Genomic DNA, 57,671 nt, shown 5'->3' with positions numbered 1-57,671 from the left:
GTTGCAGGAAACGGATTCTACTATCTGCTCGGAGACATCGCTCGTCTTCATTCAGCAGTACTCAGCTATGCCCGCGACTTCATGATCGGCAGAGGATTTACATATTGTATCCCTCCATATATGATCCGTTCAAAGGTTGTGGATGGAGTTATGTCATTCTCTGAAATGGATGCCATGATGTACAAGATTGAGGGCGAAGATCTGTTCCTCATCGGTACTTCTGAGCACTCCATGATCGGCCGCTTCATCGATCAGATCCTTCCGGCAGATACATTACCTTTATCACTCACATCTTATTCACCCTGTTTCCGTAAGGAAAAGGGCTCTCACGGTCTTGAAGAGCGTGGTGTTTACCGTATCCACCAGTTTGAGAAGCAGGAGATGATCGTAGTCTGCGAACCTGAAGACTCTATGGACTGGTATGCTAAGTTATGGAAAAATACAGTAGATTTCTTCCGTTCCATGGATATCCCTGTAAGAACCCTTGAGTGCTGTTCAGGAGATCTTGCAGATCTTAAGGTAAAGTCATGTGATGTGGAAGCTTGGTCACCTCGTCAGAAGAAGTATTTCGAAGTTGGTTCATGTTCCAATCTCGGAGATGCCCAGGCAAGAAGACTTAAGATTCGTATCAAGGGTAAAGATGGAAAGATCCACCTTGCACATACCCTTAACAATACCTGTGTAGCTCCACCACGTATGCTTATTGCATTCCTCGAGAATCACCTTCAGGCTGACGGTTCAGTTACTATCCCTGAGGTTCTCCAGCCTTACATGGGCGGAACCAAAGTTCTTATACCTAACTGGAACTCCATTGAGGGTAAGAAATAATTTTTCTGAGTAAACGTTGTGTAAGTTCACCGTTTCTCCAAAATAAAACCTAAAGTCTGTTAGCGGATATCATAAAACGATCCGTTAACAGACTTTTTAATTCCCGATAGTCGGCAATATGCGGGTTTATTTACGGAGAGCCCTGTATTTTTTCGTCATTTTCTTAAAGTATTCGTAGATTGTATTAATCAATAACATACACTATAATTGTTTTACATATTTCGTCATCATCAGGGAAACATTGAATCAGTGTTTCCCTGTTTTATGATGTTATACTATGGGAGGATTCTATTGGAACCACTTATAAAGGTCAGGGATTTATATAAAATCTTCAATATAGGAACCAACAAAGTCTATGCCCTGAACGGCGTATCCTTTGATATATATAAGGGTGAGTTCATTGCAATAGTCGGAACCTCAGGTTCCGGAAAATCCACCTGTTTAAATATGCTGGCAGGGCTGGAAGCCCCAAGCAGCGGGATCATCCAGATCTCCGGCAAACGCATTGACCGGATGAATGAATCACAGCTGGTGGCTTTCCGAAGGCAAAATGTAGGTTTTATCTTCCAAAGCTACAATCTGATCCCCTCCATGAATGCCCTTGAAAATGTATCCATGCCACTTATGTTTCGTGGCGTATCCTTAGAGAAACGTACAAAAACCGCAAAGCACTATATGGAACTCATTGGTATAGGTGATCAGGGGATGCACATGCCGAATCAGATGTCCGGTGGTCAGCAGCAGCGTGTAGGTATCGCAAGGGCTTTGGTTATAGATCCAAAGATTATTTTTGCAGACGAACCAACCGGTAACCTGGACTCACATACGACAAATGATGTTCTTAATCTGCTGAAAAAAATAGTGGAAGAAGAGCACCGCACCCTGGTCATGGTAACCCATGATCCGCATATTGCTTCATGGGCAGATCGCCAGTTAAGGGTAGTAGACGGTCATATAGTAGAAACTGTCATCAATAAAGAGAGTTCCATAGAACAGGACATCCTTAGAGAAACCGGTTCAGAACCTTTTTGTGTCGTTACACCGGAAACCTGATATACGATTAAAAATCGTGAGTAAATATAAAGGTACTGTTCCGACAGTACCGGAGGAAGTATGAGAAAAGCTGTATTATTGAAAAATCTTTTGATCAAAAAATTTTTAAGCATATTCATATGTTTTTTTATGGTTCTGAGTGTCATAGCTGTCACTTCACCAATAAGTGCAAGAGCCTCCTATGTGGATACTAATCTCAATACGTTCATCCATGACGCCGATCCCACCCCTGAAGGTGTAGTAGGTCAGGATATGCAGTTGACTGTACGTATCGGCTATAACGGTAAAAACGGTCTCTACAATCCGAAAACCGAACAGATAAACAATGTAAGGGTTCGTCTTTCACAGGACCAGAATCTCATCAACACAAACGGTATAGTACCTAGTGCAAACAGAACCAATCCCTACGATCCCGACGATGAGTCAGCGGAATCAGAAGCATACAACGAAGGCTACCAGGCAGGTGCCGCCCGGGCTTACAATGCTTCCCTCGGTCTCACATACCCTGTAGACGGAGGTGTTTATCCTCTGGAGATCAACTCCTCCACCATGACTCAGGAAAAGAAACTGGGCACCCTCAAAAAGGGAGAATACGTTGAGGTCACATTTAATGTACACTTAAGAAGTGACATCAAAGCCGGTTACTACGGGGTTCCCGTATCTATATTTTATGATGTTCCAGAAAATCCTTCAGGCTCATACGGAAGCCTCAACCGGGCCGAGTTCATAAACATTTCAGTAATCGATCAGGGGGAGATAACGGATCCTGCTTCAACCGAGAAGGAATCCGCTTTTGTGGTAGGCGAAAACCAGGCTACCCCGGCTGCAAGTTATCCGTCACAGATGGCTTATACCGTGAATTTCCGAAACCAGACAAATCGCACTCTTTACGATGTAAAGGTTCATATGGAAAATGCTCTGGACCCAACTAAAGAATTCCAGAATACTGCCTATTCAAAGGCCAGTGCCTCAAAGCAATTCCCTTTTGAAATAAGCCAGTCAAACTATGACCAGACCTTCGAGGCGGTAACTCCCGAAGAAATCATCACCCCGGCTTATGTCCTGAATATAAAAAAGAATGCTGCCAGCGGTTATTATCCCATCGATTATACCGTGACTTACAAGCGCACACCTGATGCAACCTTACAATCAAAGGAAACTCATACCTTTTATGTAAATATCAATAACCCTTCCATGAACGACACTGAGCCTGACTCCACAAGAGAGTTCAATGCTAACGACCGTACAAAAGCACGTCTCGTTGTAGGTTCATACCATACCGAACCGGAAGCAGTTTTTGCAGGTCAGCCTTTTAAGCTGTTTGTGGAAATAGAAAATGCCAGCACGAATATCAACGCCAGTAACATTCTTCTTACCGTAGAATCCGAAAAGGTTGATAATTCCAATGTTTTCTCAACAGAAAACGGCTCCAACTCTACAGTTATAAACTCTCTTAACGCAGGTGAATCAAAGGAGGTCTCCTGGACTATGATTGCAGGCGCAGGTGTAAATCCGAGAGCCTATGCAATTACCGTAAACGAGAAGTATGACTCACCTGAGTTTAAGAATGCAGAAGAAAAAGTGACACTGGATGTAGAAGTAAAACAGATTCCCCGTCTGTCCTGCACAGGTTTCGACATCATGCCTCCAAGCGTGACAGTCGGAAGCGAATCCAATGTCATGTTCAATATAAACAATACCGGTAAGGTTATCCTTTACAATGTAACCGTAGCCTTTGAGGCCGATTCCATACAAAACACAAGTGCCTATGTCGGAAACATTAAACCGGGCGAAACGGGAAATGTTGATGCCATGATCACTGGATTTTCCCCGACAACGGATGACGGAACCATACATGTCACCATCACCTATGAAGACATTAACGGAGAGACCTCATCACAGGAAGAAACCATAAATCTTTATGTGATAGAGGATATACCTGAAGATTTAGAAAGGGTTACCCCTGAGGAGGCGGACCCCGCCAAAGCTTCTTCTATAAACTCCTTTATAATTCCCGGAGCGGTAATTGCCGGCATTCTGGGAGCATTGGGAATAATCTTCTTCATCAGAAAAAAGAAGAAGGAAAAGGAACAGAAACAGGGTACAGATGAGACTATCTGATTTATTTAAACTAGCAATAAGTAATCTCAGAAGGCGAAAAACCAGGACTTTGCTTACCATCCTTGGCGTTGTCATCGGTACGGCGTCCATAGTTGTCATGGTAAGCCTTGGTCTCGGTATGAGTGATATGATGCTCAAATCCTATCAGGATGAGGGCTCGCTCACTCTGATCCGGGTCCGTGAAAGCTACGAAAACAGAGACAGCAGCTCAAAAAACAAGAAGCAGATGGAGCTCACGGATGAAAATGCTGAAATCTTCGCATCACTTGACCATGTGGTGAGCGTAAGCCCCAGTTTGGAGATAAATGCCACGGCTAAATGCAATGGCTATGAATCTAATTTTACGATCTGTGGTGTCTCACAATATTATCTGGAGCAATTAAAGCTACGGGAAGGCGGCACCATTCCCGAACCCAATCAGGGTCAGCTCAGCCTTATCCTGGGAAACCAGATACTATATAACTCCTTCTATAAGCCCACTACATATGAAAGCATTGAGATCAACCCGGATAAAGATACCATCTTTTTGACATTTCCGGAAAGCAGCTACAGCGAGAAGAAAAATAACAGTTCCGAGGAAACCACAACAAAATCAAAGGCAGCAAAAAAATACATTTTTCCCATAAGCGGCATCATACGCGGCGGAAAAGAAGACTGGTCCTATGACTCTTACAATGTATATGCCGACATCGATACATTGAAACGTTTCCTGCAGAAAATATATAAGAAAGCCCTGGTCCCCAACCCCCGAACAACCAAAAACGGAAAGGCCTATACCTATTACGTATACGATACAATATATGTTTTTGTTGATGATATGGCCAATGTCAAGGACGTACAGACTCAGATTTCGGATCTTGGTTTTAGTGTAAGTTCCAATATGGAATGGCTGGAATCTGCCCAGGAGTCCCTCAATATGGTTCAGATGGTTCTGGGAGGTATCGGAGGAGTTTCCCTTCTGGTTGCCGCCATAGGCATCATGAACACTATGATGATGTCCATATATGAACGTACGAAAGAAATCGGTGTAATGAAGGTGCTTGGATGTGATATGTCAGATATCAAAAACATGTTCCTCTTTGAATCCGGCATCATAGGTCTCATGGGCGGTATCGCGGGACTTATAGTAAGCTACATTATTTCCTGCATTATCAATTTCTTCAGTTCCTCCGGGAACAATGACATGATTTCCATGTTTATAGGCTACGGCAGCAATGATGGATCTCTGTCATATATACCTCTTTGGCTGGCAGGCTTCTCCATCGTTTTTGCCATTGCTGTGGGTTCCATAGCAGGTTACATTCCGGCAGTCCGTGCCATGAAGCTTAGTCCTCTTGCGGCCATCAGGAATGAGTGATGCGAGCGGTCGGGCATCCATTTGAACGCGAGTCGCTTCGTCGGAAAAATCTAAGACAGACCCCCTAAGAACCACTAGGCCCTCGCCAAAGAAAGAATCCTGACGGATTCTTTTGAACCGCTCAAAGCCGCGCGGCTCCCAAGATTAAAAAACAAATCTTGGGCAGCAATGTCAGATATTTTCTTTATAAAAAATCTGACTTGGCGAGGGGGCTAAGGAAAATGGGACCAAGTGGTTCTAAGGGGGTCTGTCTTGATTTTTCTCGACTCAGCTCAACGCATTCAAATGGATGCCCGACCGCTCTGGTCTACATATACCTCGATTTGGTAATACCTGATATATTAGATTGAAATATTGTTTATCCTTTGTTCGGATGCTATAATTCTGTTCATGTATATCATTTACAAAATAGGGGAGTAATCATGATTAAGGTAGCAAAGTTTGGCGGCAGTTCCTGTGCCTCTGCAGAACAGTTTAAAAAAGTAAAGGAGATCATTGTTTCAGATAAAAGCAGACATTACATAGTTGTTTCTGCTCCCGGTAAGCGTGATTCCAATGATACAAAGGTTACAGATATGCTGTACCAGTTGTACAATGCTGCATCCTCTGAACAGAATTTCAATCCAATCCTGTCAAAGATTAAGGAACGCTATCAGGAGATTATTGACGGACTTGGTCTCAACCTCAACATGGATGAGGATTTTGAAAAGATAGCTCATGACCTACTTGATGGTGCCGGCAGAGACTATGCAGCATCCAGAGGTGAATACCTCAATGCAAAACTTATGGCTGCATACCTTGGTTTTACATTTATCGACTCTGCATCCTGCTTTGTATTCAACAAGGACCGATCCTGCGATTTCGCAAAAACCGAAACAGCAATCAATGATGCACTGACTGATGTTGATTATGCTGTTTTTCCGGGATTCTACGGCGCAAATGATAATGGTGATATCGTAACTTTCTCCAGAGGAGGTTCTGATGTTACCGGTTCCCTCATTGCGGCTGCCGAACATGTAGATCTTTATGAAAACTGGACTGATGTATCAGGATTTCTTGTAGCAGATCCACGTATCGTTAAGAATCCTGAAGTGATCGATTATATTACTTACAGGGAACTTCGAGAATTAAGCTACATGGGTGCCGGAGTACTTCATGAGGACGCCATCTTCCCTGTACGTAAAGAGGGTATCCCTATCCAGATCAAAAACACAAACAAACCTGATGATCACGGAACTATGATAGTACAGGACACTCTGAAAAAGCCTCGTTTCGTCATCACCGGTGTAAGCGGTAAGAAAAATTTCTGCGCCCTCAACATTGAAAAGGCCATGATGAACGCCGAGATAGGTTTCGGTCGCAAGATCCTGACAGTTCTTGAAGACAACCATATTTCTTTTGAGCATATTCCTTCCGGCATTGATACCATGACTCTGGTTATACATCAGGAAGAGCTGGAGACCTGTGAGCAGAAGGTTCTTAACGGAATACAGCGTGCCGTTAACCCTGATATGATAGAGCTTGAATCCGATATAGCACTTGTTGCTGTAGTAGGTCGAGGCATGAAGTCCTCACGCGGTGTTGCCGGAAGAATTTTCTCAGCACTTGCCCATGAATACATCAACATCAAAATGATCGATCAGGGATCAAGTGAGTACAATATCATCATCGGAGTCAGAAACGAAGACTTTGAAAAAGCAATTAAAGCAATATATAATATGTTTGTTTTAAGTGCTAAAAACTAAAGGAATCTGATCATTCTTTTACCCGGGACTTAAAAGACCCGGGTAATTTTTATCATAAAAACAATTCAGGAGATTAAGTGAAGATTTACGTTATAGGCGGTGGTGCAGCCGGCATGATGGCTGCCATAGCAGCCAAAGAAACAAATCCCGATGCCGAGGTTCATCTGGCAGAAAAAAATGACAAACTGGGAAAGAAGATTTTTATAACAGGAAAAGGCCGGGGTAACGCCACGAATGCCTGTGACATTGAAGAATTCTTCAAAAACTATGTCACAAACCCCAGATTTTTGTATTCCGCCCTTTACTCATTCACAAATGATGATGTTATTGATCTTTTAGAGAAAAACGGATGCCGCACAAAAACAGAACGGGGTGACCGTGTATTCCCTGTATCGGACCATGCTTACAGCATCACGGATGCATTGAAGCATTATATCAAAAAGCTTGGCGTTGAGATCCATTACAAAACCGAAGTACGGGCTGTTACCATAAAAAAAGATCAGGTAGCCGGAATAGAAACATCACATGGTAAATATCCCGCCGACAAAGTGATAGTCGCCACCGGCGGTCTTGCTTATCCTTCAACAGGCTCTACCGGAGACGGCTACAGATTTGCAAAAGAAGCAGGTATTACGGTTACGGAAACCTATCCCTCACTTGTCTGCCTCACGGTTCATGAACCTGATATATTCCGTTTAAAGGGTCTTACTTTAAAAAATATAGAGGTACGTATCACTGAAGACAACGGTAAAATCTACTATAAAGATTTTGGTGATCTGGACTTTATGGAGGAGGGCTTAAGAGGACCTGTAATCATTTCTGCATCTGCAGTTCTTACAAAGTATCTCAATGCTTATGATCCTTCAAAAAGAAAGATCCTGACAGTCCATATAGACCTGAAGCCTGCCCTCAATGACTCGCAGCTTGACGAAAGGCTTCTCAGGGATTTTCAGGAATTCAAAAACAAGGAACTCAGAAATGCTTTTACCAACCTGTTTCCTTCACAGCTTATTCCTGTTTTTAACGCCCGACTTGAACAGAAGGGAGTCGACATAAACAAAAAGGTTAGTGAAGTCAGCCGTGAGACAAGAAAAATCATCGTTGACCTTATAAGAAACTTTGATTATACCGTAAGCGGTACCGGAAGCTTCAAAGAGGCCATCGTCACTCAGGGCGGAGTTTCGGTTAAGGAGATATCCCCGAACACAATGGAGTCCAAAAAGGTCAAAGGCCTGTATTTTGCCGGAGAGGTTCTGGATGTGGACGGTTACACGGGAGGTTTCAATATGCAGATGGCCTTTTCAACGGGACACCTTGCAGGGCAGCAGGCAGCATTAACATGAAGCTTTCTTACAGCAAAAGTACCACACCTTCATAAGGTGCCATAAAACACCAATATGTTAATCAAAAGGTATCAGGAAAAGAAATCTTTGATACATAATTCAGGAGGAAAATATGCCATACAGTATAGCAATCGACGGACCTGCCGGAGCAGGAAAATCAACAATAGCAAAAGCAGTAGCCAGAGAACTCGGTTATGTTTATATCGACACGGGTGCCATGTACAGAGCAGTGGGACTTTACTGCCTTAACAACGGAATAAACACAAATGATGAATCTTCAGTTGTTGCCAGCATTAAGGATATAGACATTAGCATAAGCTATGACGAAGAAGGCGCACAGCAGGTTTTCCTCAATGGAGAAAATGTAAGCTCTAAAATAAGAACACAGGAAGTAGGCGCAGCTGCTTCAACAGTATCACAGTATCAGCCTGTAAGAGACCTGCTGGTAGCTCTCCAACAAAAGCTTGCCTCGAAAACCTCTGTAGTCATGGATGGTCGTGATATCGGTTCGAAGGTTCTTCCAAATGCAGATACAAAAATCTATCTTACAGCTTCGGTAGAAGAAAGGGCAAGACGCCGTGCAAAAGAACTGATGGAAAAGGGCGAGACCTGTGACATCAGGGAAGTTGAAAAAGAAATCGAAGAACGTGACTACAGAGATATGCACAGGGAGAATTCTCCACTCATTAAAGTCCCTGACGCGGTGCTTATTGACAGCTCCGATCTTACAATTGACGAAACCATAGACAGTATTCTGGATATAGTGATAAAGAGATGAATGTAACATTAGCCAAAACAGCAGGTTTCTGTTTCGGTGTTCAAAAGGCGGTTGATACTGTCTATGAGATAATCGAAAGAGAAAAAAACAAACCGGAAGGTGCCCGAAAGCAGATATATACTTACGGACCCATAGTCCATAACGAAACAGTTGTAAATAAAGTCGCTTCCTACGGAGTTAAAATTCTTGAGACAGAAGACGATCTCAGAGCACTAACTGACGGAATAGTAATTATCAGGGCTCATGGAGTACCAAAGTCCGTTTACAATATTCTGGAGGAAAGAGGGATCGAAACCATCGATGCCTCCTGTCCGTTCGTCAGAAAGATCCAGATGCTGGCGAAAAAATATACTTACGAAAAAGAAAAAGTTTTTGTCATAGGCAATCCGGATCATCCGGAGATAATCGGCATCATAGGCTGGGGAGAAGGTGATATTTCTACCATTCCTGATATAGAATCTGCCGAAAAGCTTCCGGAAGGAAACGGGCAGAGAGTTGTAGTAGTGGCACAGACAACATTCAACACGGACAAATTTCAACAAATTATTGATATTTTGAAAAAAAAGTTTTATGATGTTAATGCTATTAATACGATTTGTAACGCGACTTTCGAGAGACAGTCTGAAGCAAAGGAACTTGCAAAAAAGTCCGATGCCATGATAGTTATTGGAGGAAGCAGTTCATCTAACACAAAAAAGTTATTCGAGATTTGCAAAAACCAGTGTCCGGAAACCCAGTTGATACAGACGGTTCACGATCTTGACTTTAATTACGATGACGCGATTCAAAACGTAGGTATTACAGCTGGGGCAAGCACCCCGAAAGAAATTATTGAGGAGGTTCAAAATTATGTCAGAAATGAGTTTTGAACAGATGCTTGACGCATCATTAAAATCTATTCATGCAGGGGAGATTGTTACTGGCAAAGTTATCAGTGTTAAGCCTGATGAGATTGCACTCAACATTGGGTACAAGTCAGACGGAATCATGACAAGAAGCGATTACAGCGCAGACAATACATTAGACCTTACCACAGTAGTCAATGTAGGTGACGAGATTGAATGCAAAGTAAAGAAGGTAAATGACGGTGAAGGTCAGGTAGCTCTTTCTCACAGAGAGGCTATTGCTTCCAAGGCATCAGAGGAGCTTAAGGAAGCTTACGAGAATCAGACAGTTCTTACAGGAAAAGTTGTTCAGGTTGTTAAGGGCGGTCTCAATGTTGAAGTTAACGGTGCAAGAGTATTTATTCCTGCATCTCTTGTTTCAGATACATTCGAGAGAGATCTCAACAAGTATCAGGGTGAGGATGTTCAGTTCGTAATCACTGAGTTCAACCCTATGAAGCGCAGAATCATCGGTGACAGAAAGCAGCTTATGACTGCAACAAAGAGAGAGCAGCATGACAAGCTCTTCTCAGAGTTAAAGGTTGGCGATGTTCGCACAGGTGTAGTTAAGAATCTTACTGATTTCGGTGCATTCATCGATCTCGGCGGAGCTGACGGTCTTCTTCATATCTCAGAGATGTCTTGGGGAAGAATCGAGAATCCTAAGAAGATCTTCAAGCCGGGTCAGGAAGTTACAGCTCTCGTTAAGGAGATCAACGGTGAGAGAATTGCTCTTACACGTAAGTTCCCTGATGAGAATCCTTGGAAGGATGCAGAGGTTAAGTTCGCTGTTGGTACAACAGTAAGCGGCAAGGTAGCCCGTATGACTGATTTCGGTGCATTCATCGAGCTTGAGAAGGGTATCGATGCACTTCTTCATGTATCTCAGATTTCAAAGGATCACGTAAACAAGCCTGCTGATGTTCTTACAGTTGGACAGGATATCGAGGCTAAGATTGTAGACCTTGATGTTGACAATCGTAAGATCTCTCTTAGCATGAAGGCACTTCTTCCGGATGCTGAGAATACTGACGTTGCCGATGTAGATATCGATGCAGTCGGAAAAGCAGAAGCAGAGAAAATTGAAGAGACAGACGCTGAGTAATTTATATTGATCAGAGTTTTCAGAGCCGGACTATATGCCCGGCTCTTTTATATATCTAAAAAATGCTGTGCATAATATATCGAAAGATTACAGCTGCAGTTATCTCAACAGGCTCTGATCCTATAATTCATCTGACTATAGGAGATTACTATGGGAATGGAAATAGAACGTAAATTTTTGATTAAAAAAATGCCCGGGAACCTGGAACAGTATCCGGTACGTCTTCTGGAACAGGCTTACCTTAACTTTAGTCCCACCATAAGGATACGACATGACGAAAGTAAAGAAACCGACAAATACGAACTGACATATAAAGGTATCGGGGATTTTTTCCACGAAGAATATAACCTGCCGTTGGACAAGGCCTCCTATGAAAATCTACTGAAGAAGCATGAAGGATCAGTCATAAGAAAAAAAAGGTATATGATACCGGTCGGAAAACACACTGCCGAGCTCGATATATTTGAAGGGGAGCTTTCAGGTTTTAGTCTTGTGGAAGTTGAATTCGAAACTATCGAAGAGGAAAACTCTTTTATAGCTCCGGAATGGTTCGGCCCCGACGTCACTGCCGGTGGCGAATATACAAATTCCAGGCTGGCAAGAGGCATCCTGCCTTCGCAAAAATCCTTGATATAAGCTAAAGTACGTGTTATACTCTTGACTCGGACGTGCTTACGCGCGGGAGAAGTATGCGCATTTCCCCTGTGGGTTGCATATAAAATATTTAGAAACGATAAGTTTTGGAGGTACTCTTAATGAGCGTTAAAGTTGAAAATCTTGAAAACAATATGGCCAAGCTGACCGTAGAGGTAGACAATGCCGAGTTTTTAAAGGCCATTGATGTTGCATATAACAAGAACAAGGGACGTTTCAACATCCCCGGTTTCAGAAAAGGCCGTGTTCCTAAGGATATGATCGAGAAGACCTACGGACCACAGGTATTTTTCGAGGATGCACTTAACGAGATTCTTGATAAGACATATCCTGATGCCGCTAAGGAGTCAGGTCTTGAGATCGTATCAAGACCTGAAATCGGTGTTGATCAGATCGGCATGGACAAGAATCTTATCTATACAGCTACAGTAGCAGTTAAGCCTGAAGTAACTCTTGGCGAGTACAAAGGTGTAACTGTTGAGAAGGCTGATACAACCGTATCTGCTAAGGAAGTTAACGATAAGCTTAAGCAGGAGCTTGAGAAGAACGCACGTGTTATCGACGTAGAGCGTGCAATCAAGAAGGATGATATCGCAACCATCGATTTCGTTGGAACTGTTGACGGCAAGGAGTTCGAAGGCGGCAAGGGAGAGGATTATCCTCTTACAATCGGATCAGGAACATTTATTCCGGGATTTGAGGATCAGCTCATCGGACACACAGCAGGTGAGACTGTTGATGTAAATGTTACTTTCCCTGAAGAGTATGGCGCAAAGGATCTTGCAGGAAAGGCAGCCCTTTTCAAGACAACCATCAAGGCTGTTAAGGAGAAGCAGATTCCTGAGGCAGATGATGAATTTGCATCAGAGGTTTCCGAGTTCGATACTCTTGAAGAGTACAAGAAGGACCTCAAGAAGAGCCTTAAGGATTTGAAGGAAAAGTCAGCTACAACAGCTAATGAGAACAGCGTTATCGCAAAGGTTGTAGAGAATGCTTCTGTAGATATTCCTAAGGCAATGATCGATTCCCAGCTTGATAACATGGTTTATGATTACCAGATGAGACTTCAGCAGCAGGGCATCCCTATGGATCAGTACTTAAAGATCACAGGTCAGACTGTTCAGCAGCTCAGAGAGCAGATGCTTCCAAGCGCAGAAAGAAACATCAAGACATCTCTTGTTATTGAAGCAGTTATGAAGGCTGAAAACATTACTGTATCTGATGAGCGCATTGATGAAGAGTTCAAGAAGCTTGCTGAGTCATACAAGATGAAGTATGAAGATCTCATGAAGAATGTTACAGACTCCCAGAAGGAGAGCATGAGAAAGGATCTTTCATTCCAGGAGACAGTTGACTTCCTCGTTTCTGAGGCAAATCTTGTTAAGGCTGAGAAGAAGTCAAAGAAGTCTGACAATGATGAGTCAGCAGAGTAATTAAATTAACCGGATCCGGAATTATCAGACTATCATATATTTTAAACCGGCAAAAAGGCGATGCATATTTGTCTGCATCGCCTTTTTGTTAATAATAAGGATTGTGACCAATAGTGAAGTGACACTTCATTGTTTTCGATTTTAGACAATAGTAGAATAATCTTAAAATGGAGGGCAAAATATGAATTTCAGTGATATTACAACAATTCCTTATGTCATACAGTCAACCTCAAGAGGCGAACGTTCTTATGACATTTTTTCACGACTTCTTAATGAACGAATTGTTTTTTTAGGAGACGAAGTAAATCATGACACCGCATCTCTGGTAGTTGCGCAGCTTTTATTCCTTGAGTCCGAGGACCCGGACAAAGATATCAGCCTTTATATCAACAGCCCCGGTGGTGTTATAACAGACGGTATGGCTATTTATGATACCATGCAGTATATCAAGTGTGATGTTTCCACAATTTGCGTGGGTATGGCAGCTTCCATGGGAGCATTTCTCCTTGCAGGCGGAACAAAGGGAAAACGAATGATCCTTCCCAATGCTGAGGTTATGATCCATCAGCCATCCGGAGGAGCTCAGGGACAGGCTACAGAAATCCAGATTACAGCAGAATGGATACTCCGTACAAAGAAGCATATGGCTGAGATCCTGGCAGCAAACTGCGGACAACCTTTTGAAAAAGTCATGGCTGATACAGAACGAGATCACTGGATGACAGCAGAGCAGGCTCTCGAGTACGGCATCGTTGATCATATTTTCAAATCACGTGATCAGGGTCTTGCAAGCAAGAAATAATAATAACAGTATTTATACCGGTTCTCCACAAGAGAAGCCCGGGAACCGGCAGTTTTTATAATGAGGTATATATATGGCAATGAAACCCGAAGACAAGATCCGCTGTTCATTTTGCGGAAAGTCTGCCAAGCAGGTGCATAAACTTATTGCAGGTCTCAATAATACATATATCTGTGATGAGTGTGTGGATTTATGCCAGGAAATTCTGGATGAAGAAACCGGATCCGATGATTCTTCCGCAGATACATCTGACATCAGGCTTTTAAAGCCCAAGGAGATCAAGGATTTCCTGGATGAATTTGTAATAGGCCAGGATGATGCAAAAAAGGTTCTTTCCGTCGCAGTTTATAATCACTATAAGAGAATCACATCGAAGATTAAGGATATAGATGTACAAAAGTCAAATATTCTTATGATCGGACCAACCGGTACAGGAAAAACCTATCTTGCACAAACCCTTGCCAAAATCCTTGGCGTACCTTTTGCCATTGCCGATGCAACAGCATTGACAGAAGCCGGCTATGTAGGAGAGGACGTTGAGAATATTCTGCTTAAGCTCATACAGGCAGCAGACTATGATATAAAGCGTGCAGAAATAGGTATCATCTACATCGATGAGATCGATAAGATCACAAAGAAATCGGAGAATGTTTCCATTACCCGTGATGTTTCCGGTGAAGGTGTCCAGCAGGCTCTCTTGAAGATTCTTGAAGGCACTGTGGCTTCTGTACCCCCTCAGGGAGGCAGAAAGCATCCTCAGCAGGAGCTTATACAGATAGACACCACCAATATTCTTTTCATCTGCGGAGGTGCATTTGACGGTCTTGAGCATATTATTGAAAAGCGTATCGCATCAGGTTCCATAGGATTTGGTGCTGAGATAGTTGAAAAGAATAAGGAAAACTACGATGACGTTCTCAAAGAAGTTCAGCCTGAGGATCTTGTCAAGTTTGGTCTCATACCCGAGTTCATAGGAAGAGTACCTGTAGATGTCACATTACAGTCTCACGATGTCGACACCCTTAAGCAGATACTTACTACTCCTAAGAATGCTCTTATAAAGCAGTATAAGAAATTATTTGAGATCGACGGTGTTAACCTTGAGTTCACAGAAGATGCAGTATCCGCCATCGCGCAGAAAGCTGTTGCAAGAAAAACCGGTGCCAGAGGTCTGCGCTCCATCATGGAAGATATGATGACAGACATCATGTATGAGATACCTTCCGAGCCGGATATTTCAACAGTGGAGATAACTGAGGATGTTGTCACCAATAACGGTGATCCTGTAATAACTCATAAGGATGAGGAGCAGTCAAAGACATCACGTAAAGACTCTTCATTCTTCAATAAAGGTGAGAATCAGTCAGCATAACTCTGACTGTCGAACCATAAAGGAGAAATCATTGAAAATCTTATCAGTCAATCTCGATCAGGTATTAGGTGTCAAATCAGAGCTTCCCTCAACAGGGAAGCCTGAATTTGTTATGGCAGGAAGGTCAAATGTAGGAAAGTCTTCCTTCATTAATGCTTTTATCAACCGAAAAAATTACGCCAGAACAAGTTCGACCCCGGGTAAAACTCGAACCATAAACTTTTACAATATAAACGATCAATTTTACCTTGTTGACCTCCCTGGCTACGGTTATGCTGCAACAGGAGCCGTAGAGCAGGAAAAATGGGGACGTATGATAAACAAATATCTGGAGACCTCGGAAGATATCGAAGAAGTCATTCAGTTTGTAGACATTCGTCACGATCCGTCAAAACAGGACATACAGATGTTTGACTTTGTAAAACAGTCCACAGGATTCGAACCTATTGTTATACTGACTAAAGTTGATAAAATAAAAAGATCTCAGGTCAAGAAGCAGGTTGCAGATATAAGAAAATGCCTTAATGCAACAGAAAACTGCGTCATGATCCCTTTCTCTGCTGAAACAAAACAGGGACTTCAGGAAATCTATAAAATAATCGATGACATAATCGATTCCCCGGACAAACCGGAATAACATATCAATCAGTTTTTTTCAAAAATCGCTTGACAGTTATTATAAGAAATGTTAAGCTTCACTAGTCTATCAAGACACAGGAAAGTAGGTATCCACCTCACCTCGGCAGTACGATACTGACCCGGGTTCATATTTGATTATTACTTCGTGTATTTTCATTATGGTGGATTTGGCTTACAATCCACCATATTTTTTTGTTTTTACAGCTTGTATCACGGAGAGGAGTTTATGGCTATTAAGAAAAACGCAGACATTGAAATTAACGAACAGATTAGAGACAAGGAAGTAAGAGTCATTGGTGCAAACGGAGACCAGTTAGGTGTCATGTCATCCAAGGAAGCTTACATGATGGCGAAAGACGCTGATCTTGATCTTATCAAGATAGCAGCCAATGCGACGCCGCCTGTTGTCAAGATTGCCGATTTCGGTAAGTATCGCTATGAGATGATGCGTAAGGAAAAAGAGGCCAAGAAAAACCAGCATGTAACCGAGATCAAAGAGATTCGTATGACACCAAACATCGATACCAACGATCTCAATACAAAGTTGTCGGCTGCCAGAAAATTCCTTGAAAAGGGTAACAAAGTCAAGGTTGCTCTCAGATTCAGAGGACGTGAGATGTCCCGTATGAATCAGTCCAAGTACATCCTCGACGAGTTTGCAGAAAAATTAAAGGATATTGCAATCCTTGATAAACCTGCAAAAATCGAAGGCAGAAATATGGCGATTGTTATAAGTCCTAAAAAGTAAATTCACAGGAGGCTAATATGGCACAGTTAAAGCTTAAGACAAAGAAAGCAGCTGCTAAGCGCTTTAAGGTTACCGGAACTGGTAAGCTCGTAAGAAACAAGGCTTATAAGAGACACATCCTTACAAAGAAGACAACTAAGCGTAAGAGATGTCTTCGCAAGGATATCGTTGTTGATGCAACAAACGTAAAGACAATGAAGAAGATTCTTCCATATCTTTAATTTTTGTAGTCTTTAGAGGAGGAAATTAAAATGAGAATTAAGGGCGGATTAAACGCTAAGAAGAAGCATAATAGAGTACTCAAGCTTGCTAAGGGCTACAGAGGATCTCGTTCAAAGCACTATAGAGTAGCTAAGCAGAGCGTAATGAGAGCTCTCACAGAGTCATACAGAGGACGTAAGGAGAGAAAGAGACAGTTCAGACAGCTTTGGATCGCACGTATCAATGCTGCAGCAAGACTTAATGGTCTTTCATACAGCAAGTTCATGTTCGGTCTTAAGTCAGCTGGTGTTGACATGAACCGTAAGATGCTTTCAGAGGTAGCTATCGCTGATCCTGAGGGATTTGCAAAGCTTGCTGAGACAGCTAAGGCTCAGATCAACAAGTAATCTGATTACTTAAATCGATGACTATACCCGGTGTATACACACCGGGTATTTTTTTGAGAAGGTAATAAGATTCCGTACGATTATCACTCATTTATATCTGCAGCTTTACTTTAGATCTGCATTTCACCCAGTCTTCAGCCCTTAACCCATGGCTTATTTTGGTGTTGACGGGGCAATTCTAATATGCTAATATCTAATGGTTCGCGGAGGTGGCGGAATGGCAGACGCGCACGGTTCAGGTCCGTGTGAGGTAACACTCATGAGGGTTCAAGTCCCTTTCTCCGCAGTTAGAAAAAGATGCAGGAGCTTAAAGCTCATGCATCTTTTTTGTATCTTTCTATCTTATGATATTTCCCAGAATACCGTATGAAATAATTGACATGATGACTGAAGCCATAACCACTCCGGTAAGTATTGCAGGAATAGCCTTCCTTCTCTTCATATGAAGGAGTCCGGCTACAAGTGATCCTGTCCATGCTCCGGTTCCCGGCAGCGGTATACCGACAAATAAAACCAAACCCCAAAAGTCATACTTCTCTATGGATTCGCGGTTTTTTTCAACCTTATTTCTCAACATCATTGCAATTTTTTTTGTTGGTCCAAATTTCTCAAGTGCTACAACTATCTTTTCAATAAAGAATAGCACAAACGGAATGGGCAGAAGATTACCAACTACACATATGATCAATGCTTTAATGTATGGAACATTAAGAATTGAAGCCGCCAAAAGACCCCCTCTAAGTTCCAGAACCGGCATCATAGAGATGATAAAAACTATCATTTCCTTAGATACAACTCCCTGCAGATTCTGTGTTATAGAATTAACTAAACCTTCCATATATCCTCCTGTCGAAAACATTTATTACCAAAACATCCGGGCTTTGGAATACCATTTTAAAAGCTTTCAATCATTTACAATTTCATTACACAAGTGTCATAAAGCGCCGGTTTATCTTCCTTGAATGCCCTAGTAAGATGTGCTAAACTTGTTTGATAAGCTATTATTATATGCCATGTTTTTAGACACTTTGCAAATTTTAATCTAAACCCATATACGTGTCAAGAACAGCATGATCATACAACTGTAAGCTGAAATCAATCTTAAAACAGAAAGATGCATATATGATTAATTACGAAGATGAAATACAGCGTTTCAAGCCGAGCCTTGATGTGGATCAGATAGAAGACGCCATTGTAAAAATTGACCTCACTGATATGAATGACATAATGACCAGGCTGATTGAGGATGCAATCAAAATAAAGAAGGATTCAGAGAAATGAAATATGATTTAACCCTGGAACGCATCTCCAACTGCTACTATAACCTCGCACTGGAGCGTGCAAAATTGCGTGATCTTAGCGGGGCCGCCGAATTACTAAAGAAATCTCTTCAATTTGACAAATATCAGAAGGATGCCAGAAATCTTTTGGGGCTTATTTTTTTTGAATGCGGTGAAACAGCAGATGCCCTTGTTCAATGGATCATCAGCATGAACCTTCTTCCCGAAAACAACAGAGCGGATTATTACCTTGGAGAGATTCAGCGTAAGCCTGCCATTGTTCGTATTTGTTCAGATAATGTTAAACGTTACAACCAGGCTTTATCCTATGCCCAGAATAACAATGAAGATTTAGCCATAATGCAGCTTAACCAGGTCATCCAGGATAGCCCAAACTATATAAAAGCCCACATTCTTCTGGCTCTTCTTTATATGAAACGTGAAGACTGGGTCAAAGCCGGCAGAAGCTTATATAAAGTTTTAAAGATTGACCGGAATAATCCAAAAGCACTTGTTCTTATGGATGAGGTAAAACAAAAAACCGGGCGAAAAGAAGTCGAACAAAGCAGACTTAAGAATGCTTTTTCCCATCGTAAAATGACAGACGATGACGTTCTTATACCTCAGGAGGTAAAGCAAATATCTCCATGGATGGTCATTGTAAACATACTTGTAGGTTTAGTACTGGCTTTATTAGCCTTCAACTTACTTGTGCTGCCCGCTAAGGAAAAAGCTATTAACTCAAGCAACAACCAGGAGCTTATTTCCTATACCGAAAAACTGGACAGTGCAAACAGAGAGTACAGTGATCTGAAAAATCAGTATGATTCTCTTCAGAAACAGTACGAAGCAGCGGCTCTGCAGGTAGAACAGTTTCAAAATGCCAACGAGTCTTTTATGGGACAGTACCAGGCCCTTAACCAGATTACTGTTGCTTACGATAAAGGAGATTCTGTCCTGGCTGCACAGCTGTTCACAGGTCTTGATGCAGATCAGATAGTTGATGAGAATCTTGCTGCCCAGTATCAGGACATCAAACACATCATGGAAAGCTCAGTATACCAGGAGCTTGCCGAAAAGGCCACAAATGAGTGGAATGCAGGTTCGCAGGATACTGCTGCCGAACTATACATGCTTAGTGTGACCATCCGTGAAGAGCCGGAAAATCTCTTCCTGCTTGCAAGATTATATCAGTCCATGGGACGCACTGAGGAAGCCAATGCATTATTCGATAAAATAGTCGGTAGTTATCCGGATTCACCATATGCCGAACGATCAAGAGCAGTACGCGGCTACTAATATTGAGGATAAATCAAATGCTGAATGTTGAAAAGATCCGCCTTATGGTTCAGTTATCCATATACGAAAAAAAAGAGGGTAAAGGGATCATAGAGACAAGTAAATATTTTAAAGGTGATTATATTTCACGCGGGATTCTTACTGCATCCATCTATTACACACTTTGTTTTATCGTTATAAGTATCATAATCGCCGTAGTGAATATAGAGGAAGTGTTGCTGCATCTTAACATTTCCTTTATCATAGCTTCACTTCAATCGATTCTGTATATTTACCTTGCCGGCATGGTGATCATCATCCTTGGAGCTTATATACGATGTTCCATAAGCTATGATAATGCTCATCGCAAAAGTCTTTTCTATACAGCTAAACTTGACAAGCTGCTCCGTATGCAGGAAAACGAATTTGATTACATAGATGTAACGAAAGACGAAGCCGAATATTATAAGGAAACCGGCGGCAGTATACGAGTATACGATGACATTTCCAATACCTGGGAGTCGATACATCCACGATTTCGTACTTACGTAAAAGACGGTGGAGAGCTTTCTGATCCCGAGGGAGGCTGGCTTGATGATCCTATTGCTAATCCCACAAAGGAACACACACCTTATAGCAAGAAGGGTGAGTCCCAAAGCGGATGGCTTGATGAAGATATGGATGACGATAGGATAGATGTACTAAACATTCGGAAAAGAGATAAATGAAAGGCTTTAGATACAAATGATAAGAGTGAGAGAGTCTTTACAAAAATTTTATACAGAAAATGATTTTTGGATCTTACCTGTGATCAAGGCTGTTACTGCCTTTCTTTGCTTTTTCACAGTGAACAGCAATATAGGCTACAGCGACATGCTTTCAAATCCGCTTATTTGTATCGCAGCTTCTATTCTCTGTTCGTTTTTACCATGGACTTGTATTCCTGTCTTTTTCGGTATGCTGATCCTTGGTAACGCTTACGCAGGATCTCTGGAAATATTTCTGGTTGCAGGCATAGTCTTACTGTTGGCTGCCCTTATTCAATCAACTTTCAGAGCCGATAATGCCATCCTTATAGCCCTTGTTCCGCTATTTTTTTACATTCATATCCCATATGTAATTCCGATAATTGCAGGATTGTCATTAGGTCTTATGTCAACCGTGCCTGTATCCATCGGAGTTATGTTATACTATTTAATAGAATATATTTCTGTTAATTCATCACTGTCAAAAGCTGCCACAGGCAGTGACATAACCGCTATGGCAACGGCATATGCCGGATTATTCGGCAATCTGTTTAAAGATAAAGAGATCATCATCACTATGGCTGCTTTTGCATTTTGCATTGTAATAGTGTTTATCATAAGTCAAATATCTTTCGAGTCCAATTGGATAGTTGCCGTCATCGCCGGAGTCATATCAATCATCATAGTTTCTGTATGCGGTTATATGCATTTTGAACTGGAATTTTCATTTTTGGGAATTTTGCCGGGACTTTTTATTTCCTGCCTGATTTCTCTATTATACGTTTTTGCATTTCATGCAGTTGATTATCAGCGAACAGAACGTCTTCGCTTTGAAGATGACGATTATATTTACTATGTAAAAGCAATCCCTAAATTAAAATCATTAGATGAGGATGAGAATTGATGCCAGATATTTTTCCAAAACTGAGAAGCTGGTTTAGCCTGCTTCCGCCATTTTATCTGCCTAATATCGTTGAGATCGTGATCCTGGCCGTCATAGTCTATGAATTTTTGCTTTGGATCAAGAATACCCGTGCCTTTGCACTGTTAAAAGGACTCGCTGTCATCGGTGCCTTCATCGTTATAGCGTGGGCGATGCAGCTTTCGACAATAATGTGGTTGATTGAAAGGATCTCCACTGTATTTATCATCGCCGCTGTTGTAATTTTTCAACCCGAGCTCAGAAAAGCCCTTGAACAGCTGGGAACCCGCAACTTTTTCACAAGCTTATTCCCCGGAAGTAACATTGAAGATTCCGGCATAAATACAATAAACGAAATCATTGTTGCAACTTTTGAAATGGCAAAGAAGAAAACCGGTGCACTTATTGTTATACAGCAAAAGCAACCACTGAATGAAATAGCCGCCACCGGAATACGCATCAACGGTCTCGTTACGGCTGCACTGCTTATCAATATTTTCGAGAAGAACACGCCGCTTCACGATGGTGCTGTAGTTGTTGTGGGAGACAGGGTAATATCCGCGACCTGTTACCTGCCATTATCTGAAACAGAAATTTCAAAGGATTATGGCACCAGACACAGGGCAGCCCTCGGCATTTCCGAATCTTCAGATGCCATAACTGTTGTGGTTTCAGAAGAAACCGGTCGTGTTTCGGTAGCCGTTAACGGTGTTTTAAAGCGTGCAAATGATGCAGAGGCATTAAGAGCAATGCTGCCTGTACAAAAAGACGAATCCGATAACGATACGGCTTCAAATCGTTTTCCTTTCTTCCGCAATACAAGAAAGGAGCACAAAGTATGATCAAACGTTTTTTCACCGAAAACTTTTCTCTTAAAGCATTAAGTCTCTTTCTTGCATTTGTTATATGGGTGTTGGTTGTAAATGTTTCAAAGCCGGAAATCAACGACTCCAGAACCGTTACTTTAGAAGTATTAAACCAGGATGCCTTTGATTCTGATTTCAAAACCTGGGTTGCTGACAGGACAAGTGTAACCGTTTCTTATAATGTAAGAACAGATATGAGATCATCCATCTCGAGCTCCGATTTCCGCGCCTATATAAGCCTGTCGGATTACAGCATCACCGGTTCTGTACCCGTTTACTACGAAGTACTTAATGGTAAAGAATCAATAATAGACAACGTTCAGATACGTCCTTCTGTTGTTAAGATAACTCTGGAAAACATACAGAAAAAGAAATTCGATATCAAATACACCACTACCGGTGATCCAAAATCCGGATATCGTGTAGTTAATATCGCTTCCAGTCCGGAGTCCGTATATATAACCGGCAAAGAATCAGAGATAGGACGTATATCTGCAGTCGGCATAGAACTGGATGTGACGGGCATATCCGCAAACCAGGACGGTATAGCCCAGCTTGTATACTATGATGCCAATGGAAACAAACTGACCAATCTTCAGGGTGTGACCAGCAACGAAGAGAATATCGATTACTCCGTCACAGTACATAAAGAAAAAAATATAAACCTTCTTTCATCTGTTACAGGAACTCCTGCCGCAGGATATCAGTATGAATCAACAACCGTATCTCCCGATAGTGTGGCTTTGTCTTCATTACCCGGAGTGATAGACTCCATGACTGTTTTCCAACTGCCGGAGATAAACATTAACGAAGCACGGGATAGTGTGTCCGTATCCTTTGACCTGTCACAGATCCTTCCTGCAGGTGTTGAGTTGGCGAAAGATCAGGATCCTCAGATCAATGTTCTTGTACGTATAGAGAAACTTCCTGATGTTAATGATAATCACGGAAATCCGGCGCCTGCACCTGCACCGAACCCGTCAAACCCGGATAATCCGGCGCCTCCGGTACCCGAATCCGAAGAACCGACACACCAGACAGAGGAATCTTCCGCGCATAACGAATCCGAATCAGTTGACACGTCTGATTCGTCTTCCGAACTTGAAGAAAGCCATAGCGAAAACGAAAGAGTGGTTCATAACGGGGAAACAAAGCCGGAAGAGAGCAGTCCATCCGACGAAACAGAACTATCTCCTGAAGAGACCGCAAGAGAAGGTTCTCATAATTAATTATGGATGAAATTAAAGTACTTATCATTTATACAGCAGCCTATATACTGAGCTTCATTACAGGTAGAGCGGGTTTATCCGCTCTATCTGCAGCTTTTCTTATAGGTATTGCTGTATTTATTTATCTAAGGGAAAAGCTTTTCTCAAATGAACTTCTAAACCTCAGAGGTCTTATGGCTCTGGGACTTTTGGGAGGCGAGGGTATTGCCCGTCTGCAATTAAGTAATCTGTCTACAGACTGGACGCTTTCTACCTGGGGATCCTTTTTTATTTTTTATCCAATTTTTTATTTCATATCAAAATATACGGAGCATTTGCTTTATCAAAAGCATTTTTTCAAAACAGGATCCTCAATCGAATTAAGGGTAAGCAAACTCTTCATATTTAAAACTATAATTCTGTCTGTAACACTTTTATCCTGGGCTTGCTTCTTTTTCGAAGCATGGAAACTGCAGTTTATTCCTCTGTTCACAGTAGACACTCCCCATGCCTACAGTTATTTCCATCTTAAAGGGATTCATTATTTCACAACCCTGGCTATTTTGATTCCGGGTGTAACGATGCTTTACATTGACCAAAGACACAAGCTGTCATTACTTCCGGATATCACCTCCGTAATAGGTCTTTTGGCACCATTGATCCTTTGTATTCTTCTGGTCTCAAGATTCCAGTTTATGTTTGCAGCGATCCTTGCCATTTTTGTCACAACGGTTTCCGGAAAGAAATACAAGCTTTGGCAAATTCTTATACTTGGCATATTACTTATACTCGTATATGTGATCATCACCATAGAAAGGGCACATTCCGTGGAGTATCTTAACGGGATATTCGAAATGAAGGATCCCCACACTCCGATATTTATAACCCAGCCCTACATGTATATAGCCAATAACTATGACAATTTTAATGTAATGACTCAGGAGCTTACCGTTCATTCAAGGGGTATTAAAATGCTGTACCCGGTGATCACCCTGACCGGACTGAAATTTCTTTTTCCGTCACTGGACATGGCATTTCCTTTATTCACCAATAAGGAAGAACTCACAACCGTAACTCTGCTTTATGACGCCTGGTACGATTTCGGAATCATAGGCATTATTATTTTTGCAATCATCATAGGTCTCATCACCGGATTTATCCTTTATGCGCATGCCAAAGATGATAATCCGTTTTCAAGACTTATATATGCTGAGCTTGCTTTTTATTTCTCTTTCTCTTTCTTTACAACCTGGTTTTCAAATCCGGCCACCTGGTTTTACCTAGGGTTCAGTGTTTTGTTTTATTTGGCTTACCACATTTCAGACCGCTTTTGTTGACAAAGCGAAATCACAGAAATATAATGCTAAGGAAACACGGAATTATACGATTTTTTCTAAGAATATTGTATTATTCGAATTTTTAAAAACGGGGAGATAAAGGTATGGAGAAGAATTCAAAGACGACAGCCGCAAAGGATGAAGCACTCAAGGAATCCTTCGCTGAAATCAAAAAGGCTGCTGCAACAGTAAAGGAAACATCAAAAAAACCTGCAGCAAAAACCGAAACTGCTAAAACTACAGAAAAGAAAGAAGCTGCAAAGAAGCCTGAAGCTAAAAAAGCAGAACCAAAGGCTGAGACAAAGGCTCCTGCAAAGACAGCTGCAAAGAAGCCTGTCGAAAAGAAGCCTGCTGCAGCAAATGCTGAGGTCTCAACATATATTACATTACAGATCAATGACAGAGATTATGAGCCTTCCAAGCTCCAGGCTGATGCCATTGCCGCTGCAAAGGCCATCAAGGCTGACGTACAGTCTGTAGATGTGTATGTTAATGTTGCAGAATCTGCTGCATACTACACAATTGACGGTGTTGGAAGTTCTGATTACAGAATCGATCTTTAATCATTTTTTATTTAGTCAGCAGGAAACGGTGCACTGAGGGTGTACCGTTTTTTCTATATTTCACGGGGTGCCTATGATAACATTGCCACAGGAATTTTTAAACAGAATGAATCAGCTGCTTCAGGAGACTGACCAGTATGAGGCTTTCATCCAAAGCTACGATGCTCCTCCGATACGGGGACTGCGTCTAAACCTTAAAAAACTCATAGCCAATGAGAGCTCCTGTTCACCCACCAGGATCACTTATGATCGTCTTGTGGAAGAATGGAACCTGGAACCCCTGAAAGACGCCAGTTACATCATCCACAAAGAGAAAAAATATTACCGCGAATTCTATATGGACGAGGAATACCTTCTTAAAAAAGGTATCCGTCCCGGAAAGCATCCTTATCATGAAGCCGGTTTATATTACATTCAGGGTACAGAAGCCATGCAGGCGGTTGCACATCTCGATATCCGCCCCTTCGACAGAGTCGCCGATCTTTGCGCAAGTCCCGGTGGAAAATCAACTCAGGCAGCTGATATGCTTTCACCGGAGCTCAGAGGATTTCTTTTATCAAACGAATATGTGGCATTAAGGGCAAAGACTCTGAGTTCAAATATTGAACGAATGGGTATAACAAATGCAGCTGTTACAAATGAGGATACAGGAAGACTGGCCGATCATTTTCCGGAATATTTTACGAGAATCATTGTTGATGCACCTTGTTCCGGCGAGGGAATGTTCAGAAAAGATGAAACCGCGATAAAAGAATGGTCCCTTGAAAATGTCCGACTTTGTGCCGAACGCCAGAAGGAGATCGTTTCCAATGCTTACAGAATGCTCTCTGCCGGAGGCAAGCTCTGTTACTCAACCTGTACCTTCGAAAAAGAAGAGGATGAGGATATCAGAGATTTCATCCTTACAGAGCATGAAGATATGGAACTGATTTTCGAAAAACGTGTATGGCCGCATCTGGAAAAAGGCGAAGGTCATTACATTGCCGTTTTCAGAAAAGCCGGAAAGGATCCTTTTGAAAACGATGCTTCATCGAATGATGCATCAGCACATATTCCGGGAAACAGCATTTCTGCTATGAATTATAAGGAAGTAAAGCAAAAGGACCAGATCTATCTGATTCCATCCTTTATGCCTGACCTGAAAGGACTTCGAACCTTCAGATCAGGAATTCTCAAAGCCTCAGACCTCGGAAAGCGCATTGAGCCGGAACATGCCCTGACTCACGCCATAAACATTTACGATCCCGAAGAATTGAATAATTATGAATTATCTGTCTGCAACTATAGTTCAGATGCATCCGAAACAGAACAGTACCTGAAAGGACTTCAGATTCCGGCTCCGGATGGAGTTTCGGGAAAGGGATGGGTCATAGTAACCTGTGACGGAATAGCTCTCGGCCTCGGAAAGCTCGTAAATAATCAGATAAAAAACCACTATCCGAAAGGACTGAGGTTTACTTAAACGGATCGGTCAGGGTCCGTTTTTTTATTTTCAACGGAGCAACACGTTACTCCGGAATATGGGTTTTTACAAACCTGCCGTGATGCCGCAGACACCAATGTCCAAAAAATCATCATTATACATGATTGGAAATCAGAATAGTGAATATAGCTCTTTCCTATGCACTTCGAAAAAGCCCAGTAATTTCAACAAAAATCGGCTGTCCTTCTTTTTGGGTTACGTATAATATAACTTAAAATCATGTTGAATATTGCATATCTATAGATTACAATATATGAGACATAAACCGGGGTGTACTATGCCCTTTGTTTATATATGAAATGGAGGATAAAACATGGATAATCAGTCAACATCATCAGCTCTGACAAGAATTCAGTCACTGCTCGATGAGTTCAGCTTCGTTGAAGTCGGCCGTCTTGTTGAGGCAAGATCAACAGATTTCAACCTTGCTGAAAAGAAAGCACCTTCCGATGGTGTTGTAACCGGCTACGGAACAATTGACGGTAACCTTGTGTATGTTTATGCACAGGACTCCGCAGTTCTCGGCGGTTCAATCGGAGAGATGCATGCCAGAAAGATCGCCAACATTTACTCAATGGCGATGAAAAATCAGGCTCCTGTAATCGCTCTTGTAGATTGCTCAGGTGTCAGACTTGAGGAGGCTAACGACTCTTTGTTTGGTCTCGGACGCATCTATAAGAAGCAGACACTCGCAAGTGGTCAGATTCCTCAGATCACAGCTATTTTCGGAAACTGCGGCGGCGGACTTACAGTTCTCGCAGGACTTTCCGATTATGTTCTTATGGAGAACACAAAGGCAAAGGCATATGTCAATGCACCTGACGCCGTTATCGGAAACAAGGATGACGAGATCGCAAAGGCTGCAAAGCGCGAGGAATTCGGACTTGTTGATTTCGACGGCACAGAAGATGAGGTATTCGCTCAGATTCGTAAGTTAGTGGCTGTATTACCAGGTAATAATACAGATGGCGGAGTTCTTGATGAGAGCACAGACGATCTTAACCGTGCTGTTCTTTCATTTGACACACTTGACGCTGATGAAGCTGTTAAGCAGCTTGCAGATAACGGTATCTTCCTTGAGACAAAGAAGGGATACTCAAAGGATGTTGTAACAGGTTTCGCTCAGATCGGCGGGGAGACTGTTGCAATCGTTGCAAACAAGAGCCAGAAGCTTACCTGGAAGGGTGCAGATAAGGCAGCAAGACTTGTATCTTTTGCCAATGCCTTCGACCTTCCTGTAATTTCAGTAGTTGATGTAACAGGCTACTGCAACTGTGAATGCACAGAGAAGCATATGCCTACAGCAGCTGCAAAGCTTGCTTATGCTTACAGCAATGCTGATGTTCCTGTTATCACAGTTGTTAAGAATGCTCTTGGCACAGCAGGTCTTACATTCGGTTCCAAGGCTCTCGGTGCAGATATTGTATATGCATTCAATAACTCAAAGATTGGTGTCATGGATGCAGATCAGGCTGCAAAGGTTGTAGCTGACGGTGATGCAGAACTTGCAAAGAAGTTTGCAGAAGAGAACACCGCACTTGCCGCAGCCAAGAGAGGATATGTAGACGAGATCATCGATCCCCAGGAGACAAGACAGAGAATCGCAGCTTCTCTTCAGATGCTCGGATGGAAGAGCGTTTACAGACCAAACAAGAAAAACGGAACAGTTTGATGAGAGGAGACAGAATGAAACAGTGGTTTAGAAAAGCTGCTCTCTGTTTAGCTCTTGTACTTTCCGTTATCACACTTGCCGCTTGCGGAAGTTCAGACAACAAGACAGTTGAGTCCATTGACCCGACTATCAAGTCAGCACTTGAGCAGCAGGCAATGCAGTATGCAGAACAGAGTATCTATAAGCTTCCCGCGGAAGATATTCAGAGACAGATCGATACTGCATTTAAGACAAAGGACTCCATTAAATACAACGGTCTTACAAACTATATAAACAGCATGGATCGTCTTGGTTCCTTTGTAAGTGTGGACAGTGCCGAAGCTTCAAAAACAGAAGATGGCTACCGAATCGAAATAGATTCAACATTTGAAAAGAGACCCCTTAAGCTCACCCTTGGTATCAACGAGATGACAGGTGCAATATCAGAGATGACCTTTGAGCCGCACTATGAAATGCCTGAACTCATGGCTGATGCCGCAGGCAACCTCATTGTTGGTATGGGAACCGTATTTGCAGTTCTCATTTTCATTGCATGGATCATCTCACTTTTCAAGTACATCGGTGTATTTGAGAAGAAGATGAAGGAGAGCAAAGAGGCAAAGAATAAAGCAGTAGCTCCTGCAGCTCAGGAAGCTCCTGCAGTAAAGGCAGCTCCGGCTCCTCAGGCAGCTCCGGCGGCCGCAGCCAGTGATGATACAATTCAGGCAGTTATTGCAGCAGCAATCGCAGCATATGAGGCTGACACAGAGGGCTCAGTTTCAGACAATAACGGTTTCGTACCCGGTCCTGCACTTAATAACAACTTACGTGTACGTCCATTAAGAAACCGTTGCATGGTTTCAGCTTCAACAGTAGCAGCTCCGGCTCCTGCACCTGTAGTCACATCAGTTGCTCCCGCAGCGCCTGCAGCAGCTCCCGCTCCTAAGGCAGCTCCCGCAGCATCAGGTGCCCAGGGTTCCATAAAGGTTGAGGCTCCTATGCCAGGCAAGATTCTTGCTGTTAAGAAGAATGCCGGCGAGGCTGTCAAGTCCGGTGAGGCTATCCTTATTCTCGAGGCCATGAAGATGGAAAACGAAATCGTTGCTCCTCAGGATGGTACAATTGCTTCCATCAATGTTTCTGTTGGTGATGCAGTGGAATCCGGTGCAACTCTTGCAACTTTAGATTAACACGGGCGATTGCCCTTATTTATTGAGAGGTATTTAAAATGAAGAAATATACTATTACAGTAAACGGCGTCGCTTATGACGTAACAGTAGAAGAGGGCGGCAACGGTGCTGCTGCTCCTAAGGCTGCCGCTGCTCCCGCTCCCGCAGCAGCTCCTGCACCTGCAGCTGCTCCTGCAGCATCAGGCGCTCAGGGTTCAGTAAAGGTTGAGGCTCCTATGCCCGGAAAGATCCTTGCTGTTAAGAAGAATGCCGGCGAGGCTGTTAAGTCCGGTGAGGCTATCCTTGTTCTCGAGGCTATGAAGATGGAGAACGAGATCGTTGCTCCTCAGGACGGTACAATTGCTTCCATCAACGTTTCTGTTGGTGATGCAGTAGAGTCAGGTGCAACTCTTGCAACTCTTAACTAATTAACGGTTGATTTGCTTTTGTTGATTTGATTCGCTGTACTGGAGGATAAATAAAATATGAACGCATTACAAACATTTTCAAACCTGCTCCAGCAGACAGCTTTCGTAAGCATGACATGGGGAAACATCCTGATGATCTTCGTCGCATTTGTTTTCCTGTATCTTGCCATTGCCAAAGGATTTGAGCCGCTTCTTCTGGTTCCTATCGCTTTCGGTATGCTGCTTGTTAATATTTATCCGGACATCATGATGTCTCCGGAGAAATCCATTAACGGAACAGGTGGACTTCTTTGGTACTTCTTCCATCTTGATGAGTGGGCGATCCTTCCTTCACTTATCTTCATGGGTGTAGGTGCCCAGACAGACTTCTCACCGCTGATAGCAAACCCGATAACATTCCTTCTCGGTGCTGCTGCTCAGTTTGGTATTTACTCAGCTTATTTCATGGCTATTTTTATGGGATTCAACGGTGCTGCTGCCGCAGCCATCTCCATCATCGGTGGAGCCGACGGTCCTACATCTATTTTCCTTTGCAATAAGCTTGGACAGACATCACTTTTAGGACCTATCGCAGTAGCAGCTTACTCCTACATGTCACTGGTTCCTATCATCCAGCCTCCTATCATGAAGGCTCTTACAACAGAAGAGGAGAGAAAGGTAAAGATGCCTACACTCCGTCCTGTATCAAAACTCGAGAGAATCCTTTTCCCGATCGTTGTTACAGTAGTAGTTTGTCTCCTTCTTCCTACAACAGCACCACTTGTTGGTATGCTTATGCTTGGTAACCTTTTCAAGGAGTGCGGTGTTGTTAAACAGCTTACAGAGACTGCATCAAACGCCATGATGTACATCGTTGTTATCATGCTTGGAACATCTGTAGGTGGTGCAACGTCAGCAGAGGCTTTCCTTAATGTTGATACCTTAAAGATCGTAGCTCTCGGTCTTATAGCATTTGCATTTGGTACAGCTGCCGGTGTTCTCATCGGAAAACTCATGTACGTTCTTTCCGGAAAGAAGATCAACCCGCTCATCGGTTCCGCCGGTGTTTCAGCCGTTCCTATGGCTGCCAGAGTTTCACAGAAGGTTGCTTCAGAAACTGATCCTACAAACTTCCTGCTCATGCAGGCTATGGGTCCTAACGTAGCCGGAGTTATCGGTACTGCCGTTGCAGCCGGTACATTTATGGCCGTTTACGGTGTTAAGTAAATAGAGGAGATAAAATGGCTAAAGTAAAAATCACAGAGACTGTGCTGCGTGATGCGCATCAGTCATTAATCGCAACTCGTATGCCGAGTTCAGAAATGGAGCCGATCCTTGATAAGATGGATCAGGTTGGTTATAACGCTGTAGAGTGCTGGGGCGGAGCTACATTTGACTCATGCCTCCGTTTCCTCAAGGAAGATCCCTGGGAGAGACTCAGAATGATCAAAAAGCATATGAAGAACACAAAGCTTCAGATGCTTTTCAGAGGTCAGAACATTCTCGGATACAATCATTATGCCGATGACGTTGTTGACAACTTTGTAGAGAGATCCATCGCAAACGGTATCGATGTTATCCGTATATTCGACTGTCTTAACGATATCCGTAACCTTGAGACAGCTGTTAAGGCTACCAAGAGAGAGGGTGGTCATGCTCAGATTGCTCTTTGCTATACTCTCGGTGATGCATATACTCTTGATTACTGGGAGAAGCTTGCAAACGACGTTGAGAGTCTTGGTGCAGATTCCCTTTGTATCAAGGATATGGCAGGACTCCTTCTTCCACAGGCAGGTTATGACCTTGTAAAGGCTCTTAAGAGAGGAACAAAGCTTCCTATCGAGATCCACACACACTACACATCAGGTATGGCATCAATGACTTACCTTAAGTGCGTTGAGGCAGGTGCTGACATCATCGATACAGCATCTACACCTTTTGCTCTCGGTACATCACAGCCTTCAACAGACGTTATGGTTAAGGCATTTGAAGGAACAGAGTATGATACAGGTCTTGATGTTAACAAGCTCATCGATGTTTCTAACTACTTCGAGCCATATCGTGAGGAGTGCCTGAAGTCAGGTCTTCTTTCAACAAAGGTTCTCGGTGTTAATGTTAACACCCTTAGATATCAGGTACCGGGCGGTATGCTCAGTAACCTTATTTCACAGCTTCACCAGGCAGGCAAGGACGATCAGCTTACAGAGGTTCTTGAGGAAGTTCCAAGAGTTCGTAAGGACTTCGGTGAGCCGCCTCTCGTTACACCTTCTTCACAGATTGTTGGAACCCAGGCTGTTATGAACGTTCTTATGGGCGAGAGATATAAGATGGTTCCTAAGGAGTCACATAAGCTCGTAGCCGGAGAGTTCGGACGTACAGTTAAGCCTATGGATCCTGAGGTTGTTAAGAAGATCCTTAAGGGCGAAGCTCAGATGACAGACCGTCCTGCAGATCATATCGAGCCTCAGATGGAGAAGTATACCGAGGAAACAAAGCAGTATGTTGAGAATCCTACCAAGGAAGATGTTCTTTCATACGCACTGTTCCCGGCTGTTGCCAAGGATTTCTTCGAGTATAGAAATGCTCAGCGTACAGGTGTTGCTGCAACAGCAGCTGACAAAGCCAATAAGGCGTATCCAGTTTAATAGAGACTGATTTATCCTTTTTAAAGGCGGTGCCGGTTTACCGGCACCGCCTTTAAGTTTTTTCACATTCCAAATCCCAGGAAATATTCGATTCCAAATCTCCGGAAATATTCGATTCTAAATCTCATTCATTAATTCAGTTTTACATCTGTTTTAACATCCCACCCCCATTCATTACAAAACCTTGTCGGTTATCTGAATTATTTGGATTTCCGTTGCGATTCCATGAGCTAACTTTTATGATTTAAATGAGTCAATTTTTGCAAATTGGGGAGTCAGATTTAATGAAGAAAATCAAGCTAAAGACAAAACTCAAAAAAGCCACTGCGCTTTTTACCATATTGGGACTGTTTGTATCCGTGCCTGAAACATTGGCACCAAACAGCGCCCTGATCTCTCATGCAGAACAACTGGCCGTAATAAGAGGAACCAATGTTAATGTTCGTTCCTCCGCCGGAACAGATGGAGCGGTAGTCACATCCCTCGGGAACAACACTCAGGTTTCCATAATCGGTCAGACTACAGGAAGTGACGGAAATACCTGGGCTCAGATTTCTTTTTCGGGAGGCACCGGATATGTACGTTCCGATTTTGTCCAGGCACAGGTATCCTATACCAATGATGGCAATTTCGAAGCCGCTCTGGCACAACAGGGTTTTCCCGAATCCTACAAACCGGGGCTTCGACAGCTTCACGCCCAATATCCAAACTGGGTCTTCAAGGCCATGAATACGGGACTAGACTGGTCCACAGCCGTACAGGCAGAACTTCAGGGAACCTCAAGCCTTATCGATAAAGGTTCAAAATCGTCATGGAAATCAACCGAAGCAGGAAAATTTGACTGGACAACTTCCAGCTGGCCCGGATTCGACGGAGCCACCTGGGTAGCAGCCTCAAAGGAAATTGTTGAGTATTACATGGATCCGAGAAATTTCCTTGATGACAGCTACATATTCCAGTTCACAGCCCATGAATTTGATCCTTCTGTACAGACACTTGACAGATTAAAGTCCATGGTTAAGGGAACCTTCCTGGAAGGTAGTGTTACCATAGATTCATCCAGTCCGCTTTATCAGACTGCTCTTCAGTCTATGGGTTATACAGACATGACCGGAACAGCCGATCCCGTTACAGGTTCTTCCTATGAATCAGGTCCGGTAACAGTAGAGGCTGGTTCCATTCTTGATCTTGTAAATTCCGGACTCAATGCGGACGAAGTATTGATCGGGTACGATGCCCCGGGAAGCACAACTGAAACTCAGGCAGCCTCAGAATCAACGGCTTCAGAATCGGCAGCAGCATTAAATTCCTCAGAGTCCTCTGACGAAACTGTAATAAACATTACAGATGGAGGTACTGTTACATCAACATCGGATAATGCTTCCAACAGCACCACCGCCGTCACAGATGCCGGTTCGTCATACACAGCCCCCGGCGAAGCCATTACTGCCGGCGGAGCCGTCACTGTTGACGTAGCAGCCAATCCTGCCGGAGCCGGAAACATTACCGGCACATACACAGGTGCAGTTACAGTAACATACTCAGATATCATTATGGAAGCTGCAGAGCAGGCTCAGATAAGTCCATATGTTCTTGCATCCATGATCATTCAGGAACAGGGCAGCAAGGGAACCAGCGGATCCATTTCAGGAGCTACAGGCTACTATAACTATTTTAACGTTGGTGCCTATGCAACCGGCGGTATGACTGCCGTTGAGAGGGGTCTTTGGTATGCTTCCCAATCCGGAAGCTACAATCGTCCCTGGAACACTCCGGAAAGAGCCATTGTCGGCGGTGCCATGTTCTATGCAAGCAACTATCTGAATGCCGGGCAGAACACACTGTACCTTAAGAGATTTAATGTTCAGGGCTCCAACATTTACAAGCACCAGTACATGACAAATACACAGGGAGCAGCAGAAGAGGGTAAAAACCTCAGTAAGGCTTATAATGATGCCATGCGTCAGGATGCAATCACATTTTACATTCCGGTGTATTCCAATATGCCTGAAACTGCATGCCCTATGCCAACAAAGGACGGAAATCCAAACAACAAACTTGCCTCACTTTCAGTGGATGGTTTCACTCTGACTCCGGGCTTCAATATGGATACTGCTTCATATACACTTATTGTTGATCCTTCAGTCACAGCGGTTAATGTTTCCGCCGCAGCAATCCATTCAGGCGCAACGATCTCAGGCGCCGGACAGGTAGCACTGGATCAGGCTTCCACCATAGTTAATGTTCTGGTAACAGCAGAAAACGGAGACCAGCTTAATTACCAGATTACCATTAACAAGTCTGCAGGCGGTCAGACGAATGCATATCAGACATTTATGCCACAGGATCCTTATTCAAACGTTCAGGTAGCGGGATATGCCTATCCGACACTTGGCAGCACAAACGGTCCGGTAACAGTTGATGTTTCATCTGCTTATAACAATGCTTCAGTTCAGGCAGTAGTTACAGAAACAGCTTCCAACAGCTCATCCACTAATATGGTTGAAGTTGGAGTCGGTCCGATGTAAAATAATAAAGTTAAGTATGAAAACAACAAAGAGGTATTCATGAGTCATTTTAAATATTTTCTGACAACAGCTGCTATATCGGTAATTTTGTCAATGCAGGCACTGGCTGCTACAGCATCCATATCCTTTTCAGACCCAACTGTCACAGTAGGTTCTGAAGTTAATGTCACAATGAAGGTTTCAAGTCCCGATGGAACCTTGTCACGTTCTGACATCACCCTTGGCTACGATTCAAGTCTTCTTGAATTTATCAGCGGAACAGATGCCGAGGGCGGAGCCGGAACCATTCGTGTCAATGGCGCAACCAATGGTGCTGAAACCGGAACCCTTGAGTACAACCTTAAATTCAATACTCTTGCATCCGGCAGTGCAAATGTAAGCCTTTCCAATTTTGAAGTTTATGACACAGATGAGTCCATAGCTGAAATAACCCACCAGGGTTCCTCAACTGTCACCATTTCATCTGCAGCCTCAGCTTCCAACAATGCTATACTTAGTTCTCTTGTGGTATCTCCGGGAACATTGACCCCTGAGTTCGTAAATAACGTAACTGATTATTCTGTTATCGTCGGAACAAGTGTAGATACCCTTGCCATCAATGCTGTCACTGCAGATACAGGTGCTACAGTAGCTGTCACCGGAAACGAACAGCTTAATATGGGTGAGAACAATGTTGCCATCACAGTCACAGCTGCGGATGGATCAACTCAGGCAACCTACAACATCAAGGTAACCAAACAGGAAGGCGGTCCTAATGCAGACGATGCAGCACAGAACGGTGTTCCGACTGAAACTGTAAATGAAGGCGTGAAACTCAGCTCCAAGGAAAAGACCATTACCATCATGAACCCGGGTTCAGATGTTGTGATACCTGAAGGCTTTGCCGAAAGTACCATTGACATAGACGGTCATCAGGTTAAGGGCTGGGTATGGAAGCATGATTCAGACCACCAGTATTGCATCGTTTACGGTATGAATGATGCAGGAGAACTGAACTTCTACAGATATGATCTTCAGGAGAAAACTCTCCAGAGATATTTTGAGGATCCTGTCGCAGAAGACATTAAGACCAACGCTGAAAAATATCCTGAAGTAGTTGAAAGATATGACAAGCTTGTAGGTCAGTATAACAGTATGTTCATACTTGCATGCGCACTCGGCGGAATAGTCATTATCCTTTTGATCTTTATGATCGTTGTGCTCACACAGAGAAGGCATATGCCTCAGCATGGCTCACTTCGCAGCATGAAGGATCAGAACGATGCCAAAACCGGATCATCCGATGACTCGGTACCTTTAGATGAGACAATTGCATTCAACAGAATTGGCAATGGTAATGATTCTGTTTCCTCTGATGATTCATCCGATCCGGAACTGGAGATGACCAGGATCATAACAAAGAATGAGAAAGCAGACTATAATATGACCAAAAACCTGTCTCAGGTTGCTGCAAGCTCAGGACTTGATTTAGAAGACCTTGATGAAGAAGACGAGGCACTGTCCGTAAGTGAAAGCTCAGATTCAAAGGAAGACATGGGAGCCACAAAAGCTTTTGACTTCAATAAGGAATGGAAGAAATCAAACCTGAAGGATACGAAGATTTCTTCAGCTGATGATTCTGAAGCAAATAAAACATCTTCTGATGGCGGACTTGATATCGAAGATCTTTAATATGTGATATGAAAGCAGACGTCACCTTTGGCGTCTGCTTTTTTGTACGTAACAGTTCGGCCTGTGGATCATGGTTCACAGGCCGAACTGTTACTTTGGGACAAAAAGTTCAGCAATCAAATCTACTGCAAGTTGATTAACTCCTACAAATGTTCTAGAATATTCTTGATGAAAGGTGGTAAAACATGAATCAATTTACTATTCAGGCTCAACGTTCCTTACAGCTTGCCATAGAATCGGCAGAGGAACTCAGGCACAATTACATAGGCACAGAACATATACTCCTGGGACTGAGACGTGAAGGCACTTCCGTGGCATCAAAGGTTCTCCAGTCCAACGGCATCAATGAAGACAGGATTCGTGAGATGATTTCCAAATTCATATCACCGGATAGCAACATCGCTGTCACTGACCGTGCAGGTTATACACCTTCAGCCAAGAAGATCATGGAGAACTCCATGCAGGAGGCGATGCGTGCAGGATCCAGGCTTGTTGGCACAGAGCATATACTTGTTGCCCTTCTTAAGGATACAGGCTGTGTTGCCTCCAGGATCATAGCTACACTGGGAGGTAATGCTCAGCGTATTTATCAGCAGCTTATGGCTGTCATCAATCAGGACCCGGCCACTGATGAGCGGCCGCAGCGTCAGTCACAGCAGCCAAAACGTTCCGATACACCAACATTGGACCAGTATTCCAGAGACCTCACAGATATGGCAGCTGACGGGAAGCTTGATCCTGTCATCGGCAGAAGCTCTGAGATCATGAGAGTTATCCAGATACTGTCAAGGAGAACCAAGAACAATCCTTGTCTTATCGGAGAACCCGGAGTCGGTAAAACTGCAGTTGTAGAAGGTCTGGCTCAGAGAATCTATTCGGGAGATGTTCCCGAAACCATACAGAACAAACGACTCGTCACCCTTGATATTTCAGGCATGGTGGCAGGATCCAAATACAGAGGAGAATTCGAGGAACGTATAAAGCGCGTCATTGCCGAAGCAAGAAATGACGGTAATGTTCTTTTGTTTATCGATGAGATACATACCATCATCGGTGCCGGCGGTGCGGAGGGAGCATTAGACGCTGCCAATATCCTTAAACCTGCTCTGGCCCGCGGAGAGCTCCAGATCATCGGTGCAACAACTCTCGACGAATATAGAAAGCATATCGAAAAGGATGCGGCTCTTGAACGACGTTTCCAGCCTGTGACTGTGGATGAACCTTCAGAGGAGGAGACCTATTATATCCTTAAGGGCATCGCTCCAAAGTATGAAGAGCACCATCACGTGGTTATAGATGATGAGGCATTAAAGGCCGCAGTATCTTTGTCTGAACGTTATATCAATGACAGATACCTTCCTGACAAGGCCATCGACCTTGTTGACGAAGCCGCCTCAAAGATACGAATCACCGCTTCCGGAGAACCCCAGGCTATCAAAAAGCTCCGTATGCAGATAGACGAGCTGGAGAATGACAAGGAACAGTGCATCCGGGAAGAGGATTTCGAAGGCGCTTCCGAGATAAAGAAAAAGCAGGAGCAGAAAAAGCTTAAGCTTGATAAAGAAATAGAAAAATGGCAGAAGTCCAAGGAGGATAATGTTCTTCACGTTACAGAAACCGACATTGCCAATGTTGTCTCCGAGTGGACAAAAATCCCTGTTCAGAAACTTACAGAGGGCGAAACAGAGAAGCTTATGCGTCTTGAGGACACTCTTCACAAGAGGGTTGTGGGACAGACAGAGGCTGTTTCTGCTGTTGCAAAGGCAATTAAAAGAGGCCGCGTAGGTCTTAAGGATCCAAAGCGTCCTATCGGTTCTTTCATGTTCCTGGGACCTACAGGTGTAGGTAAGACAGAGCTTTCGAAAGCATTGGCAGAAGCCATGTTTGGTTCCGAGAATAACCTGATCCGGGTTGACATGTCCGAGTACATGGAAAAGTACAGCGTGTCAAAGATGATCGGATCACCTCCGGGATATGTGGGCTATGACGAAGGCGGACAGCTCAGCGAGAAGGTGAGACGAAATCCATATTCTGTCATACTTTTCGATGAGATTGAGAAGGCACATCCGGACGTTCTCAATATCCTTCTCCAGGTGCTGGATGACGGACACATTACCGATGCTCAGGGACGCAAGGTTTCCTTTAAGAATACTATCATTATCATGACTTCCAATGCAGGAGCCGAGCAGATAGTAAGCCCTAAGCGTCTCGGATTTGATACCGGTGACGGATCTCAGGAAAAGGATTACCAGTTTATGCAGAGCCGCGTAATGGACGAGGTTCACCGTCTCTTTAAGCCGGAGTTCCTTAACAGAATTGACGAGGTCATCGTTTTCCACCAGATCACAAGAGAAAACATGAAGGATATCCTGTCCATCATGATGAGAGATGTCATTAACCGTGCAGGCTCACAGATGAACATCAAGATCAGCCTTGATTCAAAGTCCAAGGAATGGCTCATCGAAAAAGGCTTCAACCCTAAATTCGGCGCAAGACCTTTGAGAAGGACTATACAGACAGAACTTGAGGACAAGCTGGCAGAGGAGATCCTGGATGGAAATATTCCTGAAAACTCCACTGTAAAGATCACCGTGGATAAGGACGGAAATGCGCTTAAATTCGGAGGGCAGAACAAAGCTGCTGAACCGGCTAAAAAGACAGCAGTGAAGAAGCCTGCGGCCAAGGCCAAAACAACAGCCAAAAAGCCAAAGACAAAAGCCACTGGAACAACAGCTAAAACTTCAGTCAAGGCAGTAAAGGATACAAACTAGTTCATCACAACTTAATCCTTACAAATCCTACAAGTGACACGGGGACAGTATTCTAAGTCATCATTGATGATTTCGAAAACCATCCCCGTGTCATATATATTTTTTTATCACGCAAAGGAAAAACATGGCAAAAGCAACATCTAAATTTTTTTGCAAAGAATGTGGATATGAATCAGCCAAGTGGCTGGGACAGTGTCCCGGCTGTCGTGCCTGGAATTCATTTGTCGAGGAACCCATTACTCCTGCTGCCGGCAGTAAGCCTTTTTCAAAGAACTCATCTTCACGCCCCACAAGACAGAAACCTGTTCTTATTAATGAAATCGAGCTGCAAAAAGAAGACCGCATCCCCACAGGTTTTAAAGAACTTGACCGTGTTCTGGGAGGTGGAATAGTAGTTGGCTCTCTGGTTTTACTCGGGGGAGATCCCGGAATAGGTAAGTCCACATTACTGTTGGAAATATCCAGGAATCTCGCCGCAGAAAGCAAAAAATCCGTGCTCTATGTATCAGGAGAGGAAAGTCTCAAACAGATCAAGATGAGAGCTGAGCGGATCGCCAACATTACCGGAGATCTCAAGTTCATGACCGAGACCAACATTGAAAACATCGTTGAGACTGTCCGGGAGGAATGTCCTCATTTCGTGGTCATCGATTCCATCCAGACCATGTACACCGATTCCGTAACCGCAGCTCCCGGTTCCGTAAGCCAGGTCCGGGAATCCTCAGCACAGTTGCTGCGTCTTGCAAAGGAAAACGGCATTGCCATCTTCATAGTGGGTCATGTGACCAAGGATGGTAATGTTGCCGGTCCCAAGATCCTCGAGCATATGGTAGACGTGGTTCTCTATTTCGAAGGTGAAAGCAGCGGAAGTCTCCGCATCATGCATGGGCAGAAAAACCGTTTTGGCTCCACCAATGAAATCGCTGTTTTCGAGATGGACGGTGATGGACTCCACGAGGTAACAAATCCATCCGAGCTCCTTCTTTCAGGGCGCCCGGTAGGCGCTTCAGGATCTGTTGTTTCCTGCGGCATGGAAGGTACGAGACCTCTGCTTATCGAGATACAGGGGCTTGTGGTTCAAAGTGCCTTTAATCTGCCAAGGCGTACTGCAAACGGTTTTGACTACAACCGTTTAAACATGCTCATCGCCATCGTGGAACGCCGCCTGAATCTGGAGATAGGCAAGTACGATGCCTATGTCAATATCACCGGCGGCCTCCGTATTGCGGAACCTTCCATGGATCTCGGCATCGTCATGGCACTTATTTCATCATACATGAATATCGAAGTCAGCGATGACATCATGGTATTTGGTGAGGTAGGTCTGTCCGGAGAGGTAAGAGCTGTATCCAATGCAGAGCAGCGTATAGAAGAAGCAATCCGTCTTGGTTTCAACAAGATCGTTATGCCTGCATATCATTTGAAAAGGTTCAATGACAGAAACCTGAAGGACTGCCAACTGATTCCGGTACGAAACATCAGGGAGGCGCTGCAGATACTGAAGAAGTAACTTTTTTCAGAAAGTGCTTGACTAAACCATCCAAAATGAGTATTATAAACGAGTCGCTTGAGACGAGCGACACACAGGGGTTTCATCCAATGGTAAGATATCGGTCTCCAAAACCGCTCATGGGGGTTCGAATCCCTCAACCCCTGCTCCATAAAAGGGCAGAAGATAAGGACTTCCGAGGTTTCGGAAGTCTTTTTTTCGTTATTTCAGAAGGATATTTCCTTAATCATTCAGATCCTCCATAAGTTCATCTATGGAAGAAAAAGAAGCCATCTCACCTTTTTCTGCTTCCTTTATTGCGTTTAATGTCACCGCATTAGGTATATCTGCTGAAATAGGGAAAGGTATGCCTTTACTACGTATTACTTGTTTTAAATAAATATTAATAGCTGTAGACATATCCATTCCGACTTCTTTAAAAATATTATTAGCTTCTTTTTTTACATTTTCCTCAACTCTTATAGTGATTGTACTGCTCATAGCAACGCCTCCTTTGTACTAATAGTGTATTACATCATTGATACATCGTAAAGTTGCAATCCGAGAGTTTATTGAATATTTATGAATCTTTAAGGATCCGGGTGTAGTCTAAACAGGGAATTTTTTCGTTGTTCACAAGGGGTTTTAAAAAATACAGAACAGAAGAATCTAAAGAATAAAAAAGAGGCTAGGAACGATCTTTTTTCCAGTTTTAGAGTTGATATTTTTTTCGAGCATCCATACATAAGTCTTTGACATACCACTGACTTTTGCAAAGTCATCCATGCTCATATGATGTTCTTTTCTATAAGCCTTAATAATATTCCCCAGGAGAATGATTTATCTGGATTTTGGAAATATCAAAATGAAGTTATTCATATATTTGACGACAATACTTTTGAATGGGTTTCCTTTGGATCAAATAAAAGAGACTCGGAATTTGGAAAATATCTATATAGTTATAAAATTGGCAGAGTAAGCGATTATACTTTGTTGTTTGAAAAAACGTATACTTTAACACCAGAACAGATGAATCCGGCGAAGTTCCTGAATCCGAAGGAACTGTAGCATCAACAGAGGATCTTGAAGAGACAACGGCAGAGGAAACATTGGCTGAGACAGAAGCTCTGATAGAAGAAACCGTTCCTGCAGAGACGACGGCACCGGCGGAGACATTGGCAGAAAAGAAAAAGGAGTACCTTACCATGGAGGACATGGAAGGACTCTGGAGCATCGATGACATCACTTCCTACCGCTTCACAAAGAGTGGATCAGGGGCTCTGGTACTTCCGGAGCACAGCTACAGCTTCGACTACGAGCTAGAAGAAGATACTCTCAAGGTAGATTTCGAGAAGAGTAACCTCAGGGACTCAACCTTCAAGGTATCTATCGTGGATGGAGTCATGAACCTTCAGTGTCTGGATGAGTATTTCGAGAATGAGTATGAGCTTCACAAGGCTGAGGATTGATTCAAAAAATGGTATATAATGTCATTCACACCATAACAATGGATGATTAAAAACGAAGACAGCTATGTTTTATCTGCATTTTGACAGGAAACATAGCTGTCTATTTTTGATCTTTTTAAAGGTTTTGCTGAATTTTAAATAAACCATTTATCTACCACTTATCTGTCACATCTTCTGGGAAATCTCTGAACGCGGTACGTACAGGATATGCTTAGGCAATATGCAGTCATTTGATTGCAATATTCAATCATTTGATGTATATTTTAGATAGTTGTATTGTTTTTGATTTGGAGGATAGATATTATGGCTGCAATTACTCTTCGCATAGATGATAAAGAAAAGAAAGAACTTGATAAGGCTCTTGAAGCAATCGGTATGAATGTGACTACTTTTTACTCAATATACACCAAGAAATTCCTAAGAGAAAAGCGTATTCCTTTTGATATAACAGTTCCTGACGAAGATCCTTTTTATTCAGAAGCTAATCAAAAGCACCTAAAAAAAGCTATCAAAAGACTTGAAGGAGAAGTCTCTAAGTAATTTGGAACATTGACATTAGTGATTAAATGTGTTTAAATGTACTCATGGAGGGCATTATTATGAACACTTCTAATATTACTAATTACAAGCCAAAAGATTTTGCTGAATTATTAGGAGTTTCCGTCAAAACGTTACAACGTTGGGACAGGGAAGGTACTCTAAAAGCAAATCGTACTCCAACTGATAGGCGTTATTACACTTATGACCAATATCTTCAGTTTAAGGGTATAAATACAGAGGACGATAATCGCCAAACTGTTATTTATGCCAGAGTGTCTACAAGAAATCAAAGGGATGATTTGCAGAATCAAGTATCATTTTTACGACAGTTCTGTAATGCTAAAGGAATTATCGTAGACCAATGTATTGAAGATTATGGAAGTGGGCTAAATTACAACCGTAAAAAATGGAATCAGTTATTAGAAGAAGTAATGGAACAAAAAATCAAAACTATCATAGTTACACATAAGGATAGATTTATCAGATTTGGCTATGATTGGTTTGAAAAATTCTGTATGAAGTTCAATACAACCATAGTGGTAGTGAACAATGAAGAACTATCACCACAAGAAGAACTCGTGCATGATATTGTTTCAATCCTTCATGTATTCTCTTGTAGGTTGTATGGACTTCGTAAGTATAAAAAACAAATAGAAGGGGATGAGGAAATTGCTAAAGAGCTTCAAGACGGAAATAAATCCGACAGTCGAGCAGAAAATCAGGATTAACAAGACGATTGGTACTTGCAGGTACATCTACAACTTCTATCTTGTTCATAACAAAAGCTTATATGGTAAAGGCGAAAAGTTTATGACGGGCAAGAGTTTTAGTGTATGGCTTAATAATGAATATATTCCGAATAATCCTGATAAAACATGGATTAAAGAAGTATATTCAAAAGCTGTAAAGAAGTCTATTGAAGATGGATGTACTGCATTTACAAGATTTTTCAAACATCAGAGTGCTTTTCCTAAATTCAAGAAAAAAGGCAAATCAGATGTGAAGATGTATTTCGTAAAGAATAATCCAAAGGATTGCAGATGCGAGAGACATAGACTAAACATTCCAACTTTAGGTTGGGTGCGCCTTAAAGAAAAAGGCTATATACCCACAACTAAAGACGGATGGAAAATCAAAAGCGGTACAGTATCTATCAAAGCAGGCAGATATTATGTATCAGTCCTTGTTGAAATACCTGATGTCAGGATTGCCAATAGTAGCAATGACGGCATAGGAATCGACTTAGGCTTGAAAGACTTGGCGATTGTTTCAAATGGCAAAAGATACAAGAATATCAATAAGTCAGCAAGATTAAGGAAAATTGAAAAACAACTGCGTAGAGAACAAAGGTGCCTATCGCGCAAGTATGAAAATTTAAAGAAAGGAGAGTCCACTCAGAAAAATATACAAAAACAAAAGCTTAAAGTACAGAAGCTTCATCACAGGATAAACAATATCCGTACTGATTACATCAATAAAACAATAGCTGAGATAGTGAAAACCAAACCGTCTTATATAACTATTGAGGACTTGAATGTGTCGGGAATGATGAAGAACATGCATCTTTCAAAAGCTGTTGCATCACAAAAGTTCTATGAATTTAGAGCTAAGCTAAAGACTAAATGTGATGATAACGGCATTGAATTAAGGATTGTAGACAGATGGTATCCGTCATCTAAGATATGCCACTGCTGCGGTGCTATCAAGAAAGATTTAAAACTTTCTGACAGAATATATCGTTGTTTATGTGGCTATATTGAGGATAGGGATTTCAATGCAAGTCTTAATCTTAGAGATGCTATAGCTTACGAAGTTGCATAATCAAGCAAACGTAAGTATGTACTGCGGGCTATCGCAGGAATTTACGACTGTGGAGTGTACAAGAACTTGTAAGTAGCGTATTGCTTGCAATCGCCAAAACATACACGTTGAAGCAGTAAGAAGTATCCGTGAGGACTTCAATTTCTCGATGTGAGTATATTTACACACATTTTGAGTGGCAGCACGACCTTATTGAAGACTGATGAAACTCATATGGGATGAAGAAGCATGGGACGATTATGGGATCACCAACCACTTTCTCTATCTACATTCAACATTAATTTATAATTCAATTTGGTCTCATTTTTGGTCACCAATGCCGAAAACCTTAGGAAATCCAATGGTAAGATATCGGTCTCCAAAACCGCTCATGGGGGTTCGAATCCCTCAACCCCTGCTCCATAGTGCAGAAGAAAGGATTTCCTGATAAGGAAATCTTTTTTTGTTTTCTTTTGCATTGTTGCATCTAAGCAACCATCTAAATCATACACGATTCCCAGTTTCTGGCGTATAATCATTGTATACTTGAAGAACCGGAAAATACTCCGGACTTTACAGGAGGATTTAATGAAATACGATTTTGTTTCCATTATGGACAGGAAAGGCAGGGATTCTATTGCCGTTGATGGTCTCGGCACTATGCCGGGATTTACTCCTGAACTGCCAAAAGAGGGTTTTGATATCATTCCGATGTGGGTTGCGGATATGAATTTCCCTACTGTGCCCACAATACAGGAAGCCATAATTGAGAGAGCCAAGCATCCTGCATTTGGTTACTTCAATGCAACAGACGAATACTTTAACTCCATTATCAAATGGCATGAAACAAGAAATTCTGTGTCCGGGCTCACAAAAGATGATATAGGATATGAGAATGGAGTGTTAGGCGGAGTAATAAGTGCACTGAACGTGTTCTGCTCCAAGGGAGATAATGTTCTCGTCAACAGTCCCACATACATCGGTTTCACCATGTCCCTTAAAAACAACGGATACAATATCGTGCATAGTCCGCTTTACATTGATGATCAAAACATATGGCGAATGGATTTCGATGATATGGAAAAGAAGATCATCGAGAATAAGATTCATGCCGCTATTTTCTGTTCTCCCCATAACCCTTGCGGGCGTGTTTGGGAGAAGTGGGAAATAGAAAAGGCCATGGAGCTTTTCAAAAAACATGATGTCTTCGTAATCTCTGATGAAATATGGTCAGATATCATTCTGAATAATCACAAGCATATTCCTACTCAGTCAGTCTCGGAAGATGCGAGAATGCGTACGGTAGCATTGTATGCCCCCTCTAAAACCTTCAATCTTGCAGGACTTGTGGGCAGCTATCACATAATTTACAACAAATGGATAAGAGACCGTGTCGAGAAGGAATCCTCATTATCTCACTACAATGAGATGAATGTATTATCAATGCACGCCCTCATCGGAGCTTACAAGCCGGAGGGATACGAATGGGTAGATGAATTAAAAGCGGTACTCAGCGAAAACATTAATTATGCGTGCGGTTATATAAAGGATCACTTCGAGGGCGTGGAGGTTTGTAAACCACAGGGTACATATATGCTTTTTGTCAACTGCACAAAGTGGTGTGAAAAGCACGGAAAAACCATTGACGACATTGAACATGCAGCATGGGACGTTGGAGTAGCCATTCAGGACGGAAGAATGTTCCACGGCAATTGTCACCTCAGAATGAATCTTGCACTTCCATTGTCAAGGGTTCAAGAGGCATTGAAAAGATTAGACAACTATGTGTTTAATGCCTGACTTTGAGAGATTTTACCGATGGAAACCATATACGATTTCATAGTATAATAATAGGGTTACTTTTGTTTTAATAAACTAAAAATCGAGCCAATTAGATCTGTATCTGTATGACAGAAATAAACGGCAAAAACCATTAGTAACAGAGGAGGATTATGAAAGCCGATTATATAAGTGAAACAACAGACCCTTCAGATTTTGTGCTTCTTTCAGATTATGTTCCCGGTGTCATCCAGGAGATCAGATATTTTTCTACCTACAATTTCATCGGAGACCGTATAAACGGTTATGAAGAGCCCTGCGCCATCATAACGAAAGAAGCTGCAAGGGCAATGAAGAGTGCCGCTGATGAACTAATGGTCAAGGGTTACCGCATCAAAGTATTTGATGCCTACCGTCCTGCAACAGCAGTTAAGCATTTTATCCTTTGGGGAATAGAAGATACGGACATCCGTATGAAACCTTATTTTTATCCGGATCTTGAAAAGCAGGAGCTTTTCTCCACGGGCTACATAGCAAAGCAGTCAAGCCACAGCAGGGGTAGCACCGTAGACATTACCCTTCTTGATATGAAAACCGGAAAGGAAGTTGATATGGGCGGACCTTTTGACTTCTTTGGAGAGTTGTCGCACCCGGATTTCAAAGGAATAACAGAAGAGCAGTTTGAAAACAGAATGCTCCTTCAGGATGTCATGGTCAGAAACGGATTTAATACTTTCCCCTTTGAGTGGTGGCATTTTACTTTGAAGGATGAGCCATATCCCGAAACCTATTTTGAATTTCCGGTTTCTTCGGAATACCTGAGGAAATGATCTCTGCTTCCAACCGGGAAGTATTTTTATACCGGTGTTCCTGACTCACCACCTTCAAAAAAGTCATAGAGCCACAGAGCGGTTCTGTTCAATTTAAAAACAGGATGTGAACAATATCTCAGTTCACATCCTGTTTCTTTAGATTGTGTTGTCAGGAACCGAAGCTCCCTTTAACAGTTTTAAATGTCACAGCATCATATCAGCCCTGTGTGGCAACATTCTTTCCTGCGATACGTCCGTAGGTGAAGATGTCAGCAATAGCATTACCGCCGAGACGGTTTCCGCCGTGAACACCTCCGGTAACCTCGCCGGCAGCGAAGAGACCTGTTATAGCCTCACCGTCCTCATTAACAACCTGACCGTCAGTGTTGATAACGATACCGCCCATTGTATGGTGGAGAGAAGCCTTTCTCGGAGAGATAACGATTCCTACGTCAGGATTGCTCTCGATAGCCTCAAGGTCGATGGCACCTGCAAGAACGCCCTTGCCGAAGTCAGGATCTGCCTGGTTCTCAACATAAGAGTTGTACTTCTCGATGGTCTCACGAAGAGCTTCCTCTGTAAATGCAGGAGCTACACCGGCAGCTGCTGTCTTTGTGGCCTCAGCAAGTTCTGCAAGAGTTGAACCATACCAGACATGTCCTGTCTCTACCATGTGCTCAACAGTATTTCCGAAAAGACTTGATGAAGGATCAGCACCTTCGCACTTTCCGGTATCCTTTGAAGAACCGGCATAAATGATATAGAACACGCCATTGTCAAGACCGAGAGAAGCCTTTGCAAGTACGTCACGCTCAGCATACTCATTTACGAAACGGTTGCCTTCACCATCGATCCAGATCTGCTCTGAAGCATCAGCCCAGATACCGTCTGTCATAGTTCCCTTTACAGGTGAAGAAGAAGGCATGAGCTGTGATACACCCATATCTACAGTGTCAGCTCCAACTTCCTGAGCCATAACGATACCGTCACCGGTATTGGTTCCTACGTTAGTTGTAAGAGTATGATCTGTCAGGTCATCACCCCAGTACTTATCGTACTCCTTGACCATTGCAGGGTTAGCACAGTATCCGCCGCAGGCAAGAACAACACCCTTTGAAGCATTAAGTGTGACCTTGGTTCCGTCGGCCTTCTCAGCATTAACACCGACAACCTTGCCGTCAGCGTCTGTGATGAGTGACTTTCCTGCAGTCTCTGTATAGATAGTTACGCCTTCCTTATCAGCAGCAGCCTTAAGAGCCTCGATAAGAGGAGCGCCGTTCTGGTAAGCGTGGGTTCTCGGCCACATAGCGCCAAGTACGGTGTAAAGAGTTTCTCCTGCTCCCTTATGGCTTGCAGTCTCGATTCCGAGATCGCCTGTCCAGTCATAGGAATCCAATGCATTCTCCGCAAGATTTCTTGCAAGATCGATGTTGGAAGCTACCCATGATCCGTCATTCATCTCTCTTAAACCACCTGTGTAGATGTGCCACATGTGAAGAGGGATAGAATCATAACCCGGCATATCCTTGCCGGCTTCCTTGCCTTCATTGTCCTTGAAGAACTTTGTAAGGTCATCCTGAAGATCTGTAAGAACCTGCTTCCACTCAGGGAACTGATCGAAGTGAAGATCCGGATCGTCAGCCTTAAGTGCGAGGTACTCGTCCAATGTATTCTTCTCGGCAACACTCATTACGCGCTCAGCCTGTGCCTCCGGGTCAACAGCATTGAATGCACCGCCGGCCATCATGGTATCACCACCGAGAACAGAGCCTTTCTCGATAAGAGTAACCTTTGCGCCCTGCTGTGCAGCAGAGATAGCAGCTGAAAGTCCGGCTCCGCCGCCACCTACAACAACTACATCCTGATCATAGGTTTCATCAGCGCCTGCTTCTGCATGCCACTCATTGGCATCGAGAACTGTAAGGTCAAGACCTGCTTCCTCAGCTGCCTTTCTCGCAGCGCTCATGATGGCATTGGAGCAGAGAGTAGCACCTGTAACTGCGTCAACCTTTGTTGTCTGATGCTCAACAATCTGTGCGGGAATTCTTTCCTTTGCAACTGTTGTGAGAGAATCTGTCTCACTGATCTCTGTGAGGTCAACCTTTGTGATCTGTCCGTTTTCTACAGTGAGCTTAACTGTAACAGGGCCCTGCATTCCGGGAGCAGTTCCCTCGAACTCACCGCTAACACCTTCAGATGCTCCTGCGGCAGTTGTTTCGGCTGCGGCTGTGGTTTCCTTAGCTGCTTCAGTTTTCGCAGCCTCGGTTGCTGCCGGTGGTGTAGTTGTAGATCCACAGGCTGTGAGAGCTATGGATGCTGCAAGACCGGCAATTAATGCTTTGCTTTTTCTCATACTTTCCTCCTAATTTCGGGCATGAGATTGCCCTTAAATTCTTTTAAATTATATCATGATTTAAGTATCTACATAGCAAGAGCCGTTAAATAATTATCAAAAATTGTATTAGGAAAATTTATCAGGTGAATAAAAGAATATGCCGAAAATTTGCAATGGGTAGGGCAGGACCATTTAATAAAAACTTTTCAGAGCACGAAAAAAGAACCTTGAATCGATGAAGCACTCGCCATCTCATCTAAGGTTCTTTTTTCATCACGAATCGTTTCAGATCTGTGAAGCACTCGCCACATCTCTTTAACTTGATTGCATTGTACTTTTTTTCAAACTTTTTGTCAATAAAAAATATTTTCTTTTTGTAAGAAATTTCTAAAGTATTTATAAACAAAAATTATAGCCATATATCATTCACGATTGTAAATCGCGGATAACATGATAAACCCCATCGGTCGACCGATGGGTTTTTAACAGAATTCATTTCACCAGGCTTTACGCATATCTCTCTGCTAAAGCATCTTGCAAAAACCTGGAAACATTTAGATGCTCCTGCTCAGCACGACGATTCATCCAGTTTGGAAGGGTAACATTGCGTCTTACCATTTTGTTGTCATTCTTCCTGCGATACTCATCAAAATCGATATCTACAAGTGTTTTGATTCCTTTACCAACTTCAGCAAATGTACCCTTTGAAACATCGATATCGTCAATATCAGACGGTTCAGGAATCGAATCGCCGTTATCCTGCATGGAAATCCCGGTTAACCCGATAGCATCCCTAGCCATAACAACGGCTTCCTGAATGCTTTTAGCCTCGGTTAATATCTCAAGATCAGGTACTTCAATTAGAATATCATCTTTGTCTTTAGTTAAAATCACCGGATATACTGTAGTCATTTCACGCCCTCCATTTCTTCAAAATAGCGTCTGCAAGTTTTTCATTTATTTCACGATGTCTGGGAACCTTTTCTATGTCTTTTCCTCTACGATAAATATCGTGATTAGCGCCGTTTCTTTCAAAAACAAATCCAACAGCCTCTAACCTCAAAATCAGGTCTCTACGTTTCATTAATGCTCCTTAATTATATCATAATACACATTTTATACACACTATCCGATTTATAAAATTTTCCCGAAATACTCGATACCACCAAAATCTAGAAACAGCCAGATTGGCAAATATTATTTCTGTGATACCCAAAAAAGACTGAACTGTTACAAGACTAATGATTAATGTGTTTTTCAAATTGAAAGCATATCACAGCCAGATAAAAATGCATATTGTCTGAATTTAGACCATACAGAGAGATAATAACAAGAATCACTTAGCTTCCTTTTCTGTACTCCAAATCTCTGCTATAATCCTTTGAAAGCATTAACATTTTGGTGATAACTATGGAACAACTTGAATTTTCAAAAGAAATATTACCGGGAATTTACAGAGTCACCCTGACAGACAGAACCATTGAGCAGGGCGTCAGCGAAATACAGATCTTCATCATAAAAGGGAAGGAATCCGTGCATGACGGAAGAAGTATCATGATCGATACCGGATTTAACAATGATGCCTGCATGGAAAAGCTTACCTATGCACTTTTGGAGCTTGATATTTCCCCTGAAAAGCTCGATGTCTTTCTCACCCACAGACACCATGACCATTGCGGTTTGGCAGGCAGGTTCGCCAAGAATGGAGCACGCCTCTTTATGAACCGGATGGAAGAGCGCCATCCCTATGACTGTCTCGCCTACAAAGTAAGTGATGAGTCAGTGGAGGCTCAGAAAAAAGTTTTATATTCCTGCGGCATCACCCCTGACAAGACTCCGGAAGTATGGCAAGCTTTCAGCAATGTTTCCAACCGGGTACAGAAGCACGGCCAGTGGGTTCTTGCCATCTGGGGTTTTCCCTACAATGATGTGGAACCGGGAGATGTGTTCCGGTACGGAGACTACGAGTTCGAAGCCTTCCCGCTGAAGGGTCACACCTACGGGCAGATGGGCCTTAAGGACTATAAGCATAAACTGTTTTTCACAGCGGATCAGCTGATTCATAAAGTTTCCCCCATCGTTGCCACCACCTATCCCGACGAACACCTTTTGCAGGGATTCTTTGATTCCCTAAAACATATAAAAGAAGAATGTCACGACTGGACCATCATCCCTTCCCACGGCGAGATAATCGAGGATATAAGCGGAGACGTGGATAAGACTGTATTCAGCTATCTCAGCAAGACAACCGATGTGAGAGACCTTTTGAAAAGCATTAGCCAAACAGAAACGGGTTCCTCAAATGATACAATGAATCATCGCCGGGACGAGTCTGTTCACACAGCAAAAAATCACAGTCTAACCACCCATGAAATCTCGGAGAAGATATACAAATTCACCCGCCCTCCCGAGAACGACGACGAGTTCTTCCTATATAAAATGACTGTGACCAAAACCTACAGTCTGCTGGAATATCTATACGGAATCGGCTTTATAGAAAGAGAGCTGAAGGACGGAATTTTTTATTGGAGTCTTAAATAAAACATGGCACAAAACAACATCATCACTATAGAACATTTATCCAAAGTATATACAGAAAGAAAGATCTTTGAGGATACCGACTTTTCCATGCTGGAGGGTGAGAAGGTGGCACTCATAGGCATTAACGGAACCGGTAAATCAACGCTTCTGAAGATCGCGGCGGGCATAGAAGAGCCTGACGAAGGTAATATCGCAAAGCGTAGAAACCTGTCCATCCGATACCTTCCTCAAACACCGGAATTCGATCCCGAAGACACTATCCTTGAGGCTATTCTCCATGACAATGAGGGCAAGGAACATGTCTGGAATCTGGAAACGGAAGCCAAAAAGTTCCTGTCAAAGCTTGGTGAGAATGATTATGACAAGAAGATAGGCACCCTTTCAGGAGGTCAGAAAAAGCGTGTCGCTCTGGCAAGCACACTGCTGTCAACGGCGGACCTTCTGATTCTGGACGAGCCTACGAACCACTTGGACGGAGCCATGTCCGAATGGCTGGAAGGTTATCTCAAGAACTTCCGTGGTTCCCTCCTTATGGTGACCCACGACAGATATTTCCTCGATGAGATCTGTGACCGTATCGTGGAACTTGACCAGGGAAAGCTGTACAGTTACAAGGCAAATTACCAGGGATATCTGGAGCTTAAGGCTGAGCGAATGGATATCGCCCGGGCACAGGAACGTACCCGACAGAACATTCTACGAAACGAGCTTAAGTGGGTAATGCGCGGCGCCAAAGCAAGAACCACAAAGCAAAAAGGCCGCCTGCAGCGTTACGAAAAGCTGTCTCAGATGCACGGACCAACAGAAGAGGAAGAAATCAAGTTAAGCTCCATCAAGACCCGTCTCGGTAAATCAACCATCGAGATAGATGATGTCACAAAGGGCTTTGACGGACAGACCCTTATCGATCATTTCACCTACAACTTCCTAAGAAATGACCGAATCGGCATCATCGGTCCCAACGGCGCCGGAAAATCAACTCTTATAAAAATGATCACCGGCTGGGAGACTCCGGATTCCGGAGAAATCCGTATCGGCCAGACCGTAAGGATAGGATATTTTTCCCAGGAAAACGAAGAACTTGATGGAAATCAGCGTGTAATCGACGCCATGACCTCCATCGCAGAGTACGTTCATACCACCGATGGTCTCGTCAGCGCCAGCAACATGCTGGATAAATTCCTTTTCCCACCATCACAGCAGTACATGAAGGTTGAAAAGCTGAGCGGAGGTGAGAAGCGCCGCCTGTACCTTCTGAGAGTTTTAATGTCTGCGCCGAATGTCCTGATCCTGGACGAGCCTACCAACGACCTTGACATTCGCACCATGACCATACTTGAAGACTATCTCGACCATTTCGACGGAATAGTCATTACCGTATCTCATGACAGATTTTTCCTTGACCGTGTAGTAAACCGTATCTTTTCCTTTGAAGGCAACGGACATATATCTCAGTATGAAGGCGGTTACACCGATTATCAGGTAGAGTATCTCCGAAGAAATCCCGATGCTGAAAGCGTATTTGCAAGTGCCGGCTCCATTTCAGGGGTTGGTAAAGCAGCCAAGGTTACCGGTGAAGCCTCGGGGTCAGAATCAGATACATCCGATGCAGCTAAGGGCGATGGCAAGAAGAAGCGTTTTATCGGTGAACGAAAGCTCAAAATGACTTATAAGGAGCAAAGAGAATGGGAGACTATTGAAGCCGACATCGAAGCTGCCGAAGCAAAGGTTGCCGAACTGGATGCAGAAATTCTCAAGAATGCCAAGGATTTCATCAAGTTAAACGAACTGACCAAGGAAAAAGAGCAGCTCGAAAACCTGCTGGCAGAAAAGATGGATCGATGGGAATATCTGTCTGATCTTAATGAGAGGATACAGTCACAGTGAAAATTCTTTTATTAAAAAGGCGCAGGCTTAGTTGTGGCTCCCCGAAAATCGTAGTGCCGGGGTCAGATTTGCGTCAAATTAAATATCTGGCATATTTTTACAAATAATTATTATTTTTTAATTATTTTCTCCCAATCTATTGACACACCGCCATTCTTAAGATTACAATGGCATTAGTCACAAGAGTTGACTTTTTTAACAAATCAGAACAGTAGGGAAACCTATTTTAGTTCTATTTCTTTTTTTCCTTTCTTTTCAAGAAGACAGCCCCTCGGGGCTGTCTTCCTGTTTCTAAAACTTTTTCTGTTATAGTCCTTGCCTACCAGGGATTTCAAAATTATTCTTGACGAACCTTTACAGCTTTGCTATTATGATGTAGCTGTTATGACGAGGTGTGATAATTGGTAGTCGGCCAGCCTGGAAAGTTGGTGCCCGTTTTACGGGTTGTGAGTTCGAGTCTCATCCTCGTCGCTTGAAGAAACCGGTTCAAAAGAACCGGTTTTTTTGTTATAATCATTTAAAAATTTGTACAGATAAATATGGCATAAGAAACATGTTCAAACCCATCGACCCCTTTTGGGGTCTCAGACTTTTTATTCATGGTTTTGAGCGAAAGCATTATGCCGAAAAAGCAGGAGAATCTTACGTGATAATTTTAGTTGATTTTGAAAACACCCATGTATCCGGGCTTGAAGGATACGAGTACCTTGACGACAATGATACTTTGGTAATGTACTACAGTGACGAAAACAGCGCTGTCACTAAGGGCATGGTAAATGACCTGAAGAAGAAAAATGTTCATGTCAGCCTCGTAAAACTCTTAAAACAGCACAGTAATGCTCTCGACATGTACATTGCCTCAACCACCGGAATGTTCCTTGAATCCGGTGAGAAGATCTGCATCGTTTCCAAAGACAAAGGTTATGCAGCCGTTCGTGATTTCTGGCACAGTCTGAGAGGCGCAGAAATACTTCTCGGGGAAACCATAAAAGAATGCCTCCTCAGTTCAGAAAAGAACGATGACGAGCGCATCCGTCTCTGCAAAGAAAGATCCCAGAAAACGAATCTTGTGGATGCCTTCGCAACCATGAATACCATCCCTACAAGGCCTACTCTCAGTAAGGCAAACCGGAGAAGACGGGGACAGAACATTAACTTTACTGAAGTTACAGAGCCTGCCTCCCTTATTCCTAATCCTCTCATGATGGAAACCCCGGCGGACCAGCTTGCAAAGCAGATGAAGGATCAGACCGCTGAGTCTGCTGCTGAAAGCAAGTCTTCCAAAAACAAAGATTTCGGTGACAATTCAAAGAAAGATTCATCAAGAGAATCATCCAAAGAATCAACCAGAGAATCAAATAGAAAAGATCGTTCGAGATCTGAGAAAGCCTCAAAGGATTCGGAGAAGGCCAATACTAAGGGTTCTTCAGCCAAGGCCGACACTTCAAATCATGATGATAACCTCAAAAAAGAAGAACCGCAGGAAAAACCAAAGGCACTGATTAAGTCTGCACCTGAGAAAACCGCAATCATACCAAGACCTGAACAGAGAACAGCTCTCGTAAAAACAGAGCCTAAGTTCGATCCTAACCGTGTTCAGTTCGTCTATGATCCGGCTTCCCGCTCAATGAAAAAAGTGGAAAGTATCTTCGATAAACAGGAGAAGGAGACAGAAGAGAAAGCCACTGATGTAAAAGCAGATACACAGGCATCTGATAAGGATAGCTCAATCCCAAATGCAGAAATAACAAAGGAAAATGATACCCCCGTTATTGCTGCAGCAACTGCTGAATCCGCAACTGCTGAAATGAAGAGTGATAACTCTGATGAAGAAAAAGCAAAGGTTGAGCTCACCAATGATGCAGAAAAAGGCGTTGCTGCTTCTGAAGTCACTACTGAAGAAACAACATCTCCGGTTCAGGCTGAAGATGCTTTGAAACAAGAGAAGAAGTCCTCCAAAAAATCTTCTTCAGCAAAAAACAAGAAATCCGAGAATCAAAAACCCGGCAGAAAGACTAATAAGAAGACAGAAGCCAAGTCCACTGTAAAGTCAGAATCTAAATCCGATGAAACCTCAAAGGACTCAGGTGAAAGTACAGATCAGACTGCTTCTGCTTCAAAATCCACAACTGAAAAGAAGGAAAAGAAGCAGACCGGTAAGAACACCAAGAAGACCGCCGGCAAATCAAAATCGACCAAGGGTAAAACTAAGGAAACTTTAGATTCATCTAAGGTTTCCGATAAAGAAGAGGATAGCACCAGGAAATCAGCCGAAGACACAGACAACTCTTCAAGAAGCAAATCCACTTCTTCAAAGAAAGAATCAAAAGCCAAGGCTAATGACGAACAACAGGTTGCCCCTGATATGGAAGCATTGCAGACAGAAGCCATGACAAGATATGGTCTCACTGCCAACACACTTCATACCTACTATGTTCGTCTCATGAAAGCTTATGGCAGAGAACAGGGCCGTGCACTTTATGATGTAAGTAAAAAGGCAGTTCAAGAAGACATCAAAAAGAGGAAGGCCAGTAATAGCTAATCATCTGATAAATTTTCTGATCTTTAATTAATCAGCTCATGTAACAATGCAGCCATGGATTTTGCTTGGCATATCCATGGCTGCATTATTCAACGACGAAATAAAATCAATCAGATCAAAAAAATGATTGAATGAAAAGTTAAATTCCACATGTAAAAGTAAATTCCATACTGAAGACTAAATTCAGTTTTTTGAGGGTTTGACATATTTTGTCAAACCCTTTATTGTGGAATTTAGCCACTTGAATGATGTGTAAATTGAAAAAAGCGTATGCGGTCGCTGACAACTGGAATTGCGTTCTGCAAGACTGAATTCCACCTGCCTAAATGGGGTGTTATTGGTGGCTCTCGTTCGCAGATTTTTATCATTTTACACTTTCGTTCAGTGGCTTTAAATTTATGTATTGGCACCGTCCGCCACCCTTGACAGGTGCTCCAAGAAACGCTCTTCGGCCATTGCCGACGATGAGGAACTCAAGAACA

Annotated in this window: 50 protein-coding genes, 3 tRNA genes and 1 pseudogene (1 of these 54 running past the window's edge); 48 read left to right on the top strand and 6 right to left on the bottom strand. The window is 42.9% G+C overall.

Annotated elements, in window-relative coordinates; translation table 11 throughout:
• The 18 genes from serS to T357_RS0103030 all read left to right on the top strand — a co-directional run.
• On the top strand, positions 1–828 hold the 3' portion of the coding sequence (gene serS / locus T357_RS0103115) for a serine--tRNA ligase (protein WP_031548514.1). It extends 483 nt beyond the left edge of the window; only the last 828 of its 1,311 coding nucleotides appear in the window; the start codon falls outside the window, past its left edge; its stop codon occupies positions 826–828.
• Between the two features lie 264 nt (positions 829–1,092).
• Positions 1,093–1,881 carry an ABC transporter ATP-binding protein gene (locus tag T357_RS0103110; protein WP_090814922.1) on the top strand — a complete coding sequence of 263 codons (789 nt, stop codon included), beginning with the start codon at positions 1,093–1,095 and terminating at the stop codon, positions 1,879–1,881.
• A gap of 60 nt (positions 1,882–1,941) precedes the next feature.
• Complete coding sequence (locus tag T357_RS0103105; protein WP_049962236.1) at positions 1,942–4,002, top strand: COG1361 S-layer family protein; 2,061 nt, start codon at positions 1,942–1,944, stop codon at positions 4,000–4,002.
• Complete coding sequence (locus T357_RS0103100; RefSeq protein WP_031548507.1) at positions 3,989–5,359, top strand: ABC transporter permease; 1,371 nt, start codon at positions 3,989–3,991, stop codon at positions 5,357–5,359. The genes T357_RS0103105 and T357_RS0103100 overlap by 14 nt, the downstream gene beginning before the upstream one ends.
• 422 nt (positions 5,360–5,781) lie before the next feature.
• Positions 5,782–7,104: an aspartate kinase gene (locus tag T357_RS0103095; protein WP_031548506.1), complete on the top strand. Its 1,323-nt coding sequence runs from the start codon at positions 5,782–5,784 to the stop codon at positions 7,102–7,104.
• A gap of 77 nt (positions 7,105–7,181) precedes the next feature.
• A complete protein-coding gene (locus T357_RS0103090) occupies positions 7,182–8,447 on the top strand; it encodes a BaiN/RdsA family NAD(P)/FAD-dependent oxidoreductase (RefSeq protein ID WP_031548504.1) in 1,266 nt (421 codons plus the stop codon).
• A 112-nt stretch (positions 8,448–8,559) separates the two neighbouring features.
• A complete protein-coding gene (gene cmk / locus T357_RS0103085) occupies positions 8,560–9,225 on the top strand; it encodes a (d)CMP kinase (RefSeq protein WP_031548503.1) in 666 nt (221 codons plus the stop codon).
• Complete coding sequence (gene ispH / locus T357_RS0103080) at positions 9,222–10,094, top strand: 4-hydroxy-3-methylbut-2-enyl diphosphate reductase (protein ID WP_031548502.1); 873 nt, start codon at positions 9,222–9,224, stop codon at positions 10,092–10,094. The genes cmk and ispH overlap by 4 nt, the downstream gene beginning before the upstream one ends.
• Entirely contained in the window at positions 10,075–11,214 is a 1,140-nt protein-coding gene (rpsA, locus tag T357_RS0103075) for a 30S ribosomal protein S1 (RefSeq protein ID WP_031548500.1), read from the top strand. Before ispH ends, rpsA begins: the two co-directional genes overlap by 20 nt.
• 156 nt (positions 11,215–11,370) lie before the next feature.
• Positions 11,371–11,850 (top strand): CYTH domain-containing protein, encoded by a 480-nt coding sequence (locus tag T357_RS0103070; protein ID WP_031548498.1) that lies wholly within the window; start codon positions 11,371–11,373, stop codon positions 11,848–11,850.
• A gap of 119 nt (positions 11,851–11,969) precedes the next feature.
• The gene (tig, locus tag T357_RS0103065) at positions 11,970–13,301 is read left to right on the top strand and encodes a trigger factor (RefSeq protein WP_031548496.1); all 1,332 of its coding nucleotides are present in this window, start codon (positions 11,970–11,972) and stop codon (positions 13,299–13,301) included.
• 181 nt (positions 13,302–13,482) lie between these two features.
• The gene (clpP, locus tag T357_RS0103060; protein WP_078037969.1) at positions 13,483–14,103 is read left to right on the top strand and encodes an ATP-dependent Clp endopeptidase proteolytic subunit ClpP; all 621 of its coding nucleotides are present in this window, start codon (positions 13,483–13,485) and stop codon (positions 14,101–14,103) included.
• Between the two features lie 73 nt (positions 14,104–14,176).
• Positions 14,177–15,475 (top strand): ATP-dependent Clp protease ATP-binding subunit ClpX, encoded by a 1,299-nt coding sequence (gene clpX, locus T357_RS0103055; protein ID WP_031548492.1) that lies wholly within the window; start codon positions 14,177–14,179, stop codon positions 15,473–15,475.
• A gap of 31 nt (positions 15,476–15,506) precedes the next feature.
• Positions 15,507–16,112 carry a ribosome biogenesis GTP-binding protein YihA/YsxC gene (gene yihA / locus T357_RS0103050; RefSeq protein ID WP_031548490.1) on the top strand — a complete coding sequence of 202 codons (606 nt, stop codon included), beginning with the start codon at positions 15,507–15,509 and terminating at the stop codon, positions 16,110–16,112.
• A 228-nt stretch (positions 16,113–16,340) separates the two neighbouring features.
• Positions 16,341–16,862: a translation initiation factor IF-3 gene (gene infC / locus T357_RS0103045; protein WP_029200496.1), complete on the top strand. Its 522-nt coding sequence runs from the start codon at positions 16,341–16,343 to the stop codon at positions 16,860–16,862.
• A 17-nt stretch (positions 16,863–16,879) separates the two neighbouring features.
• Positions 16,880–17,083: a 50S ribosomal protein L35 gene (gene rpmI / locus T357_RS0103040; protein ID WP_031548488.1), complete on the top strand. Its 204-nt coding sequence runs from the start codon at positions 16,880–16,882 to the stop codon at positions 17,081–17,083.
• A gap of 30 nt (positions 17,084–17,113) precedes the next feature.
• The gene (gene rplT, locus T357_RS0103035) at positions 17,114–17,470 is read left to right on the top strand and encodes a 50S ribosomal protein L20 (RefSeq protein WP_029200494.1); all 357 of its coding nucleotides are present in this window, start codon (positions 17,114–17,116) and stop codon (positions 17,468–17,470) included.
• Positions 17,471–17,673: 203 nt separating this feature from the next.
• A tRNA-Leu gene (locus T357_RS0103030) sits at positions 17,674–17,756 on the top strand.
• Positions 17,757–17,807: 51 nt separating this feature from the next.
• On the opposite strand, the gene T357_RS0103025 is transcribed toward T357_RS0103030, so the two are convergent.
• Complete coding sequence (locus T357_RS0103025; RefSeq protein ID WP_031548485.1) at positions 17,808–18,308, bottom strand: COG2426 family protein; 501 nt, start codon at positions 18,306–18,308, stop codon at positions 17,808–17,810.
• Positions 18,309–18,592: 284 nt separating this feature from the next.
• On the opposite strand from T357_RS0103025, the gene T357_RS21375 reads away from it, so the two are divergent.
• From T357_RS21375 to T357_RS0102925, 20 genes and pseudogenes are all read left to right on the top strand, one after another.
• A complete protein-coding gene (locus tag T357_RS21375; protein WP_175456412.1) occupies positions 18,593–18,751 on the top strand; it encodes a hypothetical protein in 159 nt (52 codons plus the stop codon).
• Complete coding sequence (locus tag T357_RS0103015; protein WP_031548483.1) at positions 18,748–20,049, top strand: tetratricopeptide repeat protein; 1,302 nt, start codon at positions 18,748–18,750, stop codon at positions 20,047–20,049. The genes T357_RS21375 and T357_RS0103015 overlap by 4 nt, the downstream gene beginning before the upstream one ends.
• Before the next feature lie 17 nt (positions 20,050–20,066).
• Positions 20,067–20,756, top strand: coding sequence for a hypothetical protein (locus T357_RS0103010; protein WP_031548481.1), 690 nt, complete (start codon positions 20,067–20,069; stop codon positions 20,754–20,756).
• Between the two features lie 79 nt (positions 20,757–20,835).
• Complete coding sequence (locus T357_RS0103005; RefSeq protein ID WP_155991209.1) at positions 20,836–21,678, top strand: hypothetical protein; 843 nt, start codon at positions 20,836–20,838, stop codon at positions 21,676–21,678.
• Positions 21,678–22,538, top strand: a complete 861-nt coding sequence (gene cdaA / locus T357_RS0103000) for a diadenylate cyclase CdaA (protein ID WP_031548478.1) — start codon at positions 21,678–21,680, stop codon at positions 22,536–22,538. The genes T357_RS0103005 and cdaA overlap by 1 nt, the downstream gene beginning before the upstream one ends.
• Positions 22,535–23,791 (top strand): CdaR family protein, encoded by a 1,257-nt coding sequence (locus tag T357_RS0102995; protein WP_049962235.1) that lies wholly within the window; start codon positions 22,535–22,537, stop codon positions 23,789–23,791. Before cdaA ends, T357_RS0102995 begins: the two co-directional genes overlap by 4 nt.
• 2 nt (positions 23,792–23,793) lie before the next feature.
• A complete protein-coding gene (locus T357_RS0102990) occupies positions 23,794–25,107 on the top strand; it encodes an O-antigen polymerase (protein WP_031548474.1) in 1,314 nt (437 codons plus the stop codon).
• Positions 25,108–25,211: 104 nt separating this feature from the next.
• Entirely contained in the window at positions 25,212–25,670 is a 459-nt protein-coding gene (locus tag T357_RS0102985) for a DUF6465 family protein (RefSeq protein WP_049962234.1), read from the top strand.
• 73 nt (positions 25,671–25,743) lie between these two features.
• Positions 25,744–27,132, top strand: a complete 1,389-nt coding sequence (locus T357_RS0102980; RefSeq protein WP_031548470.1) for an RsmF rRNA methyltransferase first C-terminal domain-containing protein — start codon at positions 25,744–25,746, stop codon at positions 27,130–27,132.
• A gap of 334 nt (positions 27,133–27,466) precedes the next feature.
• A complete protein-coding gene (locus tag T357_RS0102975) occupies positions 27,467–28,825 on the top strand; it encodes an acyl-CoA carboxylase subunit beta (protein WP_031548467.1) in 1,359 nt (452 codons plus the stop codon).
• A pseudogene (locus tag T357_RS22115) lies at positions 28,780–29,550 on the top strand (OadG family protein); the annotation flags it as partial. The gene T357_RS0102975 and the pseudogene T357_RS22115, both read left to right, overlap by 46 nt.
• A 108-nt stretch (positions 29,551–29,658) precedes the next feature.
• The gene (locus tag T357_RS22110; protein WP_044916017.1) at positions 29,659–29,994 is read left to right on the top strand and encodes an acyl-CoA carboxylase biotin carboxyl carrier protein subunit; all 336 of its coding nucleotides are present in this window, start codon (positions 29,659–29,661) and stop codon (positions 29,992–29,994) included.
• Between the two features lie 38 nt (positions 29,995–30,032).
• Complete coding sequence (locus T357_RS0102960) at positions 30,033–30,401, top strand: biotin/lipoyl-containing protein (RefSeq protein ID WP_031548465.1); 369 nt, start codon at positions 30,033–30,035, stop codon at positions 30,399–30,401.
• Positions 30,402–30,458: 57 nt separating this feature from the next.
• Complete coding sequence (locus T357_RS0102955; RefSeq protein ID WP_031548463.1) at positions 30,459–31,607, top strand: sodium ion-translocating decarboxylase subunit beta; 1,149 nt, start codon at positions 30,459–30,461, stop codon at positions 31,605–31,607.
• A gap of 14 nt (positions 31,608–31,621) precedes the next feature.
• Positions 31,622–33,025: an oxaloacetate decarboxylase subunit alpha gene (locus T357_RS0102950; protein ID WP_031548461.1), complete on the top strand. Its 1,404-nt coding sequence runs from the start codon at positions 31,622–31,624 to the stop codon at positions 33,023–33,025.
• Positions 33,026–33,309: 284 nt separating this feature from the next.
• The gene (locus T357_RS0102945) at positions 33,310–35,553 is read left to right on the top strand and encodes an SH3 domain-containing protein (RefSeq protein WP_049962233.1); all 2,244 of its coding nucleotides are present in this window, start codon (positions 33,310–33,312) and stop codon (positions 35,551–35,553) included.
• A gap of 39 nt (positions 35,554–35,592) precedes the next feature.
• Positions 35,593–37,224, top strand: a complete 1,632-nt coding sequence (locus tag T357_RS0102940) for a cadherin-like beta sandwich domain-containing protein (protein WP_049962232.1) — start codon at positions 35,593–35,595, stop codon at positions 37,222–37,224.
• 185 nt (positions 37,225–37,409) lie between these two features.
• Positions 37,410–39,995 (top strand): ATP-dependent Clp protease ATP-binding subunit, encoded by a 2,586-nt coding sequence (locus T357_RS0102935; RefSeq protein ID WP_031548456.1) that lies wholly within the window; start codon positions 37,410–37,412, stop codon positions 39,993–39,995.
• A gap of 124 nt (positions 39,996–40,119) precedes the next feature.
• On the top strand, positions 40,120–41,505 hold the full coding sequence (radA, locus tag T357_RS0102930) for a DNA repair protein RadA (protein WP_031548454.1): 1,386 nt from the start codon (positions 40,120–40,122) through the stop codon (positions 41,503–41,505).
• A 75-nt stretch (positions 41,506–41,580) separates the two neighbouring features.
• Positions 41,581–41,651, top strand: a tRNA-Trp gene (locus T357_RS0102925).
• Positions 41,652–41,727: 76 nt separating this feature from the next.
• On the opposite strand, the gene T357_RS0102920 is transcribed toward T357_RS0102925, so the two are convergent.
• Positions 41,728–41,985, bottom strand: coding sequence for a type II toxin-antitoxin system RelB/DinJ family antitoxin (locus T357_RS0102920; RefSeq protein WP_031548452.1), 258 nt, complete (start codon positions 41,983–41,985; stop codon positions 41,728–41,730).
• A 168-nt stretch (positions 41,986–42,153) separates the two neighbouring features.
• Complete coding sequence (locus T357_RS22300; RefSeq protein ID WP_442944859.1) at positions 42,154–42,303, bottom strand: helix-turn-helix domain-containing protein; 150 nt, start codon at positions 42,301–42,303, stop codon at positions 42,154–42,156.
• A gap of 290 nt (positions 42,304–42,593) precedes the next feature.
• On the opposite strand from T357_RS22300, the gene T357_RS0102905 reads away from it, so the two are divergent.
• From T357_RS0102905 to T357_RS0102875, 6 genes are all read left to right on the top strand, one after another.
• Positions 42,594–42,953, top strand: coding sequence for a DUF5640 domain-containing protein (locus tag T357_RS0102905; protein WP_029200653.1), 360 nt, complete (start codon positions 42,594–42,596; stop codon positions 42,951–42,953).
• A gap of 303 nt (positions 42,954–43,256) precedes the next feature.
• Entirely contained in the window at positions 43,257–43,493 is a 237-nt protein-coding gene (locus T357_RS0102900) for a type II toxin-antitoxin system RelB/DinJ family antitoxin (RefSeq protein WP_031548447.1), read from the top strand.
• 74 nt (positions 43,494–43,567) lie between these two features.
• Positions 43,568–44,221: an IS607 family transposase gene (locus T357_RS0102895; RefSeq protein ID WP_197027300.1), complete on the top strand. Its 654-nt coding sequence runs from the start codon at positions 43,568–43,570 to the stop codon at positions 44,219–44,221.
• On the top strand, positions 44,154–45,314 hold the full coding sequence (locus tag T357_RS0102890; RefSeq protein WP_044915987.1) for an RNA-guided endonuclease InsQ/TnpB family protein: 1,161 nt from the start codon (positions 44,154–44,156) through the stop codon (positions 45,312–45,314). Before T357_RS0102895 ends, T357_RS0102890 begins: the two co-directional genes overlap by 68 nt.
• Before the next feature lie 567 nt (positions 45,315–45,881).
• The gene (locus T357_RS0102880) at positions 45,882–47,093 is read left to right on the top strand and encodes a MalY/PatB family protein (protein ID WP_031548441.1); all 1,212 of its coding nucleotides are present in this window, start codon (positions 45,882–45,884) and stop codon (positions 47,091–47,093) included.
• Positions 47,094–47,245: 152 nt separating this feature from the next.
• Positions 47,246–47,902 (top strand): M15 family metallopeptidase, encoded by a 657-nt coding sequence (locus T357_RS0102875; protein ID WP_044915984.1) that lies wholly within the window; start codon positions 47,246–47,248, stop codon positions 47,900–47,902.
• Between the two features lie 199 nt (positions 47,903–48,101).
• Here T357_RS0102875 and T357_RS0102870 read toward each other — a convergent pair whose 3' ends face one another.
• The 3 genes from T357_RS0102870 to T357_RS18935 all read right to left on the bottom strand — a co-directional run bounded on the left by T357_RS0102870 (position 48,102) and on the right by T357_RS18935 (position 51,303).
• Positions 48,102–50,237: an FAD-dependent oxidoreductase gene (locus tag T357_RS0102870; protein ID WP_031548437.1), complete on the bottom strand. Its 2,136-nt coding sequence runs from the start codon at positions 50,235–50,237 to the stop codon at positions 48,102–48,104.
• Positions 50,238–50,726: 489 nt separating this feature from the next.
• Positions 50,727–51,131 carry a type II toxin-antitoxin system HicB family antitoxin gene (locus T357_RS0102865; protein WP_031548435.1) on the bottom strand — a complete coding sequence of 135 codons (405 nt, stop codon included), beginning with the start codon at positions 51,129–51,131 and terminating at the stop codon, positions 50,727–50,729.
• A gap of 1 nt (position 51,132) precedes the next feature.
• A complete protein-coding gene (locus T357_RS18935; protein WP_044915981.1) occupies positions 51,133–51,303 on the bottom strand; it encodes a type II toxin-antitoxin system HicA family toxin in 171 nt (56 codons plus the stop codon).
• Positions 51,304–51,629: 326 nt separating this feature from the next.
• Between T357_RS18935 and T357_RS0102855 the strand changes: the two genes are divergently transcribed.
• From T357_RS0102855 to T357_RS19905, 4 genes are all read left to right on the top strand, one after another.
• Positions 51,630–52,760, top strand: coding sequence for an MBL fold metallo-hydrolase (locus T357_RS0102855; protein ID WP_031548433.1), 1,131 nt, complete (start codon positions 51,630–51,632; stop codon positions 52,758–52,760).
• Between the two features lie 3 nt (positions 52,761–52,763).
• Positions 52,764–54,647, top strand: coding sequence for an ABC-F family ATP-binding cassette domain-containing protein (locus T357_RS0102850; RefSeq protein WP_031548431.1), 1,884 nt, complete (start codon positions 52,764–52,766; stop codon positions 54,645–54,647).
• A 386-nt stretch (positions 54,648–55,033) separates the two neighbouring features.
• Positions 55,034–55,118: transfer RNA gene (locus tag T357_RS0102845), tRNA-Ser, on the top strand.
• Positions 55,119–55,293: 175 nt separating this feature from the next.
• Positions 55,294–57,189, top strand: coding sequence for a PIN domain-containing protein (locus tag T357_RS19905; protein ID WP_049962231.1), 1,896 nt, complete (start codon positions 55,294–55,296; stop codon positions 57,187–57,189).
• Positions 57,190–57,671 lie beyond the last annotated feature (482 nt).

This window comes from Oribacterium sp. FC2011, assembly GCF_000701645.1.
Lineage (GTDB): Bacteria > Bacillota > Clostridia > Lachnospirales > Lachnospiraceae > Oribacterium.
Note: the sequence above shows the minus strand (reverse complement) of the source record. Positions and strands in the feature narration are given on the sequence as shown.

What these genes read in the sequence shown, in the direction of transcription:
- T357_RS0103110 (WP_090814922.1), top strand. Translation starts at nt 1,093, where the DNA reads ATGATGTTATACTATGGGAGGATTCTATTGGAACCACTTATAAAGGTC.
- T357_RS0103105 (WP_049962236.1), top strand. Translation starts at nt 1,942, where the DNA reads ATGAGAAAAGCTGTATTATTGAAAAATCTTTTGATCAAAAAATTTTTA.
- T357_RS0103100 (WP_031548507.1), top strand. Translation starts at nt 3,989, where the DNA reads ATGAGACTATCTGATTTATTTAAACTAGCAATAAGTAATCTCAGAAGG.
- T357_RS0103095 (WP_031548506.1), top strand. Translation starts at nt 5,782, where the DNA reads ATGATTAAGGTAGCAAAGTTTGGCGGCAGTTCCTGTGCCTCTGCAGAA.
- cmk (WP_031548503.1), top strand. Translation starts at nt 8,560, where the DNA reads ATGCCATACAGTATAGCAATCGACGGACCTGCCGGAGCAGGAAAATCA.
- ispH (WP_031548502.1), top strand. Translation starts at nt 9,222, where the DNA reads ATGAATGTAACATTAGCCAAAACAGCAGGTTTCTGTTTCGGTGTTCAA.
- rpsA (WP_031548500.1), top strand. Translation starts at nt 10,075, where the DNA reads ATGTCAGAAATGAGTTTTGAACAGATGCTTGACGCATCATTAAAATCT.
- T357_RS0103070 (WP_031548498.1), top strand. Translation starts at nt 11,371, where the DNA reads ATGGAAATAGAACGTAAATTTTTGATTAAAAAAATGCCCGGGAACCTG.
- tig (WP_031548496.1), top strand. Translation starts at nt 11,970, where the DNA reads ATGAGCGTTAAAGTTGAAAATCTTGAAAACAATATGGCCAAGCTGACC.
- clpP (WP_078037969.1), top strand. Translation starts at nt 13,483, where the DNA reads ATGAATTTCAGTGATATTACAACAATTCCTTATGTCATACAGTCAACC.
- clpX (WP_031548492.1), top strand. Translation starts at nt 14,177, where the DNA reads ATGGCAATGAAACCCGAAGACAAGATCCGCTGTTCATTTTGCGGAAAG.
- infC (WP_029200496.1), top strand. Translation starts at nt 16,341, where the DNA reads ATGGCTATTAAGAAAAACGCAGACATTGAAATTAACGAACAGATTAGA.
- rpmI (WP_031548488.1), top strand. Translation starts at nt 16,880, where the DNA reads ATGGCACAGTTAAAGCTTAAGACAAAGAAAGCAGCTGCTAAGCGCTTT.
- rplT (WP_029200494.1), top strand. Translation starts at nt 17,114, where the DNA reads ATGAGAATTAAGGGCGGATTAAACGCTAAGAAGAAGCATAATAGAGTA.
- T357_RS0103025 (WP_031548485.1), bottom strand. Translation starts at nt 18,308, where the DNA reads ATGGAAGGTTTAGTTAATTCTATAACACAGAATCTGCAGGGAGTTGTA.
- T357_RS21375 (WP_175456412.1), top strand. Translation starts at nt 18,593, where the DNA reads ATGATTAATTACGAAGATGAAATACAGCGTTTCAAGCCGAGCCTTGAT.
- T357_RS0103015 (WP_031548483.1), top strand. Translation starts at nt 18,748, where the DNA reads ATGAAATATGATTTAACCCTGGAACGCATCTCCAACTGCTACTATAAC.
- T357_RS0103010 (WP_031548481.1), top strand. Translation starts at nt 20,067, where the DNA reads ATGCTGAATGTTGAAAAGATCCGCCTTATGGTTCAGTTATCCATATAC.
- cdaA (WP_031548478.1), top strand. Translation starts at nt 21,678, where the DNA reads ATGCCAGATATTTTTCCAAAACTGAGAAGCTGGTTTAGCCTGCTTCCG.
- T357_RS0102995 (WP_049962235.1), top strand. Translation starts at nt 22,535, where the DNA reads ATGATCAAACGTTTTTTCACCGAAAACTTTTCTCTTAAAGCATTAAGT.
- T357_RS0102990 (WP_031548474.1), top strand. Translation starts at nt 23,794, where the DNA reads ATGGATGAAATTAAAGTACTTATCATTTATACAGCAGCCTATATACTG.
- T357_RS0102985 (WP_049962234.1), top strand. Translation starts at nt 25,212, where the DNA reads ATGGAGAAGAATTCAAAGACGACAGCCGCAAAGGATGAAGCACTCAAG.
- T357_RS0102980 (WP_031548470.1), top strand. Translation starts at nt 25,744, where the DNA reads ATGATAACATTGCCACAGGAATTTTTAAACAGAATGAATCAGCTGCTT.
- T357_RS0102975 (WP_031548467.1), top strand. Translation starts at nt 27,467, where the DNA reads ATGGATAATCAGTCAACATCATCAGCTCTGACAAGAATTCAGTCACTG.
- T357_RS22110 (WP_044916017.1), top strand. Translation starts at nt 29,659, where the DNA reads ATGGTTTCAGCTTCAACAGTAGCAGCTCCGGCTCCTGCACCTGTAGTC.
- T357_RS0102960 (WP_031548465.1), top strand. Translation starts at nt 30,033, where the DNA reads ATGAAGAAATATACTATTACAGTAAACGGCGTCGCTTATGACGTAACA.
- T357_RS0102955 (WP_031548463.1), top strand. Translation starts at nt 30,459, where the DNA reads ATGAACGCATTACAAACATTTTCAAACCTGCTCCAGCAGACAGCTTTC.
- T357_RS0102950 (WP_031548461.1), top strand. Translation starts at nt 31,622, where the DNA reads ATGGCTAAAGTAAAAATCACAGAGACTGTGCTGCGTGATGCGCATCAG.
- T357_RS0102945 (WP_049962233.1), top strand. Translation starts at nt 33,310, where the DNA reads ATGAAGAAAATCAAGCTAAAGACAAAACTCAAAAAAGCCACTGCGCTT.
- T357_RS0102940 (WP_049962232.1), top strand. Translation starts at nt 35,593, where the DNA reads ATGAGTCATTTTAAATATTTTCTGACAACAGCTGCTATATCGGTAATT.
- T357_RS0102935 (WP_031548456.1), top strand. Translation starts at nt 37,410, where the DNA reads ATGAATCAATTTACTATTCAGGCTCAACGTTCCTTACAGCTTGCCATA.
- radA (WP_031548454.1), top strand. Translation starts at nt 40,120, where the DNA reads ATGGCAAAAGCAACATCTAAATTTTTTTGCAAAGAATGTGGATATGAA.
- T357_RS0102920 (WP_031548452.1), bottom strand. Translation starts at nt 41,985, where the DNA reads ATGAGCAGTACAATCACTATAAGAGTTGAGGAAAATGTAAAAAAAGAA.
- T357_RS0102900 (WP_031548447.1), top strand. Translation starts at nt 43,257, where the DNA reads ATGGCTGCAATTACTCTTCGCATAGATGATAAAGAAAAGAAAGAACTT.
- T357_RS0102890 (WP_044915987.1), top strand. Translation starts at nt 44,154, where the DNA reads ATGAGGAAATTGCTAAAGAGCTTCAAGACGGAAATAAATCCGACAGTC.
- T357_RS0102880 (WP_031548441.1), top strand. Translation starts at nt 45,882, where the DNA reads ATGAAATACGATTTTGTTTCCATTATGGACAGGAAAGGCAGGGATTCT.
- T357_RS0102875 (WP_044915984.1), top strand. Translation starts at nt 47,246, where the DNA reads ATGAAAGCCGATTATATAAGTGAAACAACAGACCCTTCAGATTTTGTG.
- T357_RS0102870 (WP_031548437.1), bottom strand. Translation starts at nt 50,237, where the DNA reads ATGAGAAAAAGCAAAGCATTAATTGCCGGTCTTGCAGCATCCATAGCT.
- T357_RS0102865 (WP_031548435.1), bottom strand. Translation starts at nt 51,131, where the DNA reads ATGACTACAGTATATCCGGTGATTTTAACTAAAGACAAAGATGATATT.
- T357_RS18935 (WP_044915981.1), bottom strand. Translation starts at nt 51,303, where the DNA reads ATGAAACGTAGAGACCTGATTTTGAGGTTAGAGGCTGTTGGATTTGTT.
- T357_RS0102855 (WP_031548433.1), top strand. Translation starts at nt 51,630, where the DNA reads ATGGAACAACTTGAATTTTCAAAAGAAATATTACCGGGAATTTACAGA.
- T357_RS0102850 (WP_031548431.1), top strand. Translation starts at nt 52,764, where the DNA reads ATGGCACAAAACAACATCATCACTATAGAACATTTATCCAAAGTATAT.